The sequence below is a fragment of the Allobosea sp. genome (assembly GCF_035999205.1).
Taxonomy (GTDB): Bacteria; Pseudomonadota; Alphaproteobacteria; order Rhizobiales; family Beijerinckiaceae; genus Allobosea.
This window is the reverse complement of sequence record NZ_DASYHA010000008.1, coordinates 115,344-173,014: the sequence shown is the minus strand read 5'-3', so window position 1 is coordinate 173,014 and position 57,671 is coordinate 115,344. Positions and strand designations below refer to the sequence as shown.

Below are 57,671 nucleotides of genomic sequence, written 5' to 3'. Positions count from 1 at the left end.
ACGACCGCGACATTGGCGATGATAACGCCGTCCTTCTCCATGCGCCGGATCCGGCGCTGCACCGCCGGCGCGGAAAGGTTTACCTGCTCGCCGATGACGCGCTGCGGCGTGGTGTTGTCGGCCTGCAGAATGGCGAGGATCGCCCGGTCGAAGGCATCCAGTGCGAAAGCGGTCGGCTCGGCCAAGCGGAGAACCCCGATACAAACTTGCAAAACGGCAGGCCAAATGGAGCGCCTTTTTCGCCACGCCCGCAATATCCTTTCGGCGCCATCATCCGAAAGGCCCCGCATGCTCCTGATCAATTCGCTCGCCGCCTACCTCCAGCCGCTCCATCCTGTCGATGCCGAGACGCTGGGTGCCGCCGGCGCCGACGCGATCGAGCGGCATCTCGCTGAGCGTGCCGACCATCGCCCGACCCCGCTGGTCGCCTTGACCGGGCTCGCTGCCGAACTCGGCATCGGCGCCCTCCACGCCAAGGACGAGGGGCAGAGGCTCGGGCTGGGCAGCTTCAAGGCGCTCGGCGGCGCCTATGCCGTCGCCCGGCTGGTGCTGGAGGCCGCCGGCGAACGGCACGGGCGCAGCTTCGGCGAGGCCGAGCTGACCTCTCCCGAGGTCCGGTCGGTCGCGGCCGGCATGACCTTCGCCTGCGCCACCGACGGCAATCATGGCCGCTCGGTCGCGCAGGGCGCCGCGCTGGTCGGGGCGCGTTCGGTGATCTTCGTGCATGGCGGGGTCAGCGCGGCGCGAGCCGAAGCAATCGCGCGCTTCGGTGCCGAGATCGTGCGGGTCGCGGGCACCTATGACGATTCCGTCGTCGAGGCGGCACGCATCGCGGCCGAACGCGGCTGGACCGTCGTCTCCGACACATCGTGGGACGGCTATGAGCGCATCCCGGGGCTGGTGATGCAGGGGTATACCGCGATCATCCGCGAGGCGCTGGCCCAGCTGCCGGCGCCCCCGACCCATGTCTTCGTCCAGGCCGGAGTCGGCGGCATCGCAGCTGCCATCGCGGCACATCTGTCGCTGGCGCTCGGCGCGGAGCGGCCGGTCTTCACCGTGGTCGATCCGGCGCGTGCCGCGTGCATCTTCGAAAGCGCACGGGCCGGCCAGCCCATCAAGATCGGCCATGGCGAACCCACCGTGATGGCCATGCTGGAGTGCTACGATCCCTCGCCGCTCGCGTGGCGTGTCCTCGAGCGCAGCGCCGACGCCTTCATGACCGTCGAGGACGAGATCGCGGTCGAGGCCATGAACAAGCTGGCGCGGCCGGTCGGCGGCGATCCGGCAGTCGTCGGCGGCGAAAGCGGTGTGGCCGGGCTCGCCGGCCTGATCTCGGCACTGCGCGATCCGCAGGCGCGGGCCGCACTGAAGCTCGATGCAGCCTCGCGCGTCTTCGTGGTCATCACCGAGGGTGCCACCGATCCGGGCCGCTATGCCGAGCTCGTCGGGCTGACACCGGCCGAGGTCGCGGGTCAGGCGGCGTGATGCCGGGCAGGCTGACACTGCTCCACCAGAGCCATTCGCCCTATGCCCGCAAGGTGCTGGTCTGCGCCCATGAACTCGGTCTCGCCGAGCGGATCGACGTCATCCATCACGAGACCAGCCCGACCAACCGCAACGACACCGTCTTCGCGGCCAACCCGCTGGGCAAGGTGCCGGTGCTGCTGACGCCGGACGCCGGATCGCTCTTCGATTCCGTCGTGATCTGCGACTATCTCGACCAGCTCGCCGGAGCGGGCGCGTTGATCCCACGCCATGGGCCGGCCCGCTACGAGGCGCTGCGCCTGCAGGCCCTGGCACAGGGGCTGTGCGACGCCGGGATCGCGCTGCGCTGGGAGACGGTGCGGCGGCCGGAGGCGCTGCGTTATCCGCCGCTGGCCGAGGGGCAAGCGACTAAGCTCCTCGAAGCCTATGATCATCTGGAGATGCAAACGCCGTTCACCGGGCCTGTCAGCGTCGGCCAGATCGCTTTGGCGACCGCGCTGGACTGGCTCGCGTTTCGCGGCATGCCTGATTTCCGCGCGCGGGCGCCGCGGCTCGCCGCCTGGCATGACGGATTCTGTCGGCGGCCCTCGATGCGAGCCACGCCCTATGACGGCGAAACCCAGGATGGAGCCCAGCCATGACGACGCCGGACACTGACGCGCTTGTGGCGGAGATGACCGCCTGGCGGCGCGATCTGCATGCCCATCCCGAGTTCGGCTTCGAGGAGGCGCGCACCAGCGCCTTCGTCGCGGCGAAGCTGCGCGAATTCGGCCTCGACGAGGTCGTCGAGGGCGTGGGCGGCACCGGCGTCGTCGGCACGCTGAAGCGCGGCAGCGGCAACCGGGCGATCGCGCTCAGGGCCGACATGGATGCGCTGCGCATTCCCGAGCAGGGCTCACCCTACTACCGCTCGCAGAACCCAGGTGTGATGCATGCCTGCGGCCATGACGGCCACACGGCCATGCTGCTCGGCGCGGCGAAGCTGCTGGCGACGGATAGCGGCTTCGACGGCACCGTACGCTTCATCTTCCAGCCGGCCGAGGAATGGGGGCGCGGGGCGCTCGCCATGCTCGATGACGGGCTGATGCAGCGGTTTCCATTCGAGGAGATCTATGGGCTGCACAACGAGCCCGGCATCGCGATCGGCCACTTCCGGACGAAGCCCGGCGCGATCATGTCGGCGGAGGACAATTTCGAGATCGTGCTGAAGGGCATCGGCGGGCACGCCGCCCGGCCGCATGCCGGCAACGAGACCCTCGTCGCCGCCTGCGCGCTGGTCACCAACCTCCAGACCATCGTCTCCAGACGGGTGAGCCCGACCGATGTCGCGGTCGTCTCGGTGACGGAGCTGATCACCGACGGCACCCGCAACGCCCTGCCGGGCGAGGCGCGGATCCTCGGCGATGCCCGCAGCTTCGCGCCCGAGATCAGCGCCGAGATCGAGCGGCAGATGCGGATCATCGCGGAGGGCACAGCGCGCGCCTATAACGTCGAGCAGATTGTCACCTATACGCGCGAATTCGTGCCTCTCGTGAACGATGCCGCGCTGACCGAGGAAGCGCTCGCCGTCGCGCGCCAGGTGCTGGGCATGGACCAGGCCTCGGTCGTCGCCGCGCCCTTCACCGGCTCGGAGGATTTCGCCCGCTTCCTCGACCATGTGCCCGGCTGCTTCGCCTTCCTCGGCAATGGCGACAGCGCGCCGCTGCATAATCCGGGCTATGATTTCGACGATGCCGGGCTGGTCCACGGCGCGCGCTTCCATGCCGGAATCGTGCGCCGGCGCTTGCCAGCGGCCTGAGCTTTGCTTCACTGCTAGACACAGTCGATTGGAGATCGCCATGGCCCATTCCCTCAAGGCAGTTGCCGCGAGCCCTGCCTTCACCTCCGCACCGAACCGGCCGGATCTCGACTCGGCCGTCGTCTGGGAGGCGCGCCGCGACCTTGCCGCGACCTTCCGCATGGCGGCGCGCTACGGCTTCGAGGAGGGCATCTGCAACCATTTCTCGGCGCTGGTGCCGGGCCATGACGACCTCTTCATCGTCAACCCCTATGGCTGGGCGTTCCGCGAACTGACGGCATCGCATCTGCTGATCTGCGACTTCCACGGCAACGTCGTCTCCGGCGAGGGGCAGCCCGAGGCCACCGCCTTCTACATCCATGCCCGCGTGCACAAGAACATCCCGCGCGCCAAGGTCGCCTTCCACACGCATATGCCCTATGCGACCGCACTCTCGATGACCGAGGGCGAGCCCCTGATCTTCGCCGGCCAGACCGCGCTGAAGTTCTACGGCCGCACGGCCTTCGACCGTGACTATAACGGGCTTGCCCTCGACGAGCGCGAGGGCGACCGCATCGCCGCCGCGGCCGGCGACGCAGACATCATCTTCATGAAGAACCATGGCGTCATGGTGCTGGCGCCGAACATCGCCGAGGCCTGGGACGACCTCTATTATCTGGAGCGTGCCTGCGAGGTGCAGACGATCGCGCTCTCGACCGGCCGCAGCGTGCTGCCGGTGAAGCGGGAGATCGCCGAGGCGGCCGCCCGCCAGATGCGCGAGGGCGACCCGGAATCGGCCCGCCTCCACCTCGCTTCGATCCGGCGCCAGCTCGATGCCGAGGAGCCGGTCTACCGCGACTGATCAGCTAGGCGCAGAATCCGCCAGATAGTCGAAGACCACCTCGCCGAGACCCAACGTCAGGTCGGCGATGTAGTGGCTGGCCGAGAGGACCTCGCGCACCGGCAGCCGTGCGACGTCGCACATCGCATGCTCGAAGAGCTGCAGCGCCGCGGGGCCGGACCATGCCCCCTTCAGCGTGACGTCCTCCATGTAGTAGCGCACCAGCTCGCAGATTCGCGGCGAGCCGTCGACATGGGGGATGATCTTGATCATGAAGGCGGGCTTGGCCATGGCCTTGGCAAGCGGCGCCAGGTCGAGCTCGCGATGCTTGTAGCCCATGGTGGCGTTGACGCAGAGCACCGAGCCGTAATGCAGCGTGCCGACGAGCGTCTCCTGCTCATGCGCCAGCTTCGGCGTCGCCAGCTTCTTCGGGAAACCCCAGATCTCGCGCCCGCCGGCAATGGGTGAATTGTCGTCGAGATACATGGCGTGGACATAGCCACCCTCCTGCACCTCGCCCGAAGCGGTGGTGAAGCGTACGGGGATGACCTGGCCGGTCTCGGTGTAGTCGCCGAAGCCTGTCGAATCCGGCATGCGGATGAACTCGTAGGCCACGGTGTCGCCGACGACCTCCAGCGGCTCGGGCACCAGCGCGCGCAATCGCTCAGGGTCGGTCCGGTAATTGATGACGACGAATTCGCGGTTGTAAAACTTGTAGGGCGGCCGCGGATAGGCGGGATTGTTCAAGGGCATCGCGAAGGCATTGGCGCGCACGTCGGCAATCTTCATGGCGGGGTGTCCTCGTTGCTCGCCGCCGATCTGAGCCCGGCCGCGCAACGGCTGCAAGCCAGGATCTACGCCTTGCGACCTCGCCCGCTGTTTCAGGACCGGGAACATGCCGATAGGCTTGTGGCCAAACTGCCCGATACGGATCGGCCCTCGCTGTTGAATGCATCCTCGGAAGACCTGCCAAAAGGAGACCTCCCCAATGGCAGCAATGGGTCGTTAGCGGACCATTGGGCCAATCAATGCGATATCTAGCGTTCCGTCCTTCATTTGAATGGCAATGGTGCAGGTGTCCCCGAGGACGCGGAGCGCCTCTCCGCCTTCGATTGCGCGAAGCATGCGCGGCGCTATGTCCCTTGCGGGCGAGCGATCAACGAAATGGTCAACTAATATGCTTGCCAATACAGCCTTGTCGGCTTCATTCGACGCCGAGAAAACTATGGTCGCCATGTAGCCCGGCACATATCCGGGCATGGTCATCGAGCTAGTCTGAAGCGATCTCTCCGTTACGAGGCACTGAATGCCATCATTTTCGTATCGGCATGAATCTTTGTAAGGCTCAAATACCTTTTTGATTTTTGAAATGGCCGACTTGGCGTCTCTTATTGCAACTTCGCAGGCAGATATTTGACCGGGTGCTGACGCGGCTATGAGCGCAGCCACAGCTCTGACGAAGCGCATTGAATTTCCCCGAGCCATATCGCAGTCAGCAATATCACGCATTGCCTGCGAAGTCCGCTATGGGTCGAAAGCAGACATATGCGTTCTGCCCCGGAGCGGACATCGCCCCGGTTCGATCGATATGGAGATGATCATCAGGCAGGAAGATCACTGCCCGGGCGATCACTTCTTGGCGACGCAGGTCCCGAGGCTGGAAACCGTTCCCGGCGGGCAGGTCTTCACGGTCGTGTTGGATGGCGACATCGCGCTGAAGGATTCGCAGCAGGCACCGCGCATGTGATAACCGCTCGGGCAGCCATTGGCCGGCGCGACGCGATCCTTGCCGTCGCGCGTCGGACGGCAGGAATCCGAGGCCAGTGCCTGGTGCGTCGTCAACAGGGCGGTGGCTGCGAGCAGGGCGGCGATGATTCGGATCATGTCGCATGCTCTCACATCTGGAGCCGGCGGCCTACGCCGCGCTTCTCTGTCCGGCCGTACGCGCCGACGATCACGGCTTCTGGGCGCGCTCACCCAGCAAGGCGAAGTTCGTCAGGCTGATCAGATGGGCCTGGATCGGCCCGAGATAGCCCTTGCTCCGCAGCGACAGCCAGGCCTCGTCGGAGAGCGCGTCGAGGCGTTCCTGGCTGATCGCGGCGAAGCCGGCAAAGCTCGAACTCGTGCCGTCGGGCGAACGGATCTCGATATTGATCGTCTGGAAGAGATCCAGCGCCTTGAGTTCGGCCGTGAAGGCGGTCGTCTGGGCCGCGGCGTCGGCATAGTCGGAGACAAAGGCGACCACGCGCTGCAGCGCCTCCGCCGGCTCCCCTTCCTCCGTGAACAGCCGCTCTCCGCTCTCGCCGTCGAGACCTGCGAAGCCGCCATCCACGCAGACGACCTGCTGCTGCGCCGAGACTTCGCCGCCGATAAACGGGTAGCGCCGCAGATAGGCAGGGGGATGCAGCCCCCGCCAGCGCCCGTCGCTGTCGATCAGGCAGCTCTCGCCCGGGCGCATCCCGACCATGAACAGCGGCGAAAAGCGGCCATCCTCCTCCAGGAACAGGATCGGCATGTCGCGACAGCCCATCGCGAATTCGGGCATCAGCGCCGGCAGGACATGGGCGCCGGCAGCGAAGGCATAGGGCTTCTCAGCGGGTGCGATCCGGGCCGCGCGATGCGTGTTGCGGTCGAGCACGACGATGCTGGAGTAGAAGAGCGGCAGGGGCGCCATGATCGGTTCCTTGGAAAACTCGGATGGTCCTGGAAGAAATCAGATGGTCTTGCGCAATGTGAGCCGGAAATAGAGCTCGACGTCGCGCTGCACCGGCGTCACGCGTTCGAGCGGCCGCCCGACGCCGCCCTCGAGCGAAACCCAGTCGATCGGGCGCCAGATCAGGCCAGCGCCGACCGAGGTGGCGCGCGTCGTCGTCGTGGCATTGAAGTAGGTCTGGCCATGATCGAGAAAGACGAAGGCTTCGAGCTGCTGCAGCGGTTCAGGCACCAGATAGTGCAGCTCCGCCTGCGCGTAGAATCCAGAATTTCCGAAGGCGGCGCCAATCGGATAACCGCGCACCGTCGTCGGTCCGCCGATCTGGAAGATCTGATCCCCGGGCAGCTGCGTCTCGCTGGTGTATTGCCCGGCGCCGGTGAGCAACCCGTAGACATTGTCCGTCATGCGCCAGACCGAGCTCGTGTTGCCGGTCCAGATCGTGAAGTTCCGGTTGACGCCGGCAAGCTTGTCCTCATGGGCCACCTGCGTCCAGTTCGCCGTTGAGGAATGGGTCAGGGTCGGCAGCGTCACGTTCAGCGCGACGCCGGCGAGGCTGCGTGTATAGCTGCTCTCGACGGTCGCGACGTCGAGGTGCTTGCTCTTGCCGCTGCCGAAGCCGAGCCCGCCTGTAGCCTGCAGGAGAATGACGTCCGTGGCGAAGACCGGCTGCGACAGCGTCAGCGCTCCGCTCTCGGAGATGCCTTCCGGCCTCAATTCGCGGATCGCGCCATTGACGATGTGAAAGGCCGAGCGCGTGAAGCTGAGGCCGAGCCGCGTGCCCCAGGGCGAGACCGGAAGCGTGTAGCTGCCACTGCCGAGGATGCTGCCGCGGGCCCGCGTGCCATAGAGCACCAGCCGGTCGTCGATACCGAGCAGGTTGTGGTGACGCAGGAAAAGCGTGCCCTGATAGCGCCCCGTCGAAAGCACGCCCTGATTGTCGTAGGAGAACTGGACGACGTTGCGCGCCGGCTCGGTGACGGCGAGATCCAGATCCGTCAGGCCGAAGCTGGCGCCGGCGCTGAGCTGGGCCCTGATCTGCAGCTCGTTGAGCCGATTGAAGATCGAGACGGAGCGGTTGAGGGCCGGCGCATCGACGACGGTGTCCTCGCCGACCGGCACCTGCGAACGGATGTACCAGGGCCAGGTCTGGATCGCGCCGGAGATGCCGATCCTTCCGACACGGCCTTCGACGAGCCTGACCTGCAGGACGCCGCCATCGAGCTTCTGCGGCGGCAGCACGGCGCTCGCCGTGACCTGCCCCTTCTCGGCGTAGAGATCGTTGACCTCCTGGACGAGCCTGCCGATCCCCGCAAGGTCGATGCTGCGGCCGATATGGCGCGCGCGAATGGCGTCGAGTTCGGCCGGGCTGAGAAAATGCGACTCGCCGAATTCGATCCGCTTCAGCACGACGGTCGCGCCGCCAGCCGGGAATTCGAGCCTCGGCCCTGGCGCCGGAGCGATCACGGCCGGGCCACGCTGGCGCAGCGGGGCGGTCTCGCGCTCGATCTCGCGGCGCTGGCGCGCGGCCTCGTTTTCCAGTGTCTGCGGCAGGACCTGAGCTGCTGCCGGCCCCATCTGGCAACCGGCAGCAAGACCCAGGACGAAAGCGCAGGCGAAGCGTCTCGTCCGACTCAAGGCTGCTCCTCGAACCCTTCGAGATTGACGAGCGGTTCGGCCGGCGTCCCTCTGCCAGACAAGGCGGGGCGCATCTCGTCGGCGCTGCGCCAGCGACCATCCGTGCCCAGCACGAAGCCGCGCGCGATCTCGCCAAGGGAGAGCCCCGTCGGCAGCGCGACGCCGAGCCGCGCCATGTCGCGGGTGAGCGAAGCGCCGCTGGACGGCGGTACCTCGACCACATCGGAATCGAACCCCACGATGAAGGCGTTCGTGGTGAGCCGCTTGCCGTCGAGATCGAGCCAGAAGGGCCGGTCCTTGGCATAGAGCTGCACGTCGTAACCATTGATCGGAGCAAGGCCGCGGTTGTTGGCGAGGATCGTCATCGCCGGCGTCGTCAGCCGCAGGGCACCGGGTACGAAAGCATCGGCGATGGCGAAGTTGCTCGCGGTGGTCGCGAGCTGGCCATCGACGCTGGCGAAGCGGCCGATCCGGAAACGCTGCGCGTCGATCCCGAGATCGACATGGCTGGCCGTACGCTCGCGGAAGCCGCCGATTTCGAGCGCCAGAGGCAGTCCCGCCCCGGCAGGCAGCTGGACGATGTCGGCGGCGATCCGCGTGCCGAGGATCACGATGCTGTCGCCCGCGCCGAAGCGCCCGAGCCGGACCTCGTCGGGAGCGCCGATGACCGCGGCCCGCGCGGCACCGACGCCGAGCGCGATCGAGCCCTGGCCGCTGCGGCCCGCCTGCAGCGCGAGCAGATCGGTCGCGACGATCCGCGCACCGGTGATGTCGCCGTCTGCCGCAAGCGTGGCCGAGCGGCCGGCATCGACGAGATCGAAGCGGATGCTTTGCGCCTGCAATTCGGCATCGCGCCCGCTCGCCAACGTTCCGATCTCGATCGCACCGGTCGCGGAATACAGCGCGACGTCCATCCCGCCCCTCACCTTCCCCAGAGCGAGGTCGCCCAGCGACCGAACCATCACGGCACCGCCCGCATCCACGCTGTCGCCGCGAATCGTGCCGCTCTGCGAGAGAATGGCGATGCCGCCGGCCCGCGTCGAGCCGCTGGCGAGGGTTATCCCGGCGCCGGCCGAGAGCTCGAGATCCTGTTGCGCCGCCAGAGTGCCAGCGGCGATCGTGCCGCCTGCCGCCAGCCGCGCCGAGCCGCCGCCGGAAAGCCGGACGACCGACAATCCGGTCGCGGCTTGCAGCATGGCGTGACCGGTGGCGTCGACGTTCGTGAGGGAGAGCGCCGCTGCCGTCGAGATCGCAGTGAGATCGCGTGCCGCGAGCGTCCCGGCCGAGAGAGCGCCGGATGCGACGAGCGACGCATCTCCCGCGGTGGCTAGCGTGCCGAGCGCGATGCCGGCGGCCTGCGACGCCACCCGGAAGCCGCTGCTGCCCGCGGTCACGGTGTCGAGCGAGACGGAGCCGGCAGCCGCGACCGTGCCACCTGCACCGGCATTCGTCGTCGCAATGGTCACGGTGCCACCGCTTGAACGGATCACGAGGTCCGTCCCGGCATGAACCGCTTCGGCTGTGATGGCCCCGGCAGCCACCAGCGCGACAGCGCCATCCGCAACGAGCGACGTCGCCGTGATCGAGCCAGCCGAGGAGGCGACCGAGAGGCCGCCCCCCGCGGAGCCGGCATTGCGGAGCGTGATCGTGCCCGACGCCGTCAGCGCCGCATTCGCGCCGGCGCTCAGGCTGCCGAGGTCGAGTGCCCCATCGCTGGCGATGACGCTGGCCGCGCCGCCAGCCGTCAGGCCATGCGTCACCGCGATCGAGGTCGCAGCCGCCAGTGTCGCGTCGCCGCCGGCATCGATGCTGGCGACGGTGATGCTCGCGCCCGTCGAGGTGATCGCAAGGTTCCCCGCCGTCGTCGCGGCGGAGCCAGTGGCGATCGCGTCCGAAGCGGTCAGCGTCGCACCGGTTCCGGCGCTCAGGCTGCCGAGGTCGAGCGTCCCGCCGCTGGCGGTCGCGCTGGCCGCGCCGCCAGCCGTCAGGCCATGCGTCACCGCGATCGAGGTCGCAGCAGCCAGTGTCGCGTCGCCGCCGGCGTCGATGCTGGCGACGGTGATGCCCGCGCCCGTCGAGGTGAGCGAGACGCTGCCGAGACGGCTCGACACCGCGTCAAGCATGATCGCCGCCGAGGAGGACAGCGTGAGCGATGCGCCGGCCGCGAGGTCGCCAGCCTGGATCGCGCCGTTGATTGCCGTGACGGTCAAGGAACCGCCCGCGCCGAGCTGCCCTGCCACCGAGACCGAGGTCGCGGCCGTCAGCGTCGCGTCGCCAGCAGCGTCGATGCTGGCAGCGGTGATGCCGGCCCCCATCGAGGTGATGGCGAGGTTCCCCACCGTCGTCTCGACATCGCCGAGGGTGATCGCAGCCGATGCGTTCAGCGTGCCGGAGCCGGCGCTCAGACTGCCGAGGCCGAGCGTCCCGGCGCTGGCGGTTGCACTGGCTGCGCCGCCTGCCGTCAGGCCGTTCGTCACCGAGACCCAGGTCGCGGCGTTCAGCGTCGCGTCACCGGCCGCTGCGATGGAGGCCGCGCCGACACTGGCTCCCGTCGAGGTGAGCGAGACATTGCCGAGCAGGCTGGACACCGCGTCGAGCATGAGGGCCGCCGACGATGACAAGGTGAGCGAGGCTCCGGCAGTGAGGTCACCGGTCTGGATGGCACCGTTGCTCGCGGTGATGCTCAAGGAGCCGCCTGCGCCGACCTGCCCCGTCACCGAGACAGAGGTCGCAGCCGCCAGCGTCGCGTCTCCGGTGGCGGCGATGCTCGCGGCGGTGATGCCGGCCGCTGTCGAGCTAATGGCGAGATCGCCGGCCGTCGTCTCGACGGAGCCGAGGGTGATCGCGCCGGACGCTTCCAGCGTCGCGCCCGTGCCGGCGCTCAAGCTGCCAAGGCCGAGCGCACTGGCGTTGGCGGTGGCGCTCGCGGCGCCGCCTGCCGTCAGGGCATTCGTCACCGCGATGGAGGTCGCAGCCGTCAGCGTCGCATTGCCGGCCGCGTCGATGGCGGCGGCGGTGATTCCAGCCCCAGTCGAAACGATCGAGAGATCGCCGGCCGTCGTCTCGACGGAGCCGAGGGTGATCGCGCCGGCCGCTTCCAGCGTCGCGCCCGTGCCGGCGCTCAAGCTGCCAAGGCCGAGCGCGCCGGTGTTGGCAGTGGCGCTCGCGGCGCCGCCTGCCGTCAGGGCATTCGTCACCGCGATGGAGGTCGCAGCCGTCAGCGTCGCATTGCCGGCCGCGTCGATGGCGGCGGCGGTGATGCCGGCCCCTGTCGAGCTAATGGCGAGATCGCCGGCCGTCGTCTCGACGGAGCCGAGGCTGATCGCGCCGGACGCTTCCAGCGTCGCGCCCGTGCCGGCGCTCAGGCTGCCGAGGCCGAGCGTCCCGGCGCTGGCCGTCGCGCTGGCCGCGCCGCCTGCCGTCAGGGCATTGGTCACCGAGATGAAGGTCGCAGCCGTCAGCGTCGCGTCGCCTGCGGCGTCGATGGTGGCGGCGGTGATGCCCGCGCCTGTCGAGGCGATGGTGAGGTCCCCCGTCGTCGTCCTGGCCGAGGTCAGGCTGATCGCCCCGGTCGCCTCGAGCGAGCTGGAACCACCAGCCATGAGCGTACCGAGGGTGAGCGTGCCGTTGCTGGTTGTGATCGTAGCGCCGCCGCCGCTCGTGGCGGCATCGACGGCGAGGTTTCCGCCGGCAGTCAGGCGCAGGGCTCCGGCATCTGCCACAAGGCTGGTGGCACGCGTGGCCCCCGCGGTCGACAGATAGACTCCGCCGGCGAGGCTGCTCGCGGAGAGACCGGGCGCAGCAAAGGCCAGCGCCGAGTTCGCCGTACCGATGCCGCTGCCGGCGAGGAGCGCGATGACACCATCGGCCTGATGGGCATCGAGCCCCGCGCCGCTGTCGCCATTGCTCAGGATCGCGCCTGCGGCGGTCAATGCGATCGAGGCAGCGCCGGCCGATGGAACGAAGCTGCTGGCGATCCTGCCGAAGGCGATGTCGGCCCCCGAGCCGAGCGTGATGCGACCGGCAGCCGTGATGTCGGCGCCGCTCGCCATGCCGATGCGGGCGCCGGTCAGCGAGACCGCGCCGCTGTCGGAGCGCGCATGGCCGAGCACATCGATCGCGCCATCCGCCAGCACGCTCAAGCCATCATCGGCTGCGAGCATGCCGATGCGGAAGGCCACCGGTGACTGCCCCGCGATGACGGGGCCGGCGAGCCAGGCGGCGCCGCCGATGCTGCCCGAGATGTCACCGGTCGAACCGGCCTGCAGGCCGAGAGCGGCCGAGGCCTGACCGACATCGCCCGAGGCATTCAGCCTGATCGAACTCGCCGAAATCGCTACGCCGGGGAGATAGCCGCGGATGCCGCCGTTCACCGCCGTCAGCGAGGCCGTGCCCGACGCGAAGATACGACCGATCTCGGCATTGCCGGCATTGGCGACAAGATAGGCGTCGCCGGCGGCAGCCGAAGCGGAGACCAGCCTGCCGCCGATCTGGTAGGTCAATGGCGTCGCCGCCGACCCGATGCCGCCGCCGCCCGCGACGAGGACGAGATCGCCACCAGTCTGGATCTGGACGGGGTTGCGCGGCGTCGTTCCGTCCGCGCCGGTTGCGACCGCGATGGATTGCGGCGCCTGGAGATTAATCGTGCCGGTCGCCGTGACGCGGCCGATCGTCAGCGTGCCGCCCGCCGAGTGCGGGGTCGCGGTCGACTGCACATAGACGTCGCCCTGCGCCGAGCCGGAGAAGGTGCCCGTCGCATTGATGAAGAGTGGCGCGGTCTGCTTCAGGTCGACGCGGGTGAGCGTGACGCCGGCGGGGACGTTGTTGAGATCGGTCACCTCGACGAGGCTGCCGTCCTGGCGCTGCCCCATGAGCTTGACGGTACCCGGCGTGGTCGCGACCGAGAGCGCCGCGAGCTGCGCGTTGCTGATCGAGCCATTGCGGATATCCGACAGCGAGACCTGCATGTCCGGCGCGAGCGAGCCGATGCTGCCGGCGATGTTGAGTGTCACATCGTGGCCGACGACCAGCGCCGTGCCGTTGCCGACAACGCCGGAGGCCGGCTGCAGCGCGGACTGGTTGATCGCCGAAACGAGCTGGCGATCGGTCCAGACGGCGTCGCCCGTGATGCGCTCGACAAGCCCCGTCGCGGCATCGGCATTGGTCGTCCGGAAGCTGTAATTGCTTTCCAGCGAGTTCGCGTCGAAGCGGGCCATCGTCGCCCAGCCCGTGCCATAGGCGGCCTCGAAGGCGCTGGCATAGGCGGCGTAGCGGCCCGTGGCGTAGGCCTTGACCTCCTGATCGGTGGCCGCATGGCCGAACGCGAGGGAGGCAGCGGCCCGATAGAGCGGGATCGCGCTGGCGTTCAGCTCGAAGGCGCCATTCTCGTCGAAGCCGCCATTGCGGATGAGCGCCGAATAGAGGCCGTAGGCCTGCGTCACCTGCGCCTCGAAGGTCGCGACATTGGCCTGAGCCGCAGCCTGGGCGCCATCGGCCGCCGTCAGCTTGAGGGCGCGCGAGACCTGCGAAAGCTGCTCGGCGCTCAGTGCCTGCGCCGCCGTCTGGCCGGACGCCGAGACGAGCCGGCCGCCGGTGACGTCGATGCGCACGTCACCGGTCTCGCTCGCGACCTGGCCGACCCGGAGATCGCCGGCGACCTGCGCGATGCCGATGTCGCCGCGTGCCGAGAGATTGACGACGCCGTCGACATAGCTGCCGTTCGGCAGCTGCGTCGCCACGGCCCGCATCTTCAACAGGTTCGAGACCGAGCCGATGCCGCCGGTCTCGCTCGCCAGCGTGATGTTGCGGCCGACGACATGGGTCGCGACCCCGGTTGCGGCCTCGAGGCCACCCGTCGCCCGAACGGTGATGTTGCCATAGGCGTTCGGCGTCTGGTCGGCGCGCAGCGCCAGCACCCGGGCGCCGCCGGTAATGTCGAGATTGATGCCGCCGCTGCCGCTCACGGCGCTGAGCTCCGCGCCGCTGGTCAGCGTCGCCTTGATCGCCTGCGATGCCGTGCCGATGGAATCGCGCGCGGTCAGGTTCAGGTTGTTGCTGAGGATCGTGGCATTGTTCGTCTGGGTGAAGCTGCCGCCCGAGGCGACGATCGTCGTCGTGCCGCTCGGATTGACGATGGTGCCGTTCTGCAGGACGGAGCCGTTCGAGGTGATGTTGACGCGGCCGGCCGCGTTGCCGGCGAAGCTGACGTCGAACGGATTGTCGGCCTTCACCGACGTCGTGACCTGGACGAAGGCCCGGGTCGCGTAGTTGTAGTTCCACACGGCCTGCGAGGCACCCTGCTGGGCAACGAAATCGTAGTCGCAGTGGTTGATCGCCTGGCCGTTGCAGCCGCCATAGCTCGCCGAGTTGTGGATCATGTCGAGATGGCCGCCGGTGATCTCCTGCGTCATCCCGACATGGGTGAGGCCGAGATCGCCCGTTGTCACCTTGCCCGAAACCTGCGTCGCGCTCGGCGCCTGTTCATTGCGGGACCACCAGTAGATCCAGTCCGCGCCCGGATTGGTGCTCGGCGACTGATTATCGACATAGACCCAAGGGTTGCCCGAGGTGCCGGAATCGTAGCGCCAATAGACGCCCGGGATGTTCGCCTGATTGCGGTTCGCCTCGGTCAGGCCGACCTTCTGAAGAATGGCCTGCTGCGTCCATTCATAGCGGGTGCCGGCAACGGGGTCGTAGTGCGTCGTATCACCCGAGATGAAGGTCCAGGGGGTCGAGGCGCCCGCACCGCTCAGGATTGGCTGCGCTCCGTTGTGCGTCTTGTAGACCGCGATGCCCGAGCCGGGCGTGTAGGCGTAGACGGTCGTGTTCGGCCCCGAGGTCACGAGGCGGTCGACGATGGTGATCTTGCTGACGCTCGCAGCGACGCCGACGCCTGTGCCGGTGTTGACGCGGTTGACGATGAGGTCGAGCCCGGAGGTGTTGTTCAGGCTGACATCGCCGTAGCCGCCATTGATCTTGATGGAGCCGAGCGTGTTGGTGCTGATGATCTGGCCATCGAGCAGCACCGAGCCACCGCCCGAGGAGGCATTGATGTCCCAAAGGACCAGCCGATCATTGGCGAGATCGTAGTATAGCGGCGCCGCCCCCGCATTTGACCAGGCGCCACCCAAGGCCTCCTTGAGGCCGACTTCGACATAGCCGCGATCAAGGTAATATTGGCGCTGGTTCCGGAGGCTGGCAGCCATGCCGGCATCGACCGTCCCCGACCAGTTGGTGATCCTCCCCGCCTCGATCGAGGCGTTGATGTTGATCGTCGCCGCCTTGATCGCGACCTGGGCGCCATAGATCTTGGGGGTGCTGCCCACCGCAGCCGGATTGCTCTCGCGATAGGTCGCGATCGTCGGCAGCGCCTGGAAATTGATGCCCCGGCCCATGTTGTAGTCGCCGGTGCAGTTGGCGCCGGAATCGGCGATGTAGCCGGCACAATTGCCGAAGAACTGCAGCGAGTAGTTGCGCGTCGCGCCCTCGTCCTGCCTGCCGTAAAGGAAGTAGTTCAGGTTGGTCGCACCCGCTGCCGCGGCCAGCGCATTGGCCGCTGCGATGACCGCTTCATTGACATCGAACGAGGCCGACCCTGGCCCGCCGCCGGGATAGTAGATCGCATGGGCGTACTCCCCCTGCGGCGAGCCGCCGGCATTGTACATGCCGTTCGGCCCGTTCGATGAGACCGCGACTGCCCCATTCGGCACGGTGGCGTTGAACTGCATCGCGTCGATGCGCTGGCCGGAGAAGCCGAACGAGCCCAGCGTATTGTTGAGCGAGACCAGACCGCCGAGATTGGTGATGTCCCCCGAGATCAGCAGCGCCGGCCCGTGGCCACTCGCGTCGAGCTGGCCTGCATAGGCGTTGTCGATGATGATGAAGGGCGTCGCGTCGGGATTCTCGCGCCGCGTCAGCGACCCGCTGGAACCGACGATCTGACCGCCGGCCGACTCCGGGATATAGGCGCCGCCATCGAGCACGAGATAGGCGTTGCTGCGGTTGATCACCGTGATCGAGGGGCCGCCATTGGCGACGAGAGAACCGCTGCCCTGGACCGTGCTGGCGTTGACGAAGACGTTGCCGCCCGCCGCATAGAGCTGGCCGAGCCGTACCGCTTTCACCGGGGAAGAGCTGACGCCGGAGATCAGCGTGCTGGCGACCGCCGCGTCATAGCGTGCATTGATGTAGGCGACGGGATCGAAAGTCGAAGTGAGGCTGCCGGTCACCGGCGCGCCGCTGACGAAGCGGATCGTCGGGCTCTCGCTCGGGCCGCACTGCACCGAAGCGTTGACGCCGCAGCCGATTTCGATGCGCTGGGTGTTGTAGATGCCTGCCGTCGCGGTACCGTTCATCACCAGGGTCGAGGTCGAGGACCTGCCGGGGCTGCTCGAACCGTTCGAGACCGGGATGAAGTAGAGCTGGTAGCCGTGGCCCGTGCCGTCGGCATCGGCGTGAAGCGCGCCGTCATAGGCCCCGATCGTGACGTTCTGGGCGCTGGCGATCGTGGCGCCGCTGGCGACCTCGAGCCGGGCATGGTTCTGAAGGTTGGTCGAAGCGTCGGCATCGGGAACGGCAATGAGGCCGCGGACGTAGCCGAGCGCGGTCGCTGTGCCCGAAAGCGCGTTGATGCCTGCTCCCGAACCATCGCGGCCGGCGGTGACATTGACGTCGTAGAGGCCGATCAGCGACGAGTCGGCGCCGACCTTGACCGTGTTGTTGGTGATGATCGTGACGTCCGCATCAGCGATGCCGACGCCGGCCAGACCGTAGGTGCTGACATAGGCGTTGGCCTTGACCGCAGCGGTCGTGAAGGTGCCGATATTGATGGCGCCGAAGGAACTGAGCTCGTTGTCCTCGCCGAGCTCGACCTCGTTGTCGACCAGGGCCTCGTAGCGCGACGCGACGCCCGCGCCCTGCAACAGGCCACCGGTGGACAGGGTCGCGGTGTCATCGCCGGTCAGGTCGGTCGTTGCCCGGAGCAGGATCGAGCCCGGGGCGGCGGTCGGGCTCTGGCCCCCGGCGAGCGTGACGTCGTCATCAAGATCCACGCGCGAGGTACCGCGGATCGTGGTCTCGGAGGTCGCGCCGGCACCGTTGATGCCGCCGCCGGCGGCGGCGCGGACGCTGTCACCGAGATCGAGCTGGGTGAAGGCGCTGCGGCTGATCAGCGAAATCGCCTGCAGGCAGCTCGACAGGTAGCAGCCCGCCGTGTTCGGACCTGCGGCGGTGATGCGGCTGCCGGCGCCGATCTCGGTCAGCACATGGACGGTCGCGTTGTTCGCCGCCAGCGAGGCGCTGGCGCCGAGCGCCGAGGCCTGCAGGCTGTCGACCAGCGCGGCATAGCGCGTCGTATGGCTGGCGGCGATCGTGACGAGCCCGCTCGCGATCACCACATCGTCGCCGAGCGAGGCGGTAACGGTCGAGGTGTTGGAGGTCGTGCCTTCGGCGCCCGAGCCCGCATACAGGCCACCGCTGCCGGCTTCGGCACGGGCGATCTGCGTGTCGGTTCCTGTGGCGGTCAGGCTGAAGCTGCCGGTGCCGCTGCCGTTCATCGTCGCGCCGGTGCCGAGCGAGGCGGTCGTCGTCGTGGTCGCATCCGCGAGCGCCTTGACGACGCCGATCGCAGCCGTGCCAGCCACCGCGACGCCGCTCGCTGTCGCGCCCTGAAGCGTGGTGTTGTTCGCGCTGACGCCGACGATGCCGGACGACAGCCGGACATGGTCGCCGACCGTTGCCTCGACGACGCTGGTGTTGCGAGCCTGCGCATCGGTACCGGTGGCGCTGACGTAATAGGCGCCGGAACCGGCAATGGCGGAGGCCGCGGCGGAATAGCCGCCGCGCGAGAAGCCCCCGGTCGAACCCGCAAGCCGCATGGCATCGTCCGCGGCCGTTCCGAAGACCGAGCCGATCGCGGAAATCGAGAGCGTGCCGGCGGTGAACTGATTCGCAATCAGGGCGGCATTGCCGTCGACCTTGGCACGCGTCTGAGAATTGACGGTGGCGATGGCTTTGGCCACGCCGACCGCGAGGCCACCGGCGACCGCGACGCCGCGGGCGGAAGCCTTCGCATCCGGCGAGGCGGTGGCGGCGACGCTGATCGTGCCGGTCCCGACATTGGCCCTGGCCCCGGCGCCGATCTGTGCGGTGACGACCACGGTGTCTGTCGCCAGCGCCTCCGCGCCGGACCCAGCGGCGAGCAATCCGCCGACGCCTGCGACCGCAGCCGCATGGGCAGCGCCTGTGCTGCTCGCGCCCACGCTCAGCCCCGTACCGGTCAGGGTGGAGCCGGTGGCATAGGTCGCCTGAACCGTGCTGCTGGCGCTGCTGGAGGCGAGCGAAACGCCAAGCGCGAGGCCTCCGGCCACCGTCGCGCCAAAGGCATCCGAACGGCTGGTCTGGGTGTTGCCGGCGTTGACCGAGGATGTGCCGGTCACGGTCAGGTTGCCGCCAAGTGTCGCCGTGACGGTGTTGGCGATCGTGCCCCTCGCCACCGCCGCTCCGGCCGCCGCCGCCAGGGCGCCCGCACCGGCCTGAGACTCGACGCGGGCGGCCGAACCCGAGCCGTCGGTCGAGTTCGCGCTGACCGCGATCGAGCCCGTGTTGACCGTGATCTGGTCGAGGCTGGCCGAGACGGCGTCGCCGATATCGGTATAGGCCGTCGCCGCACCGCCGCCGACCGCGCCGCCGGCGCCGATACCATCGGTGATGTTGCTGGTCGCCGTGCGCGACAGCGCCGTGACCGCGACCGAGCCGCTGGAGATGCTGCCTCCGGTGACCGTCGCAGCGGTCCGCGAGCCGGCTGAATCGAGCAGGGCGCTGGCGCTCTGCGAGGTCGGCGCGACGATGCGGCTGCGGTTGGCGTTGAAGAAGCTGTATTGCTCCGCGGCATAGGCCCGCACCTCGGCATCGCTCGCAGCGTGCCCGAGACTGGCCGTGGCCTCGGCCCGGTAGGTGGCGAGGCCGGCGCTCGTCAGCGTCAGGACACCATTGGCGACGCTGCCATTGGCGAGGAGACGGGCATAGGCGTTGTTGGCGGCGCTGCGGATTTGGTCGTCGCTGGCGCCCGGGGTCGTCGCGATCACGGTCTGGCGATAGGCGGAGACACCGGCATCGCTCATCAGATAGGAGACGGCGCCGCCGCGCAGCGCGGTATAGCGCTGCGCTGCCCAGTCGCGCACCTGCGTTTCGGTCGGGCTGGCGATGCCAAGCGCCGTCGCCGCCGTTGCGGTGAGGGCAGTGACACCGGACCTCGTCAGCGTCAGCGCGCCATTCACGACCGAACCGTTGGCGAGCAGCAGGTTGTAATCCGCCCCCGCCGCGCTGCGCAGATCGGCCTCGCTCAGCGAAGCATGGCGTTGCGCCGCCCAGTCGCGCACCTGCGCATCAGTCGGGCTCGCGATGCCGAGCGCAGTCGCCGCGGTGCTGCGCAGATTGGCCACACCAGCACTGGTCAGCGTCAGCACGCCACCCGAGACCGTGCCGTTCGTCTGCAACTGGTTGCGCAGCACGGTATCGCTGAGCGTCGAATAGCGCTGCGCCGCCCAGAAGCTCACCTGCGTGTCGGTCGTATCGTCCGAGTCGATGCCAAGCGCAGTCGCTGCAGCGTTACGCAGGGCGGAAATGCCGGAAGCCGTCAGCGTCAGCTCGCCATTCATGAGCGATCCATTGGCGAGCAACTGATTGTATTCCGCCTGCGCGGCTTCGGACAAAGCAGGCGTGTTTATCGTGAGGCCCGCGGCGTTGCGATAGCTCAGATATTCCGCAAGCCCAGCCGAGCTCAGCACGAGATCGTCACTGCCGGCCGTGAGCTGGCTGAGACGCGCGAGCGTGCCGTTGCCGCCGGCATTGAGCTCGTTGCGCGCCTCCTGCGGCGCGCCCTTGCCGACCGAGATTAGCGCGACCGCGGCACCAATGCCGACCGAACCACCGGCACCGTAGGTCATGGTATTCGCATCGACGACGCGATCGGAGGTCGCGGAGGCCGAGACGGCGCCAGGCGCGGACAGCGTCGAGCCCGTGATGTCGGCGAGCACGCGGCTGTCGAGGTTCGCGATGTTGGCCGCCGCACCGGCACCGACGGAGCCGCTGGCGCCGCCGGCGGTCGTCGCGGTGATCGAGACGGTTTCGTTGGCGGTGACGCTGATGCCGGCCGCGCTGGCGGGGCGCAGCGTCGCGTTGACGCCGTAGAGGCCGGCCCGCGTCTCGTTCTCGACATCGACGAAGGAGACCATGCCGGCGACGCCGGCAAAGCCGCCGGCCGCGCCGCCCGCCGAGAGCGTGGTGAAGGCGTTGACGCTGCGCGCCGCCACGGCGAGCGCGCCATTCAGATTGAACGTGGTCTGACCGGCCCCGCCGCCGATGGTTGCCAGCGTCTTGTTTCGGCTCGTGCCGACCACGAAGGACGAGCCCATGCCGACGCCGCCGACCGTGGCGGACGTCGCCTGGGCATAGAAGCCGTTGCGGCTTTCGGCATCGACGCCGACGCGGCCGGCCGTGACGAGGCCCTGGTCGAGCTCGGCGGTCGTCGTCGCCGCGAAGCTGTTGACGACGCCGGAGGCGGCCCCGCCGCCCAGGCCGATCGCGGCGCCGACGACATTGCTCGCGGCCGATTGCGAGGCGTTGGCGGCGATGTCGAGCGCAGTGACGCCAGGGCCGGTGAAGCCCGGCGTGGTCGTGCCCAGCGTCGAATTGGTGAGCGCGGCGCGGGTGCTGCGCCCCATGATCGTGTTGGCCTCGCCGCTAGCCGCCGCGACACCGCCGATCGAGCCGACCGTGATGAACGTGCCGGCATAGGAATGGCTCGCCGCATCGACGACGACCGTCGTCGAGTCCGTACCGGTCAGGCGCGTGTTGACGGCGCTGGCGTCGATCGTCGCGCTCGTGCTGCCGGTCAGCACGTTTCGGATGGGGACGATCGCGAGAGCCGCGCTGACGGGGAAGATCGCGACACCGCCGGTCACCGCATTCGCCAGCACCGATTGCTGCGAGGTCGCAATGACGCCGAGGCCATGAACGCTGCGCGCCGTCATCGCGAGCGAGGGCTGGACGGAGCTCGGGCCGTTGGCGGTCGTCAGGTTGAAAGCCGTCGCGAGCTGGCCGGCATGGTAGCCCAGCGAGCCGGCACCGCCGGCGCGCGCATCGACGGTGCTGCCACCGCCAATCGAGGCGGTGGTCTCGCCGCCGACCGTGTTCTTGACGACCGACAACCCGCCCGCGACGCTGGGTGCCCCGACGGTCACGCCGAGCGCGCCGGCCGAGACCGTGATCCGGTCGGTGTTCGCGGCGAACAGCCCGAGATTGTTGCCGGCGATGATGTCGGCGCCCGTGACCGTCGCGCCGACATCGGTGTCGACGGTGTTGCTGGCGATCGAGCCGGCGAGGCCGACATTGCGCGACATCGCGATGCCGATCGCGATGGCATCGATCGTCGCGGTCGAGCCGGCACGCAGCACCACGTCGCCGGTCGTCCTCAGCCGCGCCGCGTCAACCTCGGTCGAAACCTCGTTGGCGACATTGCTTTCGACGACCGAGAGGCCGAGCGCAGCCGCCCCGAAGCCGAGGCCGAGCGAGCCGGCAGCACCGCGGATCGCCGAGGTAGCGGCGCTGGCGACGTTGATGTCGCTGGCCGTCACGACGGTTCCCGTCCCACCGATGCGGGCGCGCGATATGTTCTCGATCGACTGCAGCACGACCGAGGCGGTTCCCGCGAACTGGCCGGTCGCGGCGCCGAGGCCAACGGCGACGCCGGTCAGAGTCGCGCCGTCCTGAGCGAGGACACTGACATTGCCGCCGGCGGTGACCGTGGCGAAGTCGATCGATGCGATATGCGCCTGCGCGATCGTGTTGCTGAGCAGAGCGACGCCGGCATTGTTGCGGCCGATCTGGACAAGGGTCGCGATCGCGACGACGGCGGCGCCCTGCGGGTTCGCGACACCTTCGTTCGCGGCTTCGCCGGTGAAGTCGATTTCCGATTCGTCGGTCGCGGAGACGGCCTGGCGGCCGGAGATGAGATTGTCATAGGTGGCAATGCGACTGCCGTCGGCGAGTACTCCGACATCGCCCGAGACCGAAACCGTCGCGAGCGAGCCGGCCAAGCCTTCGATCGCCGCGCGTGTCGTCGGCCTGACATTGTTGATGACGAAGACGCCGCCGAGCCCATTGCCGCCGAGACCGGCCGTGGCCGCCGACGAGATGATCCGGCTGGCGTTGGAGGCGCGGACCTGCAGCCCGTCGAGGCCGGTGAGGCTGGAGCGCGCCACCTTCGCGCTGACCGCGTCCTCGCCGTCGGGATCGCGAATATCGACATAGGTCAGCGCCATGCCGATGCCGACCTGGCCTCCGACATAGGCCGCGCCGCCACCGATGCCGATGTCGGTCGTCTGGTAGGCGCTGACGCGCGCGACCTGGGAGGCGGTGTTGCCCGCGACGCCGGAGATGAACGAATCTTCGATGCTTGCGGCGACGCGGTTAGTGACGAGGCCGAGCGCGGCCGAAATCGCAAAGGCTCCACCATTCGAGCTCGCCCCGGCGACACCGAGCCCGACCACGGTCGCCCGCCCGCCGGAGATCGCCTGCACGGTGGTGTCATAGACACCGGTCAGCCGCGAGGAGTGGGCGATGCGCGCGTCGGTGCTGTTGTCGAACTGGGCGATCGCGACCGCGCCGGCCAACCCGCCGCTCACCGGGCTGTCATTGCCGGCCATGTTGATCGCGGCCGAGCCTGCTGCGACCTCCGCGATGGTCGAGTTCAGCGCCGTGACGGTCGTCGTCAGCCCGTCGGTGTCCTTGGCGACGATCACCGCGCCATCGATCCAGGCGGATGTGCCGAGCGTCGTCAGCGCTACCGACGTGGTGCCGGCTCCGGTCAGGCTGACCGAGGAGGAGGTCGTGCTGTTGGCAGCCGCGCTCGCATCCTTGATGAAGTCCGGCATCTGCTCCTGCAGGACGTCCTGGACCCCTCCCCCGCTGCCGACGCCGGCTGCCGCGCCGGCGACGGAAGCGACGGTGAGGCGCCCCTCGGTCGTCGCCGTCACATCGACCGTATTCGCGGTGATCAGGCCCTGTGCCGCGTTGCCGGCCAGGCGGTTGTCGGCGAGGTCGTTGCGGTTGTCGCCGACATAGGCTCGGGTCACCGACGCCGCGTCGAGCACCGCAACAGCGCCGCCGACCGCATTTCCGCCGCCTCTGACCAGTGCGCCGCTGAGCGAGAAGACCGAGACGATCTGGTCCGCCTGCACCTTGAGGCTCGAGGTCGTGATCGTCGCCAGATTGCTGACCGAGGCCAGCGTCCGGTTGCTCATGCCGGCGATCGAAACGATGCCGTTGAAACCGATCGTGCCGGCGGAATAGCCCGATGTCGTCGCGACGGAGACCATCTTGTCGCTGGTCACCGCGGTGACTGCCACGCCTGTCGCCTCGATCGTCGCTCCCGCAGCGACGGCCGCCACGGTATTGCTGCTGCGGCCGATGTTCAGCATCGCGCCGCCCGCAGCCGAGCCGCTGCCGCCGGTCGCGCCGAGATAGGCGAAGTTGCCGCCGATATCGATGCTGTGCGTCACCGTGTCGGCGTCGATATGGACAGCCTTGTCCCACTGCTGCTCGTAGCCATAGTCGAGATGCGTCGACCAGGCGTCGTTGTAGCCGGACTGCTTCAGCCGCGCACCGCTCGCGACATAGGCCGAGCTCTCGCTATCGACGCGGAAATAGTTGATCGCGCCGGCGAGCCCGAGCTCCGAGGCCTGGCTGGAAGCGTTGGCGTAGCTCGTCAGAATATCGGAGACGACGCCCATATTGCCGTTGACATGCGTGAGCGTTTCGCCGAGCCCGCCCCAGTTCTGCCAGGTGTTGGAGATCGGCATTTCGTTGAGCGCGGCGACGCCGATGCGCTGCGCATCGATGGAGACACCGGAGCCGATCGAGGCCATGGCCTCGTGCTTGAAGTCCCCGACGCCGATGCCGAAGGAGAGCGAGATCTGCGCGGAAGGGTTCGCCGCCGTCGGATCCTTGGATGTCGAGTTGGTCGAGCTGTCGGCGACGACGCGCACCCCGAAATCGCGCTGGCGCGCGGCGACGACGACGTCGCCCGCGGCATAGATCGACGGCGCGGTGGCGCCTGCATCGGCCGCGATCGTCGCGCTGGCGCTCAGGCTGCTGTTGGCGACCGCGATCGCGCTGCCGACCTTGGCCGGAACGCTGCTGCTTCCCGTCTTCACCTTGCCGAAGATCTTGGTCAGGAGATCGGAGACGGTCGTCCCTTCATAGGCGAGATTGAAGAGAGCGTTGTTGCCGACCGTGGTCGAGGCGCTGGTCGCATTCTTCTCGGTGTCGGACGTCGCCTGGACCGTCAGGCTGCCGATCTTGGCGCCGCTCGAGCCGAGCGACGCGCCGAACTGCGCCTCCGCACTCGCCTTGTAGTCGGAATAAGCGAAGGCGATGCCACCGACGCTGCCCGCCGTCGCCATGGCCGTGGCCGAGGTCGAGAAATTATTCGAGTTACCGGCAGAGACATTGATTCTGCTGGTGTCGAGGCCCGTGATGATCGCGCCCGTATGCACCTTGGCCGAGGTCGCAACATCGACCGCGCCATAGGCGACCGTCGCCGCGACGACGCTCGAACCACTCGTCAGCGTCAACGCCGACGCCAGCAGGTTGACGTCGTTGAACGCATTGACGTCGAGATTGCGCCCGACGGTGATCGCGGCGCCGGAGGCGACATCCGCCTTCACCTCGCCCGAAATCTCGGCGATCGAGACCGCCGCGCCCCAGGGAAAATTGGCCGAAAGGGTCATCGCCGGCAGCGTGGCTTCCTGGAAGCCATTGGCCAGGAGCTTGACGTCCCGGGTCGCCGTGATCTCGGCGCCATCCTCGATCTCGATCTTGGCGCTGATCGTGCTGCCCACATAGGCGCCGTTCAGCCCGAACATCATCCCGCCGACGGTCTGGGCCGCGAGCGCGGCCATCGGCCCGGCGTTCGGGTCGGCATAGGAGGACTTGGCCCGCGCATCGGCGGTCATCTTGATGTCGCGGCCAGTGATCGTGCCGGAGACCTTGATGCTGGCATTCGCACTGGCAGGCCCGGCGATCAGTGTATCTGACTGGCTCGCATTGAGCGTCACGTCGCCGGCGGACCAGGAGGAGCCCGAGTTCACGACGTCGGTCAGCAGCTTGCCACGGACCTCGATGGTCGGCGCGGTGAGCGTGATGTTGCCCGAATTGCCGGTCGTGGGATTGAGGGCCGAGAGCTCGAGCTCGCCGTTGGAGCCCCTGTTGAAATGCCTCGTGTCGATAATGCCGTCGGCGGCGATGGTGATCTTGTTAGTGGCCTCCAGCGACACGTCCGTGCCGTTGGTGATCATGTTGGCGCTGCCGCCGGTGCCGATGACGATATTGGCCGGGTCGATATAGAGCAGCCCGGCCTTGCCGTTGCGGGCCGAGAGGTCGACGTCGATGGCGCCGAGCGTGACGGTGTCCTTGGCGCTGAGCTCGAGGAAGCCGCCATCGCCGCTCGTGCCAGCCATGCCGCGGAAGTGCGCGCCGCTTTCCACGTTCAGATTGGTGTCGGCGAAGACGATCGCCGACCCACCCTTGCCCGCCACGCCCTGCGCCGCGCTGACGTCGATCAGCGCCCCGCGGGCAATCGCGATCTCCGCCTGCGAGGTGATCGAGACCTTGCCGCCTTCAGCGGTATTGACGGCAGCGGAACCGGAACCCGCGCTGGCGAGAGCCGCCGCCGGCGCCATGCCGGTCGCGCTGATCTGCGCCGTCGCGGCGATGGTGGTTCCCTTGCCCGAGCGGATCGCGACGGTGCCGGCGGCACGGCGCGCCGTCGCATTGGCGCTGAGGCGCCCTGAAATGGTGGCGGTCCCCGCGGCGACGATCTCGATGCCGCCGCCCTTGCGTGCGACCATCGCGCCGCCATGGCTGAGCCCGGCCGTGTTGACGCTCTGCGAGAAGGCCGCGCGGTGGCGCTCGCGCCGCTCGGCGATGTCGACCGGGGCGCTGTTGGCGCGGATCTGCCCGGCGACGCTGACCGATTGGCCATGCAACGTGACACCGCGACGCGCGTTGATGGCGCCGTCGATCCGGATGTGGCCATCGGGCGAGACCGGCACGTCGTTGGCCCGTAGCCGCGCCGCCAGCGTTTCGTTGACGACGCCGTTCGGCCCGATGACCTGGTCGAGGAACTCGCGCGTCGGCGTGTTGACCGTGAGCTGGCCGGTGTTGATGACGCCGTTCGGCCCGACGGTGAAGCCGGCCGAGTCGGAGAAGTAGACATGGCCGCCGATCTGGCCGTTCCGGTACGAATTCAGGATGCCGTTGACGACGACCGGGCCGTCGCGAACGATGTTGACCAGCGCGCCCGTATTCTGCGGCAGGTGCATGTTGACGGTCGTGCCGGCTGCCTGCTCGAAGCGCGAGAAGGAATTGTAGCCGGCGCCGCCGGAAATGGTCTGCGTTGTGATCGTCGTTGTCGTCCCGGTGACCGCGACATTGGTCTGGGTGCGCCCGTCCGGGGTGATGATGTTCTGCGCGAAGGCCGGCGCGTTCCAGAGCGCCAGCGCCATCGCCTGCCCGACGAGGCAGCGCTGACGCCAGGAGGCGAGGATGGAACGGCGATCTGCCGTGCCGACCGGGAGGCGCAAGGCCGCGCCATTCGCCGCCTGGACCGATTTCAAACGATCTGCACGGCGGCGGGACATGGTTACAGCCGCTCCTTGGCGAGCGCCTCGACGGCCTGGTCGAGGCCGCGGGCGGAAAGAGGGAGCGCCAGTTCGCGGCCGGCGGCATCCTTGAAGAGGATGCGGCCGGGCTCGCTCGCCTTGCGCCATTGCCGGATCACGTCATCGCTCGGCGCGGTGTCGGCGAAGCAGCCATTGGGGATGCAGCGCCGCCATGCGAGTTCGAGCGGCTTGGCGTCCTTGTCGCCCATCACGATCTGGACGCTGCTCGGAAAGGTGACGCTGACCGGCATCACCGCCGTGACGCGCAGCGGTTCGCCGGCTCCCAGCCGGCCGAGCGCGATCTGGGCGATCGGGGTTTGCTGGCCCTGCGCCTGCAGGACCTGCGCGACCTCGCAGATGCGCCCGGGCTTGGCCGCGTCGCCGGTGCGCTGGCAACGCAGCGTCCAGTCGCCGAAGCTGGCGGTCGTGCTGCTGGGCTCGGCGGACACCGCCTGGGCCGCAGGCGCAGCCGGAGCGGCTGGAGTAGCCGCCTTCGGCGCAGCCTGCTGGGCCGAAGCCGGACCGGCCAAGGCCAAGGCCAACCAAAACATGCCAAGCGACGCCAGGCCAATCCTCTTTCGCAAAACCGTCTCGCTCCCTCTCGATCCAGGCCGGATCGCCCCCCAAGAGCGCTGCGGCCGTTCACTACAGGCGCCGCGCGAAGCCCCTCAGCTCTGCCCTCCGATGAATCGAAGGGTGGGCTGCAGGCGCGCTGCGACGCTCGCCGAAACGGTTCCCCGCTCGAATGAACGAGCAAGATTTCTCAGAATGCTCCTTTTTGCGCAATACGAGAATCAAAAATGGTCACACCGGACGGACGCCGCGCTGGGGACAAGTTCCCGATTGGTAAACAGGGGGCCCTAGCGCCGCTTCGCTTCCGGCTGAACACGCGGGACACGCGCCGGGCTGCTTCAGGCGACCGCCTGCCGCGTCCGCCCCTGCGGCCCCGCCACCGCCAGCAGAAACGCGCTGAGGCTCAGGGCGACCGCAATCAGCACGAACATGCCCCAGACGCCGACATGGTACATGAGAGCGAAGAAGACGAGCGGAACGAAGACCGAGACCAGGCGTCCCAGCCCCCAGGCGATCGACGTCCGCGAGGCCCGCCTCTCGGTCGGGACGATTTCGGCGGCGTAGACGCCGAGCACGCTGGCATAGACGGCACTGCACAGGGCGAAGGCAATACCGAGGCCGACCAGCGGCGCGAACTCCGTGGCCGCCGCGAAGGCGAGACCCAGGACCGCCATCGCGAGCGCGCAGACGATCAGGCTGGCCTTGCGCCCGACCCGGTCGATGACGGGGGCGACGAGCAGATTGCCGATGACCGGCCCGAACATGATCAGCCCCGCGGCAATCACCGAATCGCCGATGCTGAAGCGCTTGGCCACCATGACGGCACCGCTCATCAACGGAAAGCCGATCGTCGCCCAGGGCGCGAGGGCGTAGAGGCTGCCGAGGAACAACAGGGAAGCGCCGGTCTGCGGATGATCACGATGGTGCGCCGACTCGGGCGCTGGTCTGGCGACGCCAGCATTCGCAACGGCCACGGATGCCTGGCCCGCTCTTTGACGGCCGAAGCGCAGGAGAGCGGCCTCGGCCTCGGCGAGCCGGCCGGTCGCGGCCAGCCAGCGTGGCGATTCCGGCAGCAGGGCGAGCAATGCCGCCGCAAGCAGGGCCAGCACCGCCCCGGAGCCAAGCGCCCATCTCCAGCCCTCGAGGCCAAGGGCGGTCGGGGATGTCGCACGCATCAGGAAGATGATGGCGGGCGCCCCCAGGAAAGCGAGGCCGGCACAGAGGCAAACCATAGTCCCGCGCCAGCGCGGCGGCATCACATCGGCGAGATAGGCGGCAATCAGCGGCGGGCAGGCCCCGATCCCCAGGCCCGACAGGAAGCGGAAGCCGATCAGTGTCGCCGCGCCCTCACTCGCCGCCGCACCGAGCGATCCGGCGGCCACGGCGACCAGCGCCGCCTGCAGCGCCAGACGGCGGCCGACCCGGTCGCCGAACATGCCGAAGATCGGCGCCCCGACCGCGCCGCCGGCGAAGATCGCCGCCAGGAACAGCGACAGCTCCGTCTGCGTCATGCTGCGGGGCGGCGCCTGGAACACGGCTCCCAGGGCGTTGCCCAGCGCCACCTCGGCGATGTCGGCGAACAGCGCGAGCGTCCCGACGGCGAAGATCGCGAACCGCAGCCGACAGAAGGGCAGCGCATCGAGGCGCTCGGCGACCGTCAAATCGGGCGACGCCGTCGTCCGGGGCGCGTCGCCCCTGGCCACGTTCAGCACGACGGCCTGTCCCAGGCCTCCCCGCCCGCCTCGGCCAGGGCAAGGGCGGTCGGACGCTCCGGTTCGGCGACGCCGGTCGCGGCGTCGAAGGCATCGCCGATGATGGCGAGCTTAGCCGCCTGGACCTGCGCGTACTCGGCGCGGAAGCTGCGCGACAACCAGATCGGCGAGCGCCCGGGCGCTCCGCTCCAGCCGAGGCCACTGAGCGACGCCGCAGCCGCCAATGTCCGGCCGGCATGGGTCCGGGAGAGGTTCAGCGGCCGGGCCAGCGCGGAAATCGAGGTCACGTTGGTGACGGCCCTCTCCTGATGCGGCGCATCGACCATATCCAGACCGGCGATGAGGCGGTCCATCAGGCTGCCGCCCTCATCGACCGAGGCGAAGATCGCATAGATCGGCGCCGGGGCACGCAGCGCACGACAAGACAAGAGGCCTTCGGCAACGGACGGCTCCATATGCGCCAGCAACGATGTGTCGGCGCCCCTCAAACGCGCAGCTCGGGCACCCCCGTCAAGGGAATCGAGTGCCGCCAGATGCAGGCTGAACCATTCGCCCAGCGCCCACAAGGTGGACGGCGCGGGTTCGGCCAGACCGACCATCCCGCCCGCAGCGGGCTGGCGCGCCTGAATGATGCCATAGTGGAGCGCCTCGTCGAAAAAGGCGGCGGCGGTGTTGCGGCTCGCCAGCCCGTGCGCGACCGCCATGTCGGTGAAGTCGCGGCGCGAGATGCCCATGCGCCCGGCCTGTCGTCCGGGGAAGTAGTGGGACAGCGCCACATGCGACATGAGCCAGCGCTGCTGGGTCGAGAACTGCGAGGCGAGCCGGGGCGCTGCCACCTGAACAGCCTGGAATCCACCGGCCAGTCCATAAGCGACGTGATCGAACCGCGGATGCGCAAGCAGCCGTTCGATCTTCGAGTCCAGTGTCGGCATCCGCTCCCCACAGCCGGCGTCGCCGCGATGCCGGCGCGTTCGTCCTGACTATTTTGGGATCACATTGCACATTTTCGCGCAATCTGTGAATCGCGTTTTTGACCGTTTGACGGTCATCACAGCTTCGCCAGCCGCGGCCGGCGCGTCAGGCGGTGCTGTCCACCGTGCCGTGAAGCAGCGCATGGACCATGCTGCGATAACGCTGGTGAAGCATGTCGGGCGCGATTGGCGGCAGGCTCTGATTGGTGCCGCGCGCGCCATCCGCCAGCAGCTGGGCCAGTTTCTCGGGGCTGCAGCTCGCTCTGACGCGAAGCAAGTTCGCGGCTTCCAGCTCCGCGATGAAGCCTGCAAGCTCGGACTGGAAGTCGACAGCGGATGCCACCATCAGGTCCCGGCAGCGCCGGAAGGCCTGATCGTTGATCTCGACGGCGTGAGGCGATGTCGCGAGCCGGCGGCGGTTATTGCCGTAGCGGGTATCGAGAACGGTCGCCAGGATCTCGACCGCGTCGTTTCCTTCGGCCAGCGCAGCGCGGCCGGCGGCCATGCCGGCTTCGACCGCTTGCGCATTGGCGTTCTCGATCAGAAAGCGAAAGGCGTCTTCCTTGCCGCTGAAGTAATTGTACAGCGTCCGCCGGGTGACATCGATCGCCGTGGCGAGACCCGTCATGGTGAGCTGCTCGTAGCCGTGGTCGAGGAACGCCCGCTCCAACCGCGATACGAGCTCTGCACGTGTGACCATCTGACCATCCGAGTGCCCGCCGGACCATCGGCGCGGCGATCGCAGCCGTTTCGACGATACGGCATCGTGTTCTTGCCCCGCCTCTCCCGGGAAAAGCAATCCCGCAGGCCGCGATAATCGAGGAAAGCGCAGCCGGCCGGCAATGGCTCCAGCAGCGCTTGGCTCTGCCGGCACACGCCGCTCCCCGGGAGAGGCAGCGAGCGAACCTCGGCGAGAAGCCCGATCGCCGACGCGCTGCGGCGGGCGCCGCAACTGGCACAGCCGCACCGCGACAGCTATGGATCAGGGGCGGACTGGATCAGGGCTTCATGATGCAACCCGCCAGACCTGGTTTGGAGGAACGCCTTGGCCGCGACGCCGCCCTATGATCGCATCCTCCTGACCGGCGCTGCCGGCCGGCTCGGCTCACGCCTGCGCCACGGCCTTGCCCCGCTCGCGCGCCGGATCCGCCTGGCCGATCGCGACGCCATGGGTCCTCTCGCCGACAATGAAGAGGAAGCGATCTTCGACCTCGCCGACATGGAGGCGACGATCGCAGCGACGAAGGATTGCGACGCGATCGTCCATTTCGGCGGCGCGCCGATGGAAACCGGCTGGCAGACGATCCTCGATTCCAGCATCCGCGGCTCCTACCATGTCTATGAGGGCGCCCGGAAACACGGGGTGCGCCGCGTGGTCTACGCGTCTTCCGTCCACGCGATCGGCTATCACGAGCTGGAGGCGCAGATCGGCGTCGATGCGCCGGTCAGGCCGGATGGACTCTATGGCGTGTCGAAGACCTTCGTCGAGAGCCTGAGTCGGCTCTACTGGGACAAATTCGGCATCGAGACGGCCTGCCTGCGGATCTTCTCATCCTTCCCGGAACCGGCCGACCGGCGCATGCTCTGGTCGTATCTGTCCTTCGACGATTGCGTGCGGCTGGTCGCAGCGGCACTAACTGCACCTCGCGTCGGCCACTCCATCTCCTTCGGCATCTCGGACAACCGGCTCAAGCCCGTCGACAACAGCGGCGCCGGGCATCTCGGCTTCGTGCCGCAGGACAATTCGGAGCCCTTCCGGGAAGCCATCGAGGCGCGGACGCTGCTTCCAGACCCAAAGGCCCCGGCAACCCGCTATCTCGGCGGCTGGTTCTGCGAGCTCGGCCATCCCGACGACCCGCCGGGCGGCTAGACATACGGCGCAGTTCCGCCCGGTTCCACGAGCCACTACAAGAATCGCGAATCCAGCGACCCGAGGAGCCTAACATGACCCAGAAAGTAGCAATCGTCACCGCCGGCGGCAGCGGCATGGGCGCGGCGACGGCGCGGCGTCTCGCCAAGGACGGCTACCATGTCGCGATCCTGTCCTCTTCGGGCAAGGGCGAGGCGCTGGCCAAGGAACTCGGCGGCCTCGGCGTGACCGGCTCGAATCTCGTTCAGGATGATGTGAAGCGGCTGGTCGACCTGACGGTGGAGCGCTGGGGCCGCGTCGACGCGCTGGTCAACAGCGCTGGTCATGGCCCGCGAGCACCGATCCTCGAGATTCCCGACGAGGACTGGCATCGCGGCCTCGACGTCTATTTTCTGAGTGCGGTCCGGGCGATCCGGCTGGTGACGCCGGTCATGCAGGCGCAGAAATCGGGCGCAATCGTCAACATTTCGACCGCCTGGGCGTTCGAGCCCGATGCGATGTTCCCGACCTCGGCGATGGCACGGGCTGGGCTCGCCGCCTTCACCAAGATCTTCGTCGACAAGTATGCGCCCGACAACATCCGGATGAACAATGTGCAGCCGGGCTGGATCGACAGCCTGCCGGCGACCGACGAGCGTCGCCAGCGCGTGCCGATGCAGCGCTACGGCACGAGCGAGGAAATCGCCGGGACGATCGCCTTCCTGCTCTCGCCCGATGCCGGCTACATCACCGGCCAGAACATTCGGGTCGATGGCGGTATCACGAAATCGATCTGAAAGGCGGCTGCGTGACCGGGAGCCATGCCCCCGTTTGGCACGGTATTGGCTTCAGCCAGGACGAGAGCAAAATGGAGCTCACGCCTTGGCCAGGATACCTCGCCGCTTTTCCCATGTAGCCTTCGGCATCATCCAGGCTGGGCTGACATCAGCCATCGCGACCGGCGTGGCCATTCTGGCGGGCCCAGATGTCAGCGCCTCGCTGCTGCGCTGGGCCTCATCCTGGCTCTTGTGGTGGGGAATGATGCTGCCCGTCGTCGTCTTCGCCGCGCCGTTCATCCGGCGAGCCGTCGAGGCGATGACGGGCGAATAGAAGCCGGGAGCTCAGCCCGGCTTGCGGGCCGAGACGATGAAGCGGTCCTGGCTCGCACGCTCGAGCCGCTGGTAGAGCGGCATGAAACGACCTTGCGCGCGGTGGATGGCGTGCAGGTTGCGGTCGATCATCACGTCGACGAAGCCAGCTTCCTCGAGAAGCCGCGCGATCTCCTCCGGCCGGCAGCCCCCGGAGAAATAGACTCGCGAAACGATGTCCTGATGCGTCGCCATGTAGGGCGCCGGCGGCTTCGGCGTGGAAAGACGTTTCACGAAGCTCGCGAGCAAGCGCAGCGCCTTGCCGTTGCCGGGGCGCGGATTGGTCATGTCGGCATCGACGATGGCGACACGGCCGCCGGGCTTGAGCACCCGATGCCACTCGCGGAAGGCGGCCGGCGGGTCCGGCAATGTCCAGACCAGATGGCGCGTCGCCACGGCGTCATAGGTGTCGGACGCCTCGAGCGTGTCCTCGGCATCGCCGGCATAGAGCTTGATCGGCTTGCCCGCCGTCTTGGCGCGGGCGCGGGTGAGCATCGCCTCCGAGAGGTCGAGCCCTGTGACGCCATAGCCGAGTTCGGCCAGCAGCAGCGAGATCACGCCGGTGCCGCTGGCGAGGTCGAGCGCCTTCGCGCCGGACGCGGGGGCGCCAAGATGACGCCCGAACAGCGCGAGCCAGGCCTGGCGCTCTTCGGGGGAGAAGATCTCGTGGCCGGGCTGGGTGTCGAAGGTTTCCGAACGCATCGACCAGAAGTCGCGGATCTCGTCCTTGAGACTGAGATTGTGATGCAGGCTCGTCATGGCTGGATGGCTCTACTGTTGGAGCTATGCGGATCCGAGAACCATGGAATCCAGTGCGAAGGCAAGTGGCGCGCGGTCTCGGCGAGCACCGAGTCCCATAGGCCTTTGTTTTGTTTGCAATAATTCTAAAACATAAATCTTGACCCCCCATGGGGCCGGACCTAGGAGCCAGCGACTCTCGTCCGGAGGTCCACCATGAAAATCCTGCGCGCCGTTCTCGGCACCGCCATGCTCGCGGCCTCGCTCGTTGCCGCCTCGTTCCCCGCCCTTGCGGAGAAGGTCTCCGTCACCGACGTACTCGGCCGCAAGGTCGAGATCGAGGCGCCAGTCCGGCGCGTCATCCTGGGCGAAGGCCGGCAGATGTATTTCGTCGCCGCGCTCGACAAGGACGACCCGTTCAAGCGCGTCGTCGGCTGGCGCGACGACCTCTCCAAGGCAGATCCCGACAGCTACAAGCAGTATGTCGCGCGCTACCCGCAGATCGCCAAGCTGCCGAGCTTCGGCGGCATGAAGGAAGGCGCCTTCGACATCGAGCAGGCGATCGCGCTGAAGCCCGACGTGCTCTTCCTCAATGTCGAGGCCAAGGTCGCCAGCGACGAGGCAAGCCTGGTCGAGAAGCTCGCGGCGGTCGGCATCCCCGTCGCCTATGTCGATTTTCGCGAGAAGCCCTTCCAGAACACCGAGCCGTCGATGCGGCTGATCGGCAAGCTCTTCGGCAAGGAGAAGCTCGCCGAGGACTTCATCTCCTTCCGCGCCGCCGAGATCGCCCGCGTCACCGACAAGCTCGCCAAGGTGCCGAACCTGAAGCGGCCACTGGTGATGGTCGAGCGCGCCGGCGGCTATTCCGACGATTGCTGCATGTCGTTCGGCAACGAGAACTTCGGCAAGATGGTCGAGATCGCCGGGGGCACGAATTTCGGCTCGACGCTGATCCCGGGCACCTTCGGCACGATCAACGCCGAGGCGGTGGTCGCCGCCAATCCCGAGGTCGTCATCATCACCGGCGGCAACTGGGGTGCCTATGTCCCCGGCGGCGCCTGGGTCGGGCTCGGACCGGGCACCGATCTGGTCGAGGCACGCCGCAAGCTGGCCGGCCTCGCGGCGCGGCCGGCCTTCAGCCAGACGCAGGCCGTCAAGAACGGCCGCGTCCATGCGATCTGGCACCAGTTCTACAACAGCCCCTATCAGTTCGTGGCGATCCAGGAGATCGCGAAATGGCTGCATCCGGAGTTGTTCGCCGATCTCGATGCCGATGCGACGCTGAAGACGCTGCATGAGCGCTTCCTGCCGCTGCCCTACGAGCCCGGCTACTGGGTCACGCTCGAGAAGGGCAAGTAAGCCGGCAATGACAGCCACCGTCGCACGCGAGGCATTGCCGGGCCGGCAGGCCTATCGTTCGCTGACGCTGCGGCGGCGGCTGATCCTGCTCGGCATGTTCGGCCTGCTGCTGGCTAGCCTCGTCGTCGACATGATGCTTGGCCCGGCGCGCTACGATGTCGGGCAGGTGCTGCGGACCCTGCTGAACCCATCGGAGGCACCGGCTGCGCTGCGCGTCGTCATCTGGGATATCCGGCTGCCCGTCGCGCTGATGGCGGTCGTCACCGGCGCCTGCCTTGCAGTGGCCGGTGCGCAGATGCAGACGATCCTGAACAACCCGCTGGCGAGCCCCTTCACGCTCGGCATCTCGGCGGCCGCGAGCTTCGGGGCGGCGCTGGCGCTGGTCTTCGGCGTCGGGCTCCTGCCGGTCGCCGCCGACTACATCGTCCCGATCAACGCCTTCGTCATGGCGATGGGGGCCGCCCTCCTCATCCATATGCTCAGCCAGTCGCGCGGCGTCACCACCGAGACCGTGATCCTGCTCGGCATCGCGCTGGTCTTCACCTTCAACGCGCTGCTGGCCTTGCTGCAGTTCTTCGCCTCGGAGCAGGCGCTCGGCGCCGTCGTGTTCTGGACCATGGGCTCGCTGACCAAGGCGAGCTGGCAGAAGCTCGCGATCACGACCGCGGTTCTCGCCTTCACCCTGCCCTTCTTCCTGCGCCGCGCCTGGGCCCTGACGACGCTGCGGCTGGGCGACGACAAGGCGGCGAGCTTCGGCATCAACGTCCGGCGCCTGCGGCTCGAGATCATGCTGCTGGTCTCGCTGCTCGCGGCCGTTCCGGTGTCCTTCGTCGGAACGATCGGCTTCATCGGCCTCGTGGGCCCGCATATCGCCCGCATGGTGATCGGCGAGGACCAGCGCTTCTTCCTGCCGGCCTCGGCTCTGGCGGGCGCAGCGATCCTCTCGGCCTCGTCAGTCGTCTCGAAGTCGCTGATCCCCGGCCTGATCTTCCCGATCAGCATCGTCACCGCGCTGATCGGCGTGCCGTTCTTCTTCAGCCTGATCATGACCAGCCGGAAACGCTCATGGTGAAGCTCTCGCTCGCCGGCGTCGGCGTCGCCTATGGGCGGCGGCGCGTGCTGCAGGATGTCGATGCCGAGGAACTGCGCGGCGGCGAGGTCGTGGCCGTGATCGGCGCGAACGCAGCCGGCAAGTCGAGCCTGTTCCGCCGCATCGCGGGCCTGGCGAGCGGCGATGGCGAGGTCACGATGAGCGGCGAAAGCCGGATCGCCGGCCGGGCCGCACCGCGCTGCTGCTACCTGCCGCAGGACACGGCGGTGAACGCCGTGCTGACGGTCTATGAATCGATCCTGCTCGCGCTCAAGCAGGGTGGCTCCTGGTCGGTCAGCGATGACGAACTCCACCGCATCGACAACGTGCTGCGTGACCTCGAGATCGAGAACCTGGCCTTCCGTGGTCTGGGAGAGCTTTCGGGCGGGCAGCGCCAGCTCGTCTCGATCGCGCAGACGCTGGCGCGCGAACCCGACATCCTGCTTCTCGACGAGCCGACCAGTGCGCTCGACCTGCATCGCCAGTTCGAGGTGCTCAGCCTCGTGCGCCGGCTGGCGCGCGAGCGCGGCATGCTGGTCCTGATCTCGATCCACGACCTCAACCAGGCGCTGCGCTTCGCCGACCGGGTGATGGTGCTGGCGCATTCTCGGCTGGTCGCGCTCGGTGATCCGCGCGCGATCGTGACGCCAGCCCTGCTCGACGAGGTCTATGGCGTCCACGCCCGCGTCGAAACGCTGGCGGGCGGGGAGCCTTTCGTCCTCGTCGAAGGGTCGAGCCGGCAGGTGGCCTGAAGCGCTTCGCTCAGGTCGCGAGGCTGCGCATCTCCTTGATCAGGTCCGACTTGCCCTCGAAGCCGATGCCCGGCAGGTCAGGCATGACGATATGGCCGGCCTCGACGCGCACGCCGTCCGGGAAGCCGCCATAGGGCTGGAACAGGTCCGGATAGGATTCATTGCCGCCGAGCCCGAGCCCAGCGGCGATGTTCAGTGACATCTGATGGCCGCCATGCGGGATGCAGCGGCGCCAGGACCAGCCGTTTTCCTTCAGCATCTGCAGCGTACGGAGATACTCGACCAGGCCGTAGCTCAGCGCACAGTCGAATTGCAGCCAGTCCCGGTCTGGGCGCATGCCGCCATATCGGATCAGATTGCGGGCGTCCTGCATCGAGAACAGGTTCTCGCCGGTCGCCATCGGGCCGGGATAGTGTTCGGCGAGCCTGGCCTGGAGATCGTAGTCGAGCGGGTCGCCCGCCTCCTCGTACCAGAACAGGTCGTATTGGCGCAGCGCCTTGGCATAGGCGATCGCGGTGTCGAGATCGAAGCGGCCATTGGCGTCGACCGCGAGCTTGCAGCCGGCCGGCAGCAGCTTCAGCACGGTTTCGATACGCTTGCAGTCCGCCGTCAGCGGGGCGCCGCCGATCTTCATCTTCACGACCGTGTAGCCGCGGTCGAGATAGCCCTGCATCTCGGCCGCCAAGCCCTCCAGCCCCTTGCCGGGATAGTAATAGCCGCCGGCGGCGTAGACGAAGACCTTGGGATCGGCCTGCGTGCCATGGCGCTCGGCCAGCAGGCGGAAGAGCGGCTTGCCGGCGATCTTGGCGACGGCGTCCCAGACGGCCATGTCGATCGTGCCCATGGCGACGGAGCGCTCGCCATGGCCGCCCGGCTTCTCGTTGGTGAACATCGCGGCCCAGACCTTGCCGGGATCGAGATTGCCACCCTCGGCGTCGAGCAGGCTCTCGGGCGCGGCCTGGAGGATGCGCGGGGCGAAGCGCTCGCGGATCAAGCCGCCCTGGCCGTAGCGGCCATTCGAGTTGAAGCCGTATCCGATCACCGGTTTGCCGTCGCGGATGACGTCGGTCACCACCGCGACGAGGCTGAGCGTCATCTTCGAGAAGTCGATGAAGGCATTGGCGATGGGCGAGGCGATCGGGGCGGTACGCTCCCGGATGTCGACGATGCGCATGAGAAGGGTGTTTCCTGTCCTTATGGATCTGCGGTCGGGCGGAGCATACGAAGTGCGAGCGCCTTGTCAGCCATCTCAGGAATGGTCATTTTTCACGTCTGACATTCCACAATGAGATGCCTGTATCGGGACGGGGATGACCATGCGCAGCTTCGATCCGGTCTCGCTGCGGCTCTTCATCGCCGTCTGCGAGGAGCGCAACATCGCCGCCGCCGCGCGGCGCGAGGCGATCGTGCCGTCCGCGGTCAGCAAGCGCATCAGCCAGATGGAAGCCGAGGCCGGCGTCACCCTGCTGGAGCGCGGGCGCCGTGGCGTCGCCCTGACGCCGGCGGGCGAGACCCTCTCCCGCTACGCGCGCGACATGCTCGACCTGCTCGACCGGATGCGGGCGGAACTCGGTGTCTTCGCCGAGGGTGTGCAGGGACATGTGCGCGTCTTCGGCAGCAAGTCGGCGGTGGCGCAGACCCTGCCCGGGGATATCGGCCGCTTTGCCCAACGCTATCGCGACGTCCGCGTCAGCCTGGAGGAGCGGGAAATCTGGGAAGTGGTACGCGGCGTCGAGGAGGGCCGGGCCGATCTCGGCGTCTGCTGGGACGCGGTCGAGTTCGGGAGCCTGCAGACCTTTCCCTATCATCACGACCATCTCGCTGTCGTCGTCCATCCCGAGCATCCGCTGGCGGCGCGGGCCACGGTCGCCTTCGAAGACACGATCGACCATGAGCATGTCGACATCGTCGCCCGCAGCATCATGAAGACGACGCAGCGCAGCGCCGCCGCGGCGGCGGGCAAGCAGATGCGCTACCGCATCCAGGTTTCGACGGTCGACGCCGCCTATCGCATCGTCGCGGCGCAGCTGGCGCTGGCGATCGTGCCGCGCGAGGAGGCGGAGTCGATCCGCGAGGCACTGGGCTTGCGGGTCATCCCTCTCAGCGATCCATGGGCGAGGCGGCAATTCGTCGTCTGCGCGCGGCCGAGTGGCCTGAGCCTGCCGGCACAGCTGCTCGTCCAGAGCCTGCGCGACTCGGCATCGATCCCCTAGGGCTGCGGCGCTCGAAGTCGATACCGCTGGCCGGCTGGCCCTTGCCCGCCCCGGTGATCCGGACAATATACCTCAGTGTATGGGTGCTTCGCTGGAGTTGTTCGGAATGCCGCAGGACAAGTCCATCGCGGGCTGGATCGGACGCCTCGATCCTGCTGGCGGCCCGCGCTATCTCCAGATCGCCGATCGCATTACGCAAGCTGTCGCGACGGGCGCGCTGCGGCCAGGAGACCGGCTGCCGCCGCAGCGAACCCTCGCCGACCTGCTCGACGTCGACCTGACCACGGTGACGCGCGCCTATGCCGAGGCGCGCCAGCGCAATCTGCTCGACGCCGTGACCGGGCGCGGCTCCTTCATTGCCGCACAACCCGAGGCCGCGGGCCCACCGGTCGATCTCAGCATGAACATCCCGCCCGCACCGAAAGGGGTGCGGCTCGTCGAACTGATGCAGCGGGGCATCGCCGAAGTTCTGGCGCGCTCCAGCGCCGATCTACTGATGAGCTATCATGTCGGTCCGGGCTCGCTATCGGATCGCTCTGCAGGCTGTGCCTGGCTCGAACCCGTCCTGGGGCGGATCGAGCCGCAGCGCCTGATCATTGCGTCCGGGGCGCAGCCGGCCTTGCTCGCGCTGCTGAGCGTGCTCGCTCCCCCAGGCGAGACCCTGCTATGCGAGCCGCTGACCTATCCCGGGCTGCTGGCGGCCGCGCGACAGAGGGGCTTGCGGCCCGTTCCCGTCGCAAGCGACGAAGACGGGCTGCGCCCCGACGCGCTCGAAGCGGCCATCCGCGCCCATGACGTGAGACTGCTCTGCCTGACCCCGACGATCCAGAATCCGACCGCCATCACCATGCCGGAGGGGCGGCGGCGCGAGATCGTCGCGATCGCGCGGGCGCATGATCTCGCGATCATCGAGGACGATCCCTACAGCCTGCTCGCGACCGACGCGCCGCCGGCGCTGGCAGTACTGGCTCCGGAGCGGAGCTACCACGTCGCGACGCTGTCGAAGACGCTAACGCCAGGGCTGCGGACGGCCTTCATCGTCATTCCGGCCGGCGCGAGCCCCGATGCGCTGGTGCAGGCCTTGCGCGCAATCGCGCTGATGCCGGCGCCGCTGATGACCGCGCTGGCGACGCACTGGATCAGGGTCGGTGCCGCAACCGACCTGCTCGATGGCGTGCGCAGGGAAGCAGCCGCGCGGCAGGCGCTGGCACGCATGATCCTGCCGCCATCAGGCTGGAGCCATCCGAACGGGCTGCATATCTGGCAGCCCTTGCCGACGCATTGGGACCGCCACCGCCTGATCGAGGCGGCGCGGCGCGAAGGCCTCGGGGTGACGCCCTCGGACGCGTTCAGCGTCGCGGGGCGGGCGCCCGACGCCGTGCGGATTTCACTGGGCGGCGTGCCGGACCGGGCGCGCCTCGGTGACGCGCTGAAAACGCTGGCGGCGATCATCGGCCATGAGTGCGCGGCCAACCACGCGATCGTCTAAGGCGCGTCAGCCCTGCGGCTTCTCTCGCTCGATCGGCTTGGCGAGGCGCCCCTCCTCGGCCTTGTGGAAGAACTGCGCGGCGACAAGCCAGCCCTTCAGCGGCTGCAGCGGCGGAATGCAGGTCAGGAGGATGAGCGGCAGGGTGGTGACGAAATGCACCCAGGTCGGCGGGTTATAGGCCAGTTCCAGCCAGAGCGGGAAAGCGGCGGCCGGCACGCAGACGAACATCATCACGAAGAAGGCAGGCCCGTCCGCCGGGTCGGCGAAGGAATAGTCGAGCCCGCAGACCTCGCAGGAGGGCCGCAGTTTCAGGAAGCCCTGGAACAGGTGGCCCTGCCCGCAGCGCGGGCAGCGGCCGCGCAGGCCGGTCTTGAGTGGTGACAGAGGCGGCCATTGCTCGCCGGACATGACACTCTCCCGAAAGCGCGCCGCATCCCGGCGCCGCCTTCACATGGGCGCCGACAAAGACAATGTCAACATTGTATGGGTGCGACGGAAGGGCGCGTTCGGTCGTGCCGGGACCTGCCGTCATCCTGGACAAGCCGCGCAGCGGCGCAGCTCCGGGATCCATCGGAGGCCTCAGGAGCTCTACGATGGATCCCGGCGCTCCGCTCCGCTTCGGCCAGGATGACGCGCGCGCTTCAAGCTTGAACGGCCACGCGCCTGAACTCGAAGACCTGCTCAGATATGAATGGCGTGGCCGAGTGCCTTGAGCGCCGCTTCCTGGAAGCCCTCGCCCTGGGTCGGGTGGGCATGGATCGTGCCTGCGACATCCTCCAGCGTCGCGCCCATCTCGATCGCGAGGCCGAAAGCTGTCGAAAGTTCGGAGATGCCGGCGCCGACCGCCTGGATGCCGAGCACGAGCTGTGTCTGCGCCTGCGCGACGACGCGCACGAAGCCCTGCTCGCCGTCCCTGGTCATGGCGCGGCCATTCGCGGCGAAGGGAAACTGTCCGAGCTTGACCTCGTGGCCTGCGCTCTTCGCCTCCTCCGGCGACAGCCCGACCGAGACGATCTCGGGATCGGTGAAGCAGATCGCCGGGATGCCGCGCTTGTCCCAGGCACGCGGCATTCCGGCCACGATCTCCGCGACCATCTCGCCCTGCGCCATGGCGCGATGCGCCAGCATCGGCTCGCCGGTGACGTCGCCAATGGCGTAGATGCCGCGCATTGAGGTCTCGCATTGCTCGCCGATACGGATGAAGCGGCCATCCATGTCGAGCACCAGTTCCTCCAGGCCGAGCCCGGCGGTAGCGGGCGCGCGGCCGACGGTAACGAGGATCTTGTCGGCGACGATGCGGCGTTCCTGGCCGTCCGCCGTCTCGATCAGCAGCGCATCGCCCTTGGGCGCGAGGCCGCGCGCCTTGGCGCCGAGCACGACCTCAACGCCGAGCGAGGTCAGCTTCTTCGCGACCGGGGCGGTGAGATCGGCATCATAGAGCGGCAGGATGCGGTCCTGCGCCTCGACGACCGTGACCTGACTGCCGAGCTTGGCGAAGGCGATGCCGAGTTCGAGGCCGATATAGCCGCCACCGACGACAGCGAGCTTCTTCGGCACCTGGGCCAGAGCGAGCGCCTCGGTCGAGGAGATGACCGATCCGCCGAAGGGCAGGAAGGGGAGTTCGACCGGCACGGAGCCGGTGGCGATGACGATCCGCTCGGCGCGGATCACCTTCGGGCCGGTCTCGGTCTCGACCACGACGGTCTTGCCGTCGCGAAAGCGGGCGCGGCCATGAACGATCTTGACCTTGGCCTTGCGCAACAAAGCCGCGACGCCGTTGTTAAGCCGAGCGACGATGCCGTCCTTCCAGGCGACGGCCTTGCCGAAATCCAGCGCAGGCGCGCCGGCCGTGAGACCGAAAGGGGTCTTGCCGGCGGCAGCATGGGCCGCCTTCTCGAACTCCTCGGCGACATGGATCATCGCCTTGGAGGGGATGCAGCCGACATTCAGGCAGGTGCCGCCGAGCTTGCTGCTCTCGACGATCACGGTGTCGATGCCGAGCTGGCCGGCGCGGATGGCACAGACATAGCCGCCGGGGCCGGCGCCGATGACGAGCAGCTTGCAGATGATCTCGGTCATGATGCGGCTCCGAACTCAGGCATCGATGAACAGCGTTGCCGGGTTCTCCAGCAGTTCCTTGAGCCGTTGCACGAAGACGGCCGCATCCCAGCCGTCGACGACTCTGTGATCGAAGCTCGACGACAGGTTCATCATCTTGCGCGGGACGAAAGTCGTGCCGTCCCAGACCGGACGGACCATCATCTTGTTGACGCCGACGATCGCGACTTCCGGGTGGTTGATCACCGGCGTCGTCGCGATGCCGCCCATCGCGCCCAGCGAGGTGATGGTGATGGTCGAGCCGGTGAGCTCGTCGCGCGTCGCAGTGCCGTCGCGGGCGCGCTCGGCGATGCGGTTGAGCTCCAGCGCACAACCGAAGATGTCGCGCGCCTCGGCATGCTTGACCACCGGAACCATCAGCCCGCCCGGCGTCTGCGTCGCGATGCCCAGATGGATCGCGGCATGCTGGCGCACGATGCCGGCCTCGTCGTCATAGAGCGCATTAAGGTTCGGCTGCTCGGCCAGCGCCTTGACCATGGCCCGCATCAGGAAGGGCAGGAGCGTCAGCTTCGGCCGCTCCGGCGTCGGCTTCCTGTTCAGCGTCGCGCGCAGATCCTCGAGCGGGGTGACGTTCACCTCCTCGACGATGGTGATGTGCGGGATGCGCGCCTTCGAGAGCGCCATCTTCTCCGCGATCCTGCGCCGGAGGCCGACGACCTTGACCTCGGTGACGCCGCTCTTCTCGGCAAGACCGGGCGCGTGGCCGGGCTCCGGACCCCGGAGCAGGAAGGCGTCGATGTCCTCGTGCAGGATGCGGCCGGCCGGGCCGGTGCCAGTCACTTGGCGCAGGTCGATGCCGGCTTCGCGCGCCTTCAAGCGCACGGCCGGCGAGGCCAGCGGCTTGTCGCCGGGCAGGCGGCGTGGCGCCGGCGTCTGCGGCGTCGCGGCTGCGATCGCGCGCACCGGCTTGGGCACCGTCATGGCCCGTGGCGGTTCGGCGGAATCGACAGGCTTCACCGCCGAGGTCTTGGCGGGCTCCGGAGCCTCCGGCTTCACGGATTCGGCCTTGGGCGCCTCGGCCGCCGGCTCCGGCTCGCCCGCTTCTGACTCGGCCGCGGTCTCGCCACCCCCACCCGCGACCTTGAGCTTCACCAGCGCCGAGCCGATCGCGACGGTGTCCCCGACCTCAGCGCCGATCCAGAGAACCTCTCCATCGACGGGAGCAGGAATCTCGACCGTCGCCTTGTCGGTCATCACGGCAGCGAGCAGATCGTCCTCGCGGATGACGTCGCCGACCTTGACGTGCCACTCGACCAGCTCGGCCTCGGCAATGCCTTCGCCGACATCGGGAAGCTTGATGATGCGCTCGGCCATCAGCGGCTCTCCATGATCTCGGTCAGCGCCTGGCCGACGCGGAGGGGGCCGGGGAAATAGGCCCATTCCTGCGCGTGCGGATAAGGCGTGTCCCAGCCCGCCACGCGCCGGACCGGCGCCTCCAGATGGTAGAAGCAGGTCTCCTGCACGAGCGCGGCCAGCTCCGCCCCGAAGCCCGACGTCAATGTCGCCTCATGCAGCACCATGCAGCGGCCGGTCTTCGCGACAGAGGCGGTGATGGTGTCGAGATCGAGCGGGACGAGGCTTCTGAGATCGATGACCTCGGCGTCGATGCCGGTCTCCTGCGCCACGGCCTCCGCGACATGCACCATCGTGCCGTAGGTGACGATGGTGCAGGCCGAACCCTCGCGCCGGACCACGGCCTTGCCGAGCGGCAGGGAGAAGTGGCCCTCGGGCACCTCGCCCAGCTCATGCTTCGACCAGGGCGTGACCGGGCGGTCGTGATGGCCGTCGAAGGGGCCGTTATAGAGCCGCTTCGGTTCGAGGAAGATCACCGGGTCCGGATCCTCGATCGCGGCGATCAGCAGGCCCTTGGCGTCATAGGGGTTGGAAGGCACCACCGTCTTCAGGCCCGAGACGTGGGTAAACAGGGCTTCCGGGCTCTGGCTGTGGGTCTGGCCGCCGAAGATGCCGCCGCCAGTAGGCATGCGGATCACGATCGGGCAGGTGAAATCGCCATTCGAGCGGTAGCGCAGGCGCGCGGCCTCGGAGACAATCTGGTCATAGGCCGGATACATGTAGTCGGCGAACTGGATCTCGATGCAGGGCCGCAGGCCATAGGCGGCCATGCCGATCGCGGTGCCGACGATGCCGGCCTCGCTGATCGGTGCGTCGAAGCAGCGGGTGACGCCGTATTTCTGCTGGAGGCCATGGGTGCAGCGGAAGACGCCGCCGAAGAAGCCGACATCCTCGCCATAGACCACGACGTTCTCGTCGCGTCCCATCGAGACGTCCATGGCGGAGCGGATCGCCTCGATCATCGTCATGCGTGGCATGGCGTCAGACTCCGAGCTGCTGGCGCTGCCGGCGCAGATGCGGCGGCAGCTCGGCATAGACGCCCTCGAACATGTCGCGCGCCGAAGGCTTGCCGCCGGCATGCAGGGTGCCAAAGCCCTCGGCTTCCTTCTGCGCGGCGATCACGGTCGCCAGCACCTCGGCCTCGGCCTGCTTGTGCCGCTCCTCCGACCAGGCACCGACGGCAATGAGATGCTCCTTCAGCCTGACCACCGGATCGCCCAGCGGCCAGCCATCGGATTCGTGCTTGGGCCGGTAGGCCGACGGATCGTCCGAGGTCGAATGCGCGCCGGCCCGGTAGGTGACGTATTCGACGAGGGTGGGACCGAGATTGCGGCGGGCGCGCTCGATCGCCCATTGCGCCACCGCATAGGTCGCGAGGTAGTCGTTGCCGTCGACCCTGAGCGCCGGAATGCCGAAGCCGAGCCCCCTGGCCGCGAAGGTGCCGGAGCCGCCGCGGGCGATGCCCTGGAAGGTCGAGATCGCCCACTGGTTGTTGACGACGTTGAGGACGACGGGCGCCTTGTAGGTCGAGGCGAAGACGAGCGCGGCGTGGAAGTCCGATTCCGCCGTCGAGCCATCGCCGACCCAGGCGGCAGCGATGCGCGTGTCCTGCTTGATCGCCGAAGCCATGGCCCAGCCGACCGCCTGCACGAACTGCGTCGCGAGATTGCCCGAGATCGAGAAGAAGCCGTGCTGCTTCGACGAATACATCACCGGGAGCTGTCGGCCCTTCAGCGGGTCGCGCTCGTTGGAGTAGATCTGGCACATCATGTCGACGAGCGGGTATTCGTCGGCGATCAGGAGCCCGGCCTGGCGATAGGTCGGGAAGTTCATGTCGCCCGGCTCGAGCGCGATGCGGAAGGCACAGCTCACCGCCTCCTCGCCGGTGTGCTGCATGTAGAACGAGGTCTTGCCCTGGCGCTGGGCCATCTGCATGCGGGCGTCGAACGAGCGCAGCGTCATCATGTGGCGCAGCCCCCGGATCAGATCCTCCTTCGAGAGATCCGGTACCCAGGGACCGACCGCCTCGCCCTCGCTGTTGAGCACGCGGATGATCGAATAGGCGAGATCGCGGATCTCCTTGGGATCGACATCGACGGGCGGGCGCTGGACCGTACCGGCCTTCGGGATCACCACATTGGAGAAGTCGGGCTTGTCGCCGGGGCGGCTCGCCGGCTCCGGCACATGAAAGCGAAGGGGAGTGTCAGACGTCATGACCGCGCTCCAGTCTTCCCACAGGCATCGCCTTGGCTCCCCAGCATTCCGCCGTCCGGCCCGGACGGCAAGCCGTATCGTCGTTCCCCGGGGCTTGGTCTTGCGCATGCCGGACGGCATGGCTGGCACCTCCCTCTTGACCTCAAGCTAGCCCGGCTACCGAAAAGATTTCTCTCGAAATTGGTTGCGCCCGGAACCGTCAGCAGAAATAGATTCTGCCAAACTGAATTTGTGCAGGATGATTTGCCGTGACTCCGCGACCCAAGCGATCGGACGAGCCCGATCAGACCGATTTGCGGATTCTCTCCGCCCTGCAGGAGGACGGCCGGCTGACCACCAACGCGCTGGCGGAGAAGGTCGGTCTTTCACCCTCGCCCTGCTGGACGCGGGTCAAGCGGCTGGAGGAGAGCGGCGCGATCGAGAAATACGTCGCCGTGCTCGACCAGGCGGTGCTCGGCTTCAACAACGTCGTCTTCGTCGAGATCACGCTCGACAAGCATGACGACAAGATCCTCGATCATTTCGGCGAGGCACTGACGCGGATTCCCGAGGTCGTGGAGGCCTATCTCGTGACCGGCGAATACGACTACCTGATCAAGGTCGTGGTCAGCGGCACCGACCATTACGAGCGCTTCCTGCGCGAGACGCTCTACCGCATCCGCGGCATTCGGCAGACCCGCACGACTTTCGGCCTGCGGACGCTGAAACGGGCGATCTCGATCGACCCGTTGAAGATGCCGCGGCCCTGAGGTTGCAGCCTGAGAGGCTGCTCATCAACCGGAGAACCGCGCCGGCATCCCGGTCAAGCGGCGAAGCCGCGAGCCTCAGCGTGCCAGCACGAAGCCGTCGTCCTGCGCCGCCATCGCGACCGCCGCTTCCAGGTCCGGCCCGGCTGAGGCATGGATGGTGAAGAGCCCCTCGCCGGCCGTGACGTCGTCGCCGACGCCGCGCAAGAGGTCGATGCCCGCGCCCTTGTCGAAAGGCGCACCGGCGCGCCGCGCGATGCCGGCGATGCACCAACCGTCGATCTCGCCGATCCGGCCGGGGCAGCTTGCTCTCACCGTATGCGTCAGCGCCGCCGGCTTCGGCACGATCTCGCGCCGCCCCTGCGCGGCGACGATGCCATCGAGGGCCTGACGCGCCGCGCCGGAGGCGAGAAGCTCGGCAGCCCGCGCGCGGCCGCGTTCCTGCGTCGCGATTGCGGGATCCCAGGACAGGATGCGACCGGCGAAGGCGAGCGCCTTCTCGCGCAGATCGGCCGGAGCCTGCTCGTGGCCTTCGAGCACCCAGAGCACGTCACGCACCTCGAGCGCCGGGCCGATGCCGCGGCCGATCGGGCCGGCACCGCAGGTCGCGACCGCCTCGACATGCAGGCCGACCGAGCGCCCGACCGTCTCGAACAGCGCCGCAAGCTCCCGCGCTTCCGCCTCGCTGCGCAGTTTCGCCCGGCGACCATAGGGCAGGTCGACGGCGACATGGGTCGAGCCTGCGGTCAGCTTCTTCGAGATGATCGATGCGACCGACCAGCGGTTGGAATCGATGCCAAGCGGGCGCGTGATCGCGTTCATCACGTCGTCGACGGCCGAGTGGTTGAGACGCCCGTTCCAGGCGATGCAGGCGCGGGCCTGCTCGACCGTGCGGCGGACGTCGTCGACGGTGAGATCGACCTTGGCCAGCACCTCCATCGCATCCGCCGTACCGGCGGCCGAGGTGATCGCCCGCGACGAGGTCTTGGGCATGGCGAGGCCATGGGCCGCGACGATCGGCGCGACGATCAGGGTGATGCGGCTGCCGGGGATGCCACCCATCGAATGCTTGTCGACGACGATCGGCTCGTCCCAGCGCAGCGGCGTCGAGAAGCCGGCCCGCACGCTCGCCAGCGCCCCGACCTCGGCGTCGCTGAGCGAGCGCGTCGCTGCGACAAGGAAGGCCGCGATCTCGCTGTCGGGATAGCGCCCCTCGACGATGTCGCGCAAAACCGTCTCGTAATCGTCGGCATCGAGCTCGCGGCCCTGGACCTTGGCGCGCAGGGCGTCGCGGCTGCGCTGCGGCGGCGTACGCGTCAGCGAGACCTCGCTCCCGGCGGGCAAGCCCAGCGTGGCGAAGGCCTCGCGGGAGAGGCCGATCTCGTGAGGCGCGAGCAGCGTGCCCGCGTCGACGACGTTGACCCGGGCGCGGATGCTGCGGCCGCCGCCAGCGAGATCGACCTTGCCGGGGCCGTCGAACTCCTCGACGCCGAGGATGCCGTCGGCCGGCAGATAGACGATGCTGTCGCGCCAGCCGTCGATCGGCAACGGCTTCAGGACGAGGCGGCGCGTCGCCGCGTCGATCACCGAGAGAAGCTGTTCGATCCCCTCGTCAGGGGCGCCGTCATTGGTGACGGTCAGGACTTCGAGCGCGTCCGAGAGGTCGGGTGCGGCGCGGGCGAGACGCAGCGCGATCTCCTCGGCGCTCTCGCGGCCGCGCCCGGCGAGGCGCCTGGCCACGACATCGGGCGAGGCCGTGATCGAGAGCACGATCATGCGCGGCACGGTCGCCGCCAGGTCCTTCAGCACGCCGCGCGAGCCATTGGCGACGACATGGCGGCCGGCCAGAAGATCGTCCCGCAGGGATATCGGCAGGCCGTAGCGCAGGCCATGCGCGCCCCAGGTCGCGAGCAGCCCGCCGTCGCGCCCGAGCGCGAGCAGCGCCTCCTCCGAGATCGCCTCGTGATCCTCGCCGCCGGCGTCGGCCGGGCGGGTGATCAGGCGTCGGGCGAAGACGAAACGCGGATCGGCGCTCAGCGCGGCACGGGCTCCGTCGATCAGCGTGTCCTTGCCGACCCCGCTCGGGCCGACCACGACGAAGAGAATACCGGGCCGCATCGCTTTATGTCCGTTCAGGCCTCGTCGAGGCCGATGTCGACGGCGGGCGCCGACTGGGTGATCTTGCTGGTCGAGATGTAGTCGACGCCCGTTTCGGCAATGGCGCGGATGGTCTCGTAGCGGATGCCGCCGGAAGCTTCGACCTTAGCCCGGCCGGCGACATAGGCGACGGCTTCCTTCATCTCCGGGACCGGCATGTTGTCGAGCATGATGACGTCGGCGCCGGCCGCGACGGCGTCGCGGACCTGCTCCAGCCGGTCGCACTCGACCTCGATCTTGGTCAGCACGGGCAGCTTGCGACGGGCGCGCTCGACCGCCTGGGCGATGCCGCCGCAGACAGCGATATGGTTGTCCTTGATCATCACGCCGTTATCGAGGCCGAGGCGGTGGTTGAGGCCGCCCCCGCAGGCGACCGCGTGCTTCTCCAGCATGCGCAGGCCGGGCGTGGTCTTGCGGGTGTCGATCAGGCGGGCCGAGGTGCCCTTGATGATGTCGACATAGCGCGCGGTCTCGGTCGCGATGCCCGACAGACGCTGGACGATGTTAAGCGCGGTGCGCTCGGCGGTCAGGATGCCCTGGGCCGGGCCCTCGACCCAGATCAGCGTCGCGCCCTTCTCGACCCGGTCGCCATCGGCGGCCTCGACCCTGACCGACAGCCTGGGCTCGTAGCGGCGAAACACGGAAGCGGCGACCTCGATGCCCGCCAGGGCCATCGGCTCGCGGGCATTCATCCGGAAGGAGCCCGTCTCGGTCGGCTCGATCATGACCTGAACGGTCAGGTCGCAGGCGCCGATATCCTCCCGCAACCAGAGGTCGATCAGCCGGTCGGTGGAGAAACGGTCATACATGGTCAGCCCCTGACACGCGCTCCCGCAGCCTTGGCGCGGGCTTCGCCATGGAGAGCGAATAGCATGGCTGGCCCGTTTTTCTTACCGTTTGTGTACCAACGATGCGGAGCGAGCTGCAGGCTGTCAAGCAAGGAATAGATCACGAAGCCATCCATCTGAGATCAACGGCGCAACACGGTCGGTTTACACCCATAACCCAAGGTTGCAGCGCTTATTTCGCAAGCAATTGCTGCGCTGCACGCTGCGAGATTGGGCGGAAACCAGCATTGACAAGCCATATGCACACCAACAAACTTCCCCTCGTGGAGTGCAAGGGCCTTGCCCCACCAACAAGACATTCATGCGACGAAGCGGCTTGAAGCCGCAGGGGACAGACAGCTACGGCAGATCGCCGGCCGCACAGCGCGACCGGTACGGTATGGGTTTTCAGGCCCGTCATGCGGGCCATCTCTCGATACATGCCTGGGAGGGCAAACATGAAGAGACTGGCTATCGCATCCATCATGGCGGCGTCGCTCGCATTCGGCGCGAGTCTCGCCCAGGCGCAGACGGCTGCAACCAAGAAGATCACCCTGACCGGCGGCTCGGTCGGCGGCGCCTGGAGCGCCATCGGCAATGCGATCGGCGAGACGATCCGGCGCGAATCGCCCGGCGCCGCCTTCGGCTACGAGCCCGGCCGCGAGGCTGCCAACATCCAACTCGTCTCGACGGGCAAAGTCGAGCTCGGCATTGCCCATGCACAGCTGATCAAGCGCGCCCAGGCCGGCGAAGACCCGTTCAAGGCGCCGATCACCAATCTCAAGGCGATCGCGCTGATCGATCCGCAGGCGGCGGTGCAGATCCTGGTCCGCGAGGAATCCGGCATCGAGAGCTTCGAGGCGATCCTCGCCGCCAAGAAGCCGGTCCGTATCGCGCTGAACCAGCGTGGCACGCTGATGGCGGTGACCGGCGAGGAGGTCTTCAAAGCCTATGGCATCACGCCCAAGGACATCGAGGGCTGGGGCGGCCGCATCCACCATGTCGACTACAATGCCGGCCTGGAGATGATGAAGAACGGCCAGATCGACGTGATCATCAACATGCTTGCCTTCCCATCCGGCCAGATCAACAGCGCGACCCGCGAAATGAAGGTCAAGATGCTCGGCATCAGCGCGGAAGCCAGCGCCAAGCTCGGCACATTGCTCGGCACGGCTGCGATCACCGTCCCGGCCGGCACCTACCCGTTCCAGCCGCAGGCAATCCCGACCGTCACCGGCAGCGTCGTGCTGTTCGCCGCCGCCGAGATGAAGAACGAGGACGCGGCCGCGATCGTCGACGGCATGCTGAAGCATTTCGACTATCTCAAGCAGGCCCATGCCACGCTGGCGCGGCTAGAGCCCGTCGACTTGACCAAGGTCGCGCCGCTGGCGCTTCACCCCGGCGCCGAGATGGCCTTCCGGAAGGCTGGCGTCCTGAAGTGACGTCGGCCACCCTGCCTTGACCCGATCGCCGCCGCCGTCGCGAGGTGCCCGATGCCTTCCCTGCTGAAGATCCTCGCACCCGGGCAATCGCGCCGGCTCGACGCCCCCGAGCAATGGACCGTCCACATCATCGGCGTCGCCACCGGCGCGCTGCTGCTGGCGATCTCCTTCGGCTGGTACGTCAATCGCGAGATCGCGCTGTTCCTCTTCCTGGGCGCAGTGCTCTCGCTCGCCTTCCTGACCACGACCGCCAACCCGCTGCGGCAGACCGGGCGCTCCTGGCTGGCCTGGGGGCTGGTCGTGCTGTCGATCCTGTCCTGTGGCTATTTCATCTGGATGCAGCCGGTGCACGAGATGCGGCTGCCGATGATCGACGAACTGTCGAGCGCCGACATCATCGCTTCGATCGTGCTGATCGCTCTGGTGATGGAGGCGACGCGGCGCTGCATCGGCATGATCCTCGTCGTGCTCGTCGGAACCTTCCTCGCCTATGCGATCTTCGGCAGCAAGCTCTCGGGCTCCTTCGCCCATCGCGGCTTCAGCTCGCAGGAGATCGTCGATCACCTGGTCTTCTCGACCAATGGTCTGTTCGGGCCGGCGCTCGAGGTCGCGGCCTTCCTCGTCTTCGTCTTCGTGATCTTCGGCTCTCTGCTCGACCGTGTCGGCGGTGCCGACTTCTTCTATGATGTCGCCAACAGCCTGGTCGGCCGGCAGGTCGGCGGAGCCAGCAAGGTTGCTGTCGTCTCGACCGGGCTCTACGGGTCGATCTCGGGCTCGCCCACGGCGGATGTCGTTACCACCGGCTCGTTCAGCATCCCGCTGATGATCAAGACCGGCATGAGCCGGACCTATGCGGGGGCGATCGAATCCGCGGCCTCGGCCGGCGGCGGGCTCCTGCCGCCGATCATGGGCTCGGCCGCGTTCCTGATGACCGACTTCACCGGCATCCCCTATTCCACGATCGTCCTGGCGGCTCTGGTCCCCGCCTTGCTGTTCTACCAGTCGGTTTTCCTCGCCGTGCATTTCAAGGCGCATCGCGACGGCTTGCAGCCGATGTCGGAGGGCAAGGCGCCATCCCTCCTGGACGTGCTCAGGCGCAACTGGGCCTATCTCGTGCCGATCGGGCTGTTGGTCTGGGGCGTGCTCAGCCTGAACCGTCCGGCCTTTGCCGGCGCCATCGCAGTGGCGTCGCTGGTGCCGGTCGCGCTCTGGCATGACCGCAGCCCGAAGCAACTGTTCAAGACGCTGTTCTTCGGCTTCAGCGATGGCATGCGCGGCATGATCGGTGTCGGCGTCGCCTGCGCCATCGCCGGGCTCGTCGTCGGCACGCTGTCGATGACCGACCTGACTGGCAAGATCAGCTCGGGCCTGTTTCACATGGCCGGCGGCAGCCCGTTCCTGACCATCATCGTCGCAGCCTTCGTCATCATCGTGCTTGGCATGGGCATGCCGACGCCGGCCGTCTATGCGCTGTCCGCCGTGCTGGCGGCGCCGGCGCTGATCACACTCGGGATCGAGGTCCTGCCGGCTCATCTCTTCATCGTCTACATTGCCTCGATGTCGGCGATCACGCCGCCGGTCGCGGTCGCGGCCTTTGCTGCGGCCTCGATCGCCAAGGCCAATCCGGTGATGATCGCGGTCGTCGCCTGCCGGATCGCGATGGTCGCCTTCATCCTGCCCTTCGTCTTCATGTACCAGCCAGCGCTGCTGCTGGTGGGGCCGATCTGGCAGATCCTGCTCATCTCCGGGACCGTGGCGCTCGGCGTGCTTGCCCTCAACGCGGCAATCGAGGGCTATTTCGTCGCCATGCTCGACCTGCCCAAGCGCATCCTGCTCTTCGCCTCGGGCATCGGCCTGTTCTTGCCCTTCCACAGCGCCCAGATCGCCGGCGCCGTGCTGCTCGCGGCCGTGACGGCCTGGCTCTGGGCCGGCAAGCGCGCCACGCCGGCGACGCCGGGGATCGCCTGAGGCGCGAGCCGATCAGTTGCCGAGATCACGGGCGACGCGGAAACCTGCGACCTGATCGCGGATGCCGGGCTCGCTGACGATCCTCGCATCGAGCGTGCGCATCGCCGGCGGATCGGCCCAGGAGCCGCCCCGGAGAATGCGCCCCTCCTCCTCGCGGCAGATCGGCGGTGGAAAGGGCTGGCCGGGCACCGACGGATCGGGCGGGCAGGTATCGACCCATTCCCAGAGGTTGCCGCTAAGGTCAGACAAGCCCCAGGCGGTCGGCGCAAATCTGCCTACGGGTGCGGTGGTCCGGAAGCCGTCGCGGCAGGGCGCGGCGGTCCAGCCGGGATGAGCGAGCCTCGCCGTCTCGTCGGCGCCATTGCCGATGGCGCAGAGCCGCGCCGGATCGGCCATCTCCCTGGCGGAGCCAGCCGCGACATGATGCCATTCCGGGTCGCTGAGGAGCCGGTAGCGCTGACCGGTGCGCTTCGAAAGCCAGGTGACATAGGCCTTGGCATCGCCATAGCTGACACAGGCTACGGGATCGTCGTCGGTCTGCGGATAACCGGGATCCTGCCAGGACAGCGTCGGGTCGAGCTTCCAGACCGGGGCGCGGACATGGCAGCCGAGTTCGACGACATGGCCGGACTGCTGCATGAAGGCGCGATACTGCGCCCGCGTCACCTCGAAGCGACCGACGGCGAAGGGCTGCGGCAGGCTGGCCTCGACGATACGCGGCGTCGCGCCGGTCGAGAGCTGCATGCGGACATCGCCCTCGGGGACGAGGACGAGCTCCGGGCAGTCCGCGCAGTCACGGAAGGTCTCGCCCGAGCCCGGCTTGATCCAGAGCCGGGTGCTTCCAGCAGCGAGATCGATGAAGCCCAGGGCCGCCAGCCGGGCTCCGATCCGCGTCTTGTCGACGCCGGCTGCCAAGAGTTCGAGCAGCGCCGTACGATCCGTCGTGGCGGCGATGCGCTCGGCCATCTCGACGGCGGGGTCCTTGGGCGGCGCCAGCGGGGTCAGTTTCAAGGACGGGACGCTGGACGCCGAACCGGCCTGGGGTTTCGGCTGGGCAGCAGCCGGAGCAGCCTGCAGCGTCAGGCCCGCGCCAATGACGATGACGGCGAGCGCCGTGGAGGAGCGCCGGGCGGTCATGCGCAGGGCGTCGTCTTGAATTCGACGCGGCGATCGACCGCCGTACTGGCGTCGTCGCGGGGCAGCCCGACCAGGACCTCGCGATAGCCGACGCCGGAGGGGCGCAGGCGCTGCGACATACCCGGCGCCTGGGTCGCCATCAGCGAGGCGATGCGCTCGGCACGATCTCGGGACAAGCGGTCGTTCACCCCTTCGGAGCCGGTGCGGCTGGCATGGCCGACGACGTCGAGGCAGATGCCGGCCTTGGTGGCGCGGGCGGCGATCTCGCGCAGCCAGACGGGATAGCTCGCCGAGAGCTTGCGGTCGGCATTGAAGGCGGTCGAGTTCGGCTCGAACAGGAACTTCACTCCGAGCTGGCCGAGCGAGAAGCCGCGCTCGACCATCTGGCCGAAGGTCTGGTCCGCCTGGCCGGTCTCGCCCAGCGCCGCGTAGGAAAGGTAGAGCCCGTTGAGCACGCGGATCTGGTCGCCACCCGGCTGATCCTTCGCCTCACGATAGAGATCGCGCGCCCTGGCGTGGTCTCCGGCCTCATAGGCCGCGCTCGCCTCGCGAATGCGGGCGGCGGCGCCGAGCTGGTCGATATAGGCAGGAGAGACGGGCGTGCCTGGCTGCGACTTCTGGCAGGCCTCGATATAGGCGCGGGTGGCGGCGTCCATGCCCCAGACCGGGCTGTCGGAGTAGGAGGCGGCCGGCGCGATGTCGACGTCGTTGACGACAGAGCGGGAGACGCTGCGGGCATAGACCGTCTTCGCCTCGCGCTCGACCAGCGCGAAGCAGATCCAGAAGGCATCCTTTTCGCCGCCGGGCTGGCCGGCATTGTTGATCGTGTTGAAGGTGCCGATGAAGACGAAGCGCGCCTTGGCGACATTCTCCGGCGTGAAGGCGAGCACCTTCACATGCGGGTAGCGCTCGGCGACGAGTTCGGCGATGCGCTTGTCGAAACCGCGCGTCGCGGCCGACTGGATGCCGGTGACGCCGTCGATCAGCGGGTCGATCACCATGGTGATCTCGCCGGCGCTGGCGGGAACTTTGGCGAAGAGGTCGGTCGCGGCCTTCATGAAGGCCTGTTCGAGCGGAACGAGCGCCGGGGGCTTCGTCGCTACGACCGGCTGGGCGATGGCGGCAGGAGCGCTGCCGACCGCGGCGAGAGCCAGCATGACGGCCGCCGTCAGCGACCGAGCGGTCACGCGGTGGCTTCGGCGGGTGAGGATCGAGGGCTGGGTCATGACGTCAACTCCCTTTGACTGATCGATCCGCTCATCGGGCGAGCCCGGAGAGCGCGTGTCGTGACAATGCCGGAACGCGACGGGACCCGCTGTCCCGCAGGGAACAGCCGCATCACCCAGCCTCCCTCGGCGCAAAAACCTCGACCTCGCCGAGGCCGCGGAGTTCGACACGGGCGAGCGGGCGGACATGGTCCGGCCCGCAATGCTCGGCCGCCAACGGCCCGATGCAGATCGACGAGCCCAGATCCTTGTTGAGGGCTTCCAACCGCGCTGCCGTGTTCACCGCGTCGCCATGAGCGGTGTAGTCGAGCTTCGCGCCGACCCCGACGTCGCCGACGATGGCAAAGCCGGTCTCGATGCCCTGACGGGTGCGGCCGAGCCGGATCGTCGCGGCGAGGCCCTCGGCCCGATAGGCCTCCGTCCAGGCGAGGATCGCGACGGCGCAGGCGACGGCGCGTCGTGGGTGGTCGGGAAGATCGAAGGGCGCGTTGAAGAAGGCATGCACGGCATCGCCGACGAACTTGTCGACCATGCCGCCATGCTCCCCGATGATGCGGGTGACGCCGTCGAAATAGCCGTCGAGCACGCTGACCAGTTGTTCCGGCCCGATGTCGCGCGTCGTCTGGGTGAAACCCTCGATATCAGTGAACAGGGCGGTGATCTCGCGCCGCTCGCCGGTGAGCTTGAGGCTCGCGGGATTGGCGACGATGCGCTCGACCACGCCCGGCGCCAGATGCTGCTCGAAACGGCGGCGCAAGCGCGTCTCGCGCAGGCGTGTCTCCGAAAATGCGGCCAGCGAGGTTGCGAGGAAGGCCGCTACGCCGGCCGCTGCCGGGAGCGAGGGGTCGAACAGGAGATCCCGCGCGGCGAGCAGCGCGGCGCCGAAGAACAGCGTCAGCAGGAGCCCCGCCACCGCCACGGCAGCAGGGGCAGGTCGCAGTTTGCGGGCAAGGCCGATCGCAATCGGGATGAGCAGCAGTGCGGCGGCACCTTCCCAGGCCCAGCCATGCGCCGCCCGAACCGGCATCATTCCGGCCGCGATCTGGCGGACGGCATCGGCGTGAAGCACGGCCGACGGCGTGAGGGGATCGCGCGCGCTCGCCCTGAGCGCACCGAGTTCAGGGGCGAAGCCGCCGATGAAGACGATCGCGCCCGTCAGAGGTCCGAGATCGGCCGCGCCACGCAGGAAGTCGGACGCGCGCAGCGTCGCAATCTCGGCCGCAGCGGGCGCCAGGCGAAGCAGGCCGTCGCGCGGCAACGATCGTGTCAGATCGCCAATGCCGAGGCGGGCCGGATCGCCCGACAAGAGGTATCCTGAAGCACCCGAGGCAAGCCGGATTGCCTCAAGCGCTAGGCCGGGCCGAATGGCGTCGCCGGCCGTAACGAACAAGGGGACGCGCCGGACCAGCCCGTCTT

At 68.1% G+C, this 57,671-nt stretch carries 38 protein-coding genes (2 of these 38 cut by a window edge); 15 read left to right on the top strand and 23 right to left on the bottom strand.

Annotated elements, in window-relative coordinates:
* On the bottom strand, window positions 1-185 hold the 5' portion of the coding sequence (locus VGN82_RS01920; protein WP_327525289.1) for an Lrp/AsnC family transcriptional regulator. The gene continues 301 nt to the left of window position 1, outside the view; the window shows 185 of its 486 coding nt (coding positions 1-185); the start codon lies at window positions 183-185; its stop codon lies beyond the left edge, outside the window.
* Between the two features lie 103 nt (window positions 186-288).
* Between VGN82_RS01920 and VGN82_RS01915 the strand changes: the two genes are divergently transcribed.
* From VGN82_RS01915 to VGN82_RS01900, 4 genes are read left to right on the top strand one after another with little or no spacing between them, the layout of a single operon-like run.
* Entirely contained in the window at window positions 289-1,485 is a 1,197-nt protein-coding gene (locus VGN82_RS01915) for a diaminopropionate ammonia-lyase (RefSeq protein ID WP_327525288.1), read from the top strand.
* Window positions 1,486-1,496: 11 nt separating this feature from the next.
* Window positions 1,497-2,126, top strand: coding sequence for a glutathione S-transferase family protein (locus VGN82_RS01910; RefSeq protein ID WP_327525307.1), 630 nt, complete (start codon window positions 1,497-1,499; stop codon window positions 2,124-2,126).
* On the top strand, window positions 2,123-3,283 hold the full coding sequence (locus VGN82_RS01905) for a M20 aminoacylase family protein (protein WP_327525287.1): 1,161 nt from the start codon (window positions 2,123-2,125) through the stop codon (window positions 3,281-3,283). The genes VGN82_RS01910 and VGN82_RS01905 overlap by 4 nt, the downstream gene beginning before the upstream one ends.
* 40 nt (window positions 3,284-3,323) lie before the next feature.
* Complete coding sequence (locus VGN82_RS01900) at window positions 3,324-4,124, top strand: aldolase (RefSeq protein ID WP_327525286.1); 801 nt, start codon at window positions 3,324-3,326, stop codon at window positions 4,122-4,124.
* Here the strand turns inward: VGN82_RS01900 and VGN82_RS01895 are convergent, their stop codons facing one another.
* The 10 genes from VGN82_RS01895 to VGN82_RS01850 all read right to left on the bottom strand — a co-directional run bounded on the left by VGN82_RS01895 (window position 4,125) and on the right by VGN82_RS01850 (window position 31,303).
* Complete coding sequence (locus VGN82_RS01895; RefSeq protein WP_327525285.1) at window positions 4,125-4,892, bottom strand: acetoacetate decarboxylase; 768 nt, start codon at window positions 4,890-4,892, stop codon at window positions 4,125-4,127.
* A 216-nt stretch (window positions 4,893-5,108) separates the two neighbouring features.
* Window positions 5,109-5,612 carry a hypothetical protein gene (locus VGN82_RS01890; RefSeq protein ID WP_327525284.1) on the bottom strand — a complete coding sequence of 168 codons (504 nt, stop codon included), beginning with the start codon at window positions 5,610-5,612 and terminating at the stop codon, window positions 5,109-5,111.
* Between the two features lie 120 nt (window positions 5,613-5,732).
* Window positions 5,733-5,987, bottom strand: coding sequence for a hypothetical protein (locus VGN82_RS01885; RefSeq protein ID WP_327525283.1), 255 nt, complete (start codon window positions 5,985-5,987; stop codon window positions 5,733-5,735).
* A 70-nt stretch (window positions 5,988-6,057) separates the two neighbouring features.
* Complete coding sequence (locus VGN82_RS01880) at window positions 6,058-6,777, bottom strand: SapC family protein (RefSeq protein ID WP_327525282.1); 720 nt, start codon at window positions 6,775-6,777, stop codon at window positions 6,058-6,060.
* 39 nt (window positions 6,778-6,816) lie between these two features.
* Entirely contained in the window at window positions 6,817-8,451 is a 1,635-nt protein-coding gene (locus VGN82_RS01875; RefSeq protein WP_327525281.1) for a ShlB/FhaC/HecB family hemolysin secretion/activation protein, read from the bottom strand.
* On the bottom strand, window positions 8,448-27,152 hold the full coding sequence (locus VGN82_RS01870) for a leukotoxin LktA family filamentous adhesin (RefSeq protein WP_327525280.1): 18,705 nt from the start codon (window positions 27,150-27,152) through the stop codon (window positions 8,448-8,450). The genes VGN82_RS01875 and VGN82_RS01870 overlap by 4 nt, the downstream gene beginning before the upstream one ends.
* Before the next feature lie 2 nt (window positions 27,153-27,154).
* Entirely contained in the window at window positions 27,155-27,724 is a 570-nt protein-coding gene (locus VGN82_RS01865) for an invasion associated locus B family protein (RefSeq protein ID WP_327525279.1), read from the bottom strand.
* A 360-nt stretch (window positions 27,725-28,084) separates the two neighbouring features.
* Complete coding sequence (locus VGN82_RS01860) at window positions 28,085-29,458, bottom strand: MFS transporter (RefSeq protein ID WP_327525278.1); 1,374 nt, start codon at window positions 29,456-29,458, stop codon at window positions 28,085-28,087.
* Window positions 29,452-30,390 carry a hypothetical protein gene (locus VGN82_RS01855; protein ID WP_327525277.1) on the bottom strand — a complete coding sequence of 313 codons (939 nt, stop codon included), beginning with the start codon at window positions 30,388-30,390 and terminating at the stop codon, window positions 29,452-29,454. The genes VGN82_RS01860 and VGN82_RS01855 overlap by 7 nt, the downstream gene beginning before the upstream one ends.
* 145 nt (window positions 30,391-30,535) lie before the next feature.
* Window positions 30,536-31,303, bottom strand: a complete 768-nt coding sequence (locus VGN82_RS01850; RefSeq protein ID WP_327525276.1) for a TetR/AcrR family transcriptional regulator — start codon at window positions 31,301-31,303, stop codon at window positions 30,536-30,538.
* A gap of 171 nt (window positions 31,304-31,474) precedes the next feature.
* On the opposite strand from VGN82_RS01850, the gene VGN82_RS01845 reads away from it, so the two are divergent.
* From VGN82_RS01845 to VGN82_RS01835, 3 genes are all read left to right on the top strand, one after another.
* A complete protein-coding gene (locus VGN82_RS01845) occupies window positions 31,475-32,299 on the top strand; it encodes an NAD-dependent epimerase/dehydratase family protein (RefSeq protein WP_327525275.1) in 825 nt (274 codons plus the stop codon).
* Between the two features lie 74 nt (window positions 32,300-32,373).
* A complete protein-coding gene (locus VGN82_RS01840) occupies window positions 32,374-33,075 on the top strand; it encodes an SDR family oxidoreductase (protein ID WP_327525274.1) in 702 nt (233 codons plus the stop codon).
* Window positions 33,076-33,160: 85 nt separating this feature from the next.
* A complete protein-coding gene (locus VGN82_RS01835) occupies window positions 33,161-33,388 on the top strand; it encodes a DUF2798 domain-containing protein (protein ID WP_327525273.1) in 228 nt (75 codons plus the stop codon).
* Between the two features lie 11 nt (window positions 33,389-33,399).
* Here the strand turns inward: VGN82_RS01835 and VGN82_RS01830 are convergent, their stop codons facing one another.
* On the bottom strand, window positions 33,400-34,185 hold the full coding sequence (locus VGN82_RS01830) for a class I SAM-dependent methyltransferase (RefSeq protein WP_327525272.1): 786 nt from the start codon (window positions 34,183-34,185) through the stop codon (window positions 33,400-33,402).
* 195 nt (window positions 34,186-34,380) lie between these two features.
* On the opposite strand from VGN82_RS01830, the gene VGN82_RS01825 reads away from it, so the two are divergent.
* Genes VGN82_RS01825 through VGN82_RS01815 form a run of 3 tightly spaced genes read left to right on the top strand, consistent with a single transcriptional unit; the run spans window position 34,381 to window position 37,365 of the window.
* The gene (locus VGN82_RS01825) at window positions 34,381-35,523 is read left to right on the top strand and encodes an ABC transporter substrate-binding protein (RefSeq protein WP_414644175.1); all 1,143 of its coding nucleotides are present in this window, start codon (window positions 34,381-34,383) and stop codon (window positions 35,521-35,523) included.
* A gap of 7 nt (window positions 35,524-35,530) precedes the next feature.
* A complete protein-coding gene (locus tag VGN82_RS01820) occupies window positions 35,531-36,595 on the top strand; it encodes a FecCD family ABC transporter permease (protein ID WP_327525271.1) in 1,065 nt (354 codons plus the stop codon).
* Window positions 36,589-37,365, top strand: a complete 777-nt coding sequence (locus VGN82_RS01815) for an ABC transporter ATP-binding protein (RefSeq protein WP_327525270.1) — start codon at window positions 36,589-36,591, stop codon at window positions 37,363-37,365. The genes VGN82_RS01820 and VGN82_RS01815 overlap by 7 nt, the downstream gene beginning before the upstream one ends.
* A gap of 10 nt (window positions 37,366-37,375) precedes the next feature.
* Here VGN82_RS01815 and VGN82_RS01810 read toward each other — a convergent pair whose 3' ends face one another.
* Window positions 37,376-38,539 (bottom strand): mandelate racemase/muconate lactonizing enzyme family protein, encoded by a 1,164-nt coding sequence (locus VGN82_RS01810; protein ID WP_327525269.1) that lies wholly within the window; start codon window positions 38,537-38,539, stop codon window positions 37,376-37,378.
* 142 nt (window positions 38,540-38,681) lie between these two features.
* Between VGN82_RS01810 and VGN82_RS01805 the strand changes: the two genes are divergently transcribed.
* Complete coding sequence (locus VGN82_RS01805; RefSeq protein ID WP_327525268.1) at window positions 38,682-39,578, top strand: LysR substrate-binding domain-containing protein; 897 nt, start codon at window positions 38,682-38,684, stop codon at window positions 39,576-39,578.
* A gap of 106 nt (window positions 39,579-39,684) precedes the next feature.
* The gene (locus tag VGN82_RS01800) at window positions 39,685-41,067 is read left to right on the top strand and encodes an aminotransferase-like domain-containing protein (protein ID WP_327525267.1); all 1,383 of its coding nucleotides are present in this window, start codon (window positions 39,685-39,687) and stop codon (window positions 41,065-41,067) included.
* A 6-nt stretch (window positions 41,068-41,073) separates the two neighbouring features.
* Here the strand turns inward: VGN82_RS01800 and VGN82_RS01795 are convergent, their stop codons facing one another.
* From VGN82_RS01795 to VGN82_RS01775, 5 genes are all read right to left on the bottom strand, one after another.
* Window positions 41,074-41,475: a DUF983 domain-containing protein gene (locus tag VGN82_RS01795; protein WP_327525266.1), complete on the bottom strand. Its 402-nt coding sequence runs from the start codon at window positions 41,473-41,475 to the stop codon at window positions 41,074-41,076.
* 273 nt (window positions 41,476-41,748) lie between these two features.
* Entirely contained in the window at window positions 41,749-43,146 is a 1,398-nt protein-coding gene (lpdA, locus tag VGN82_RS01790; RefSeq protein WP_327525265.1) for a dihydrolipoyl dehydrogenase, read from the bottom strand.
* Window positions 43,147-43,161: 15 nt separating this feature from the next.
* Window positions 43,162-44,499, bottom strand: a complete 1,338-nt coding sequence (locus VGN82_RS01785) for a dihydrolipoamide acetyltransferase family protein (RefSeq protein WP_327525264.1) — start codon at window positions 44,497-44,499, stop codon at window positions 43,162-43,164.
* Window positions 44,499-45,515: an alpha-ketoacid dehydrogenase subunit beta gene (locus VGN82_RS01780; RefSeq protein WP_327525263.1), complete on the bottom strand. Its 1,017-nt coding sequence runs from the start codon at window positions 45,513-45,515 to the stop codon at window positions 44,499-44,501. The genes VGN82_RS01785 and VGN82_RS01780 overlap by 1 nt, the downstream gene beginning before the upstream one ends.
* A 4-nt stretch (window positions 45,516-45,519) precedes the next feature.
* Window positions 45,520-46,752 carry a 3-methyl-2-oxobutanoate dehydrogenase (2-methylpropanoyl-transferring) subunit alpha gene (locus VGN82_RS01775; protein WP_327525262.1) on the bottom strand — a complete coding sequence of 411 codons (1,233 nt, stop codon included), beginning with the start codon at window positions 46,750-46,752 and terminating at the stop codon, window positions 45,520-45,522.
* Window positions 46,753-47,000: 248 nt separating this feature from the next.
* On the opposite strand from VGN82_RS01775, the gene VGN82_RS01770 reads away from it, so the two are divergent.
* A complete protein-coding gene (locus tag VGN82_RS01770; protein ID WP_327525261.1) occupies window positions 47,001-47,501 on the top strand; it encodes an Lrp/AsnC family transcriptional regulator in 501 nt (166 codons plus the stop codon).
* A gap of 75 nt (window positions 47,502-47,576) precedes the next feature.
* Here the strand turns inward: VGN82_RS01770 and phnN are convergent, their stop codons facing one another.
* Window positions 47,577-49,616 (bottom strand): phosphonate metabolism protein/1,5-bisphosphokinase (PRPP-forming) PhnN, encoded by a 2,040-nt coding sequence (phnN, locus tag VGN82_RS01765; protein WP_327525260.1) that lies wholly within the window; start codon window positions 49,614-49,616, stop codon window positions 47,577-47,579.
* Between the two features lie 14 nt (window positions 49,617-49,630).
* Complete coding sequence (gene nadC, locus VGN82_RS01760; protein ID WP_327525259.1) at window positions 49,631-50,464, bottom strand: carboxylating nicotinate-nucleotide diphosphorylase; 834 nt, start codon at window positions 50,462-50,464, stop codon at window positions 49,631-49,633.
* A gap of 476 nt (window positions 50,465-50,940) precedes the next feature.
* Between nadC and VGN82_RS01755 the strand changes: the two genes are divergently transcribed.
* The gene (locus VGN82_RS01755) at window positions 50,941-51,924 is read left to right on the top strand and encodes a TAXI family TRAP transporter solute-binding subunit (RefSeq protein WP_327525258.1); all 984 of its coding nucleotides are present in this window, start codon (window positions 50,941-50,943) and stop codon (window positions 51,922-51,924) included.
* A 51-nt stretch (window positions 51,925-51,975) separates the two neighbouring features.
* Window positions 51,976-53,892: a TRAP transporter permease gene (locus VGN82_RS01750; RefSeq protein ID WP_327525257.1), complete on the top strand. Its 1,917-nt coding sequence runs from the start codon at window positions 51,976-51,978 to the stop codon at window positions 53,890-53,892.
* A gap of 12 nt (window positions 53,893-53,904) precedes the next feature.
* Here the strand turns inward: VGN82_RS01750 and VGN82_RS01745 are convergent, their stop codons facing one another.
* The 3 genes from VGN82_RS01745 to VGN82_RS01735 all read right to left on the bottom strand — a co-directional run.
* Window positions 53,905-55,029, bottom strand: coding sequence for a formylglycine-generating enzyme family protein (locus VGN82_RS01745; protein WP_327525256.1), 1,125 nt, complete (start codon window positions 55,027-55,029; stop codon window positions 53,905-53,907).
* Window positions 55,026-56,255, bottom strand: a complete 1,230-nt coding sequence (locus tag VGN82_RS01740; protein ID WP_327525255.1) for an OmpA family protein — start codon at window positions 56,253-56,255, stop codon at window positions 55,026-55,028. Before VGN82_RS01740 ends, VGN82_RS01745 begins: the two co-directional genes overlap by 4 nt.
* A 112-nt stretch (window positions 56,256-56,367) precedes the next feature.
* A protein-coding gene (locus VGN82_RS01735; RefSeq protein WP_327525254.1) for a CHASE2 domain-containing protein crosses the window boundary here: on the bottom strand, window positions 56,368-57,671 show its 3' portion. 631 nt of this gene lie beyond the right edge of the window; 1,304 of the gene's 1,935 nt are visible here — the last part of the coding sequence; its start codon lies beyond the right edge, outside the window; the stop codon is at window positions 56,368-56,370.

Excerpts from the sequence above, each read along its gene's own strand:
- VGN82_RS01900 (WP_327525286.1), top strand. The coding sequence starts at position 3,324 with ATGGCCCATTCCCTCAAGGCAGTTGCCGCGAGCCCTGCCTTCACCTCC.
- VGN82_RS01795 (WP_327525266.1), bottom strand. The coding sequence starts at position 41,475 with ATGTCCGGCGAGCAATGGCCGCCTCTGTCACCACTCAAGACCGGCCTG.
- VGN82_RS01810 (WP_327525269.1), bottom strand. The coding sequence starts at position 38,539 with ATGCGCATCGTCGACATCCGGGAGCGTACCGCCCCGATCGCCTCGCCC.
- VGN82_RS01865 (WP_327525279.1), bottom strand. The coding sequence starts at position 27,724 with ATGTTTTGGTTGGCCTTGGCCTTGGCCGGTCCGGCTTCGGCCCAGCAG.
- VGN82_RS01885 (WP_327525283.1), bottom strand. The coding sequence starts at position 5,987 with ATGATCCGAATCATCGCCGCCCTGCTCGCAGCCACCGCCCTGTTGACG.
- VGN82_RS01870 (WP_327525280.1), bottom strand. The coding sequence starts at position 27,152 with ATGTCCCGCCGCCGTGCAGATCGTTTGAAATCGGTCCAGGCGGCGAAT.
- VGN82_RS01915 (WP_327525288.1), top strand. The coding sequence starts at position 289 with ATGCTCCTGATCAATTCGCTCGCCGCCTACCTCCAGCCGCTCCATCCT.
- VGN82_RS01815 (WP_327525270.1), top strand. The coding sequence starts at position 36,589 with ATGGTGAAGCTCTCGCTCGCCGGCGTCGGCGTCGCCTATGGGCGGCGG.
- VGN82_RS01745 (WP_327525256.1), bottom strand. The coding sequence starts at position 55,029 with ATGACCGCCCGGCGCTCCTCCACGGCGCTCGCCGTCATCGTCATTGGC.
- VGN82_RS01740 (WP_327525255.1), bottom strand. The coding sequence starts at position 56,255 with ATGACCCAGCCCTCGATCCTCACCCGCCGAAGCCACCGCGTGACCGCT.
- phnN (WP_327525260.1), bottom strand. The coding sequence starts at position 49,616 with ATGCGGCCCGGTATTCTCTTCGTCGTGGTCGGCCCGAGCGGGGTCGGC.
- VGN82_RS01755 (WP_327525258.1), top strand. The coding sequence starts at position 50,941 with ATGAAGAGACTGGCTATCGCATCCATCATGGCGGCGTCGCTCGCATTC.
- nadC (WP_327525259.1), bottom strand. The coding sequence starts at position 50,464 with ATGTATGACCGTTTCTCCACCGACCGGCTGATCGACCTCTGGTTGCGG.
- VGN82_RS01825 (WP_414644175.1), top strand. The coding sequence starts at position 34,381 with ATGAAAATCCTGCGCGCCGTTCTCGGCACCGCCATGCTCGCGGCCTCG.
- VGN82_RS01820 (WP_327525271.1), top strand. The coding sequence starts at position 35,531 with ATGACAGCCACCGTCGCACGCGAGGCATTGCCGGGCCGGCAGGCCTAT.
- VGN82_RS01905 (WP_327525287.1), top strand. The coding sequence starts at position 2,123 with ATGACGACGCCGGACACTGACGCGCTTGTGGCGGAGATGACCGCCTGG.
- lpdA (WP_327525265.1), bottom strand. The coding sequence starts at position 43,146 with ATGACCGAGATCATCTGCAAGCTGCTCGTCATCGGCGCCGGCCCCGGC.
- VGN82_RS01750 (WP_327525257.1), top strand. The coding sequence starts at position 51,976 with ATGCCTTCCCTGCTGAAGATCCTCGCACCCGGGCAATCGCGCCGGCTC.
- VGN82_RS01775 (WP_327525262.1), bottom strand. The coding sequence starts at position 46,752 with ATGACGTCTGACACTCCCCTTCGCTTTCATGTGCCGGAGCCGGCGAGC.
- VGN82_RS01830 (WP_327525272.1), bottom strand. The coding sequence starts at position 34,185 with ATGACGAGCCTGCATCACAATCTCAGTCTCAAGGACGAGATCCGCGAC.
- VGN82_RS01890 (WP_327525284.1), bottom strand. The coding sequence starts at position 5,612 with ATGCGTGATATTGCTGACTGCGATATGGCTCGGGGAAATTCAATGCGC.
- VGN82_RS01780 (WP_327525263.1), bottom strand. The coding sequence starts at position 45,515 with ATGCCACGCATGACGATGATCGAGGCGATCCGCTCCGCCATGGACGTC.
- VGN82_RS01800 (WP_327525267.1), top strand. The coding sequence starts at position 39,685 with ATGCCGCAGGACAAGTCCATCGCGGGCTGGATCGGACGCCTCGATCCT.
- VGN82_RS01855 (WP_327525277.1), bottom strand. The coding sequence starts at position 30,390 with ATGCCGACACTGGACTCGAAGATCGAACGGCTGCTTGCGCATCCGCGG.
- VGN82_RS01880 (WP_327525282.1), bottom strand. The coding sequence starts at position 6,777 with ATGGCGCCCCTGCCGCTCTTCTACTCCAGCATCGTCGTGCTCGACCGC.
- VGN82_RS01805 (WP_327525268.1), top strand. The coding sequence starts at position 38,682 with ATGCGCAGCTTCGATCCGGTCTCGCTGCGGCTCTTCATCGCCGTCTGC.
- VGN82_RS01785 (WP_327525264.1), bottom strand. The coding sequence starts at position 44,499 with ATGGCCGAGCGCATCATCAAGCTTCCCGATGTCGGCGAAGGCATTGCC.
- VGN82_RS01840 (WP_327525274.1), top strand. The coding sequence starts at position 32,374 with ATGACCCAGAAAGTAGCAATCGTCACCGCCGGCGGCAGCGGCATGGGC.
- VGN82_RS01895 (WP_327525285.1), bottom strand. The coding sequence starts at position 4,892 with ATGAAGATTGCCGACGTGCGCGCCAATGCCTTCGCGATGCCCTTGAAC.